Source organism: Brevibacillus sp. FW306-2-1A-C05A (assembly GCF_058781555.1).
On record NZ_JBYSWV010000010.1, the window covers coordinates 1 to 57,671 of the forward strand.

Here is a 57,671-nt window from a genome sequence, read left to right on the forward strand (position 1 = left end):
CTTTTAACCTATAAACTAATTCTCTGATTATTTATTTCTTCCTTTTTTTAAAAATAATTTTAAGATTATTTCTTACGATTTTCCTTTTTAACCTTCGCAATTCGTTGTCCCACAATTTTTGTAATTTCTATTTTTGTACTGCTATTACTAAGAAAACGACATCCCGTTCCTCATCTATCACACCATGGAAATAGCAAAAAACTCGCACGCCAGGAGTGATTCCACCGCCCAGCACAATCTGTTAAAGCCCATGCATCAAGAAAACTTTTGACGGTTACAATTCGCTTTCCCCCGCACACAAAAAAGAGTTCCCCCGCCCCAGGAAAACTCTCTCCCCCCCCTACCGCGGAACCCCGCTCAACAACAACCGATGCAACACGCCGATCAAACACACCCCTGCCGTCACGAAGAACGCAATAAAGTACGAATGATGCCAATTCCCCAACAAGCCCGCGATGACCGGGCTCAGCACCGCCCCGACAGACAGCACCGCCGAGTAGATGCTGAACACGCTGCCGTACAGCTCGCGCGGCGAGTGCACCGTCAGGATCGTGGCAAAAGCCGGGAACAGCATGCCGAAGCAGGCGCCGAACAAAAACATCATCACCTGGATCGGGATCGCCACGCCGAGCGCGAGCATGTACAAAAGCGCGCCGAGCACTCCGAGTCCGGCGAAGCTTCGCGTCTCCACCGGCACTTTGTGCAGCCAAAACTGGCAGAGAATCGCCAGCGCCCCCAAACCTTTCAAACTGAATAAAATGCCGGTCACGGCTGGCGACATCCCTTGCTTTTGCACGAGCAGCGGCACCTCGTAGATGATCGTCCCTTGCGCGTAAATGATCGCAAACCCGCCCAAAAAGGCCGGATACAGCATGCGATTTTCCAGAATCGTCAGCAGGCTTTGGCGACCTGCCGCCTTGGGCAATAGCTTGGCAGGCATGCCGCCGCCATCCACTTTGGCCGGGAGCACGAGCCAGGAAAACACGCCGGCTACGATCATGATGTAGCCGAGAATGACAAACGATTGGCCGTAGCCGAACTGAACGGCAAAAAAGCTGCCGACCGCGGGCGACACAATCCCCGCTGTCGTGAGCACCAGTCCTTTTTTGCCCATGATCTCGCCTTGTTCGAGCGCCGTCTTGCCCGTCTCGCCCAGCATCGCCGAGCAGGCGGGAGAGACGAAGGCCATGACAAAGCCAAGCATGAGCCGAAAAGCAAAAAAACCGCCCGTATGCGTCACGACGCCTTGACCAATCAGCATGAATCCGGCCAGAATCAAGCCTCCGGCGATAAACCACTTTTTCGGAAACCGATCGAGAAAAGGACCCGCGAAGAGATTTCCGGTCAGATTGCTTACTGCATAGCCGCCCAGCACAAAGCCGATCATGGCAGCCGACACACCCAAAATATTCAAGTACGGCGCCAAAAGCGGCGTCTGTGCGTGCATGTCGAAGGCAACGAGAAACAACACGACCAACAGCAGAACCCTCAAAGCATTCCCTTCCTCTCATCCCGCCAGTCTTTGTCCCAGTATATGAGGGGAGTCGTCCAAGTAGGATAGGAAAAGCAAAACAGGACCCCGCCACTGCTCAAGAGGTCCTGTTCTTTTCATCACTTATGACTGCGTCGCTTTCAATCCGAGCGAGCTTTCGTGGAACTTGATCGACGAATACTTTTCCATGGCGACCCGCAGTTGATACTCGCTTTCAAACAGCATCACCGGGCGGCCATAGCGGTCGGTAACCGTTTTGTTTTTCACGGCGTCGAGCGCCGCCTTGTCGCCTTCCAGCCAACGCGCGATCTGGTACGGCATTCTCGTCAGCATGATTTCGACACCGTACTCGGCCTTCAGGCGGTATTCCAGCACCTCGAACTGCAGGACGCCGACTACACCCAAAATCAGCTCTTCCATCGGATAGGTGCGGAACAACTGCACCGTCCCTTCCTCTGTCAGTTGCATGATGCCTTTTTGGAACTGCTTGTGTTTCATCGCGTCTTTCACCATCACCTTGGAGAAAAACTCCGGCGAGAAGTGCGGCATTTCCTCGTACTCGAACGATTGGCCGACACAGAGCGTATCGCCGATCTGGAAAATGCCCGGGTCGAACAAGCCGATGACGTCACCGGCGAACGACTCCTCGACGATTTCGCGATCTTGCGCCATGAACTGCACAGGCTGGGCCAGCTTGATGTCTTTGCCGAGACGCACGTGCTTCACGGACATGCCCCGCTCGAACTTGCCGGAGCAAATGCGCAAAAAGGCGATGCGGTCGCGGTGGGCAGGGTTCATGTTGGCCTGGATTTTGAAAATGAAGCCGGAAAACGGATTCGTGTACGGATCGATCAGGCCGATATTGCTCTTTTTCGCAGAAGGCGCTGGCGCCATTTGCAGGAAGTTGTCCAGGAAGGTCTGCACGCCGAAGTTGTTGATCGCACTGCCGAAAAATACAGGCGTGAGCTGTCCTTGGGCGATCAGCTCGGGATCAAATTCGTCCCCGGCGACATCGAGCAGGGAGATTTCGTCCTGCAACTGCTGCCACAGCTCCTGACCGACGCGCTCGCCGATCATCGGGTCCTCTGCGCCCTCGACCGGGAAAAACGAAATTTCCTCGTGCTGCGAGTTGTTCTGGTACAGCTCGACGCGGGATTTCATCCGGTCGTAGACGCCGCTGAAGTAGCTGCCCATGCCGATCGGCCAGTTCATCGGGTACGAGCGGATGCCCAGCACGCGCTCGATTTCTTCCAGCAGTTCAAACGGGTCCTTCCCGTGGCGGTCGAGCTTGTTGACGAACGTAAAAATCGGGATGCCCCGCATCCGACAGACTTTGAACAGCTTGATCGTCTGCGCCTCCACCCCTTTGGCCACGTCGATAATCATGACAGCGGCATCGGCGGCGGTCAGGGTGCGGTATGTGTCTTCGCTGAAGTCCTGGTGACCAGGAGTGTCCAAAATATTGATATGGTGCCCTTTGTATTCAAAGTCCATCGCACTGGACGTCACGGAGATTCCGCGCTTTTTCTCGATCTCCATCCAGTCGGATGTGGCGTGCTTGGCGTTTTTCCGGCCTTTGACCACCCCTGCCTCACGAATGGCTCCACCGTAGTAGAGCAGCTTTTCCGTCATCGTTGTTTTACCCGCATCCGGGTGGGAGATGATGGCAAAGGTGCGGCGTTTTGCTATCTCATTTTCCCATTGGGGATTGGTTTGACTCATCTTCATTCTCCTGTCGTCGCGAATAAGGTGCCAGATTGTTTTCCTATACGATTATACCGACAAATGCGCCCTGCATCCACCTAGTAATTTTTCTCCAAATCGTTATAATATTTAGTAGTAAAAATTTTTTGACTGCATGATGTACATATTGATAACATGGCTATGCACAATTACACAGGAGGGACTTCATGACGACGAATCTCGAAACACGCGCGGCCGATTTTCGGGCCTATGTGAAAAAAATGACCAGCTACAACCAGGCACTCGCCGTCCTGCATTGGGACAAAGCTACACAAGCTCCGCGCAAAGGGATGGATGCCCGCTCCGAGATCATCGGCGTGCTGGCTGGCGAACAGTTCAAGCTGGCGACGTCCAAGGAAATGGAAGCGTTTCTCGCCGAGCTCGGTGAACCGTCCGCCCTGGAAGCACTCGACGAAATCACCCGCCACAGCGTCCTCGAATGCAAAAAAGAGTTCGACCGCAACAAGCAAATTCCGGCTGCCAAGTATCAGGAGTTTGTCGTGCTGACCTCCCAGGCGGAAACCGTATGGGAAGAAGCCCGGGCGAACAACGACTTTTCCATGTTCCAGCCGTACCTGGAGAAAATCGTCAACTTCCAGCTTGAGTTTATTGAATATTGGGGACACGACGGCAAGAACAAGTACAACACCTTGCTCGACCTGTACGAGCCGGGCATGACAGTGGATCAGCTCGATCCGATCTTCGCCACCTTGCGCGAAAAAACCGTCAAGCTGGTCAAAGCGATCGCCGACTCCCCGAACAAGCCGGACACGTCGTTTTTGCACAAAAACTTCCCCATTGACGAGCAGGAAGCGTTCAGCCGCTATATCCTGGAGAAAATCGGCTACGACTTCAAGGCAGGCCGGATGGACAGAAGCGCGCATCCGTTCTGCACGACCTTCAATCCGGGAGATGTCCGCATCACGACGCGCTACGCCGAAAATGATTTCAACTCCGCCTTGTTCAGTTGCATTCATGAAGCGGGCCACGCGATGTACGAGCAAAACATCAATCCGGAGCTACTGTTTACCCCGCTGTGCGACGGCACCTCGATGGGCATTCACGAGTCGCAGTCCCGCTTCTGGGAAAACATGATCGGGCGCAGCCTGCCGTTCTGGAACCACTTTTTCGCGGATTTGCAAAAAGCGTTCCCGGCGCAGTTCGCAGGCGTGACGGCCGAAGACCTGTACCGCGCTGTCAACTCCGTGACCCCGTCGTTCATCCGCACCGAAGCAGACGAGCTGACGTACAACCTGCACGTCATGATTCGCTACGAGATCGAAAAAGGGCTCATCAACCAGACGATCCAGGTTGCCGATCTGCCGCAAATCTGGAACGAAAAGATGAAGGAATACTTGGGCATCGAACCGCCAACCGACACGCTGGGCGTCCTCCAGGATGTGCACTGGTCCGGCGGCAGCTTTGGCTACTTCCCAACCTACTCGCTCGGAAACGTGTACGCCGCCCAGTTCGCCCATGTGATGAAAAGCGAGCTTAGCGGCTTCGAAGACCTCGTGGCGAACGGCGACTTCGCTCCGATTCGCGCCTGGCTCAAAGAAAACATTCATCAGTACGGCAAAATGAAAAGCCCGCGCGAACTCGTGCAAGCGATTACCGGGGAAGGCACAAACGCCACTTACCTGATGGATTACCTGGAGAAAAAATATACCGACATCTACAAACTGTAACAGGTTGTACCCTCAGCGTTCCCGATCCGGGAGCGCTTTTTTCATCTGTGGCTGTAATCGCTTCCTTTTTGTTCACGTTCTATCCACCATTTCTTCACGCCTTATTCACAGATCCCCAACCACAAACCAACAAAACAGGAGTATGATGAGCATGTAAAACATTACCACCAAGTGAGGAGAATCCTTATGATTCAATCGTTGTCGCGCTGGTTGTGGGGCAAAGAAGAACACGAAGCCGTTCCATTCGAGACAAAAAAATACGTCCGCAATGAAATGGAACAATTCATCATGAACGAGCCGGAGCACATGCTGCCGTACGCTCAACTGTAATTTCACTACCGAACCGATCGACCTTTTACCGATAAGCTGCCAGCCGTCTGGCGGCTTTTTTTGCTTGTTGCTGTAAGCGCTCTCGGATGTGCTACAATGTGAAAAAAACGGAGGGAATCGCATTGGTCGACTTTACGGAAAAATGGCTGCCAACTTACATCCGCCGCGATCTGGCGGTTTTGTTTTGCGGCATCAATCCCGGGCGCGTCTCGGCGTCGGCAGGCTTCCACTACGCGAACCCGGCGAATTTGTTTTGGTGCGGCCTGTTCGAAGGCGGGCTTACCCCCCGGCAACTGCGCCCGGAAGAAACCGCCCTGCTGCTTGAATACGATTACGGCATTACCGATCTCGTCTCGCGCCCTACCCGCTCGTCGCAGGACCTCACCCGCGACGACTTCGCGACAGGGGCCGAGCAGTTCGTCCAGATGATCCAGACCTATCGCCCGCGCGTCATCTGCTTTAACGGGATTACCGCCTTTCGCCATGCCACGGGCCAGAAGAAGGCGGCTGTCGCTCTCGGCTTGCAGCCGGAAAAAGCATTTGCCACAGATGACTGGGCTGGCAGCTATCTGTTTGTGATCCCGTCCACGAGCGGAGCCAACGCTTCCTTCACGCGCGCGGAGAGAATCGCCAAATTCGCCGAGCTCAGCGCCTTTTTGCGGGAAAAGAACTGGCATCCGCTGCCCTTGCCGCCCGGCTGAGCATTTTTGTGTCAACCGCTGTCTCTCTTGGCGTACTATAATCGTACGATCTTATACGCAAGGGAGGCGCAAACCGGATGGACGACCTCATCCGCAAGATCGAGCAAAAATACGCCCTGACTGTCATCCAGCACGAAAAGCTTAGGGAAACGCCCAAGTCGCTCGTCGTTTTTTTCGATACTTCCATCGGCAAGTTCATCGGCAAAGTATCGTATTTGCCCAAAGAGCGCCAGCATTTTATCCTGAACGCCGAAGCGCACCTGCGCAAACAAGGAATCCTCATCCCCGGTATTCAGCGGACGAAAAACAGCAAACGCTATATTATTTGGAAAGACAACCTGTTCGTCCTCCATCAGTGGCTGTCCTGGCCGAAGCTCGCCTACAACTCGCCGGGCAAGCTGGAGCAGGTCGGCGCTTTGCTCGGGCAGTTTCACAAAAGCTCGCTCGGCTTTACCTCCAAGCACGGCGAACTTTACAACGGCCCCAAAAAATGGTCGGAAGAATACAAAACGGACCTGGCCGCGCTGGAAAAATGGGAGCAACGGCACGCAGACAAGCAGAAGCCGCATTTCTCCACCATCGTCGAGTACCTCCCGTATTTTCGCCAGGCTGGACAGACGGCGCGCAAGCAACTGAATACGTCCGCCTATTTTGCCAAGTGGAAAAAAGCGCCGCTCAGCAAGCACTTCCTCTGCCACGGCGACTTCAACAACGGCAATTTGCTTGTGCGCAACAAACGAATCGCGATCATCGACTGGGAAGATGTCCGCTACGACTTTCCTTCCAAAGACATCAGCCGTGTGCTGTCGCTTGCCATGCGCAAGGAAGGGGCATGGAACAAGCAACTGTTTGCCTACCTGTTGCGCGGCTATTTGCGGGAAAACCCGCTGTCGGCCGAACAGCTTCACCTGCTGTTTGTCGACCTCGCCTTTCCGCATATAATGGAACGCTTTTTGCGCATGAAGCAGTACGAGCAAATGGATGCGGCGCACATCCAGCAATTTTGCACACGCGAATCCTTAAAGACTGCGTACATGCTGGACGAACTAAAAGCCCTCGCGTAAACGACAAAGGCTGTAGCCTGTCTTTTACGCGAGGGCCTGTTGGCATGTCGACAGAGAGTGGGCTTGGCGAGCGAAAGCCGTTACGGCTGCGCCGTTTTGACCAGCGCGCTCTGCTGGCGCACGTAGGCGATCAGCTCCGCTGCCATCTCGTAGTAGTTGAAGGGCGTAATCAGGTAAATGCCGTTGAAATAGCGGACAGCCGTATCGAGCAGCTCTTTCGCAATGGCGATCCCTTCCTGTCTGGCGGCCGGACCCTGCACCTTTTTCATTCGCTCCAGCGCTTCCGCCGAAAGCTTGATGCCCGGCACCTCGTTGTGCAAAAACTCGGCGTTGCGCGAGCTGGTCAACGGCATGATTCCGATAAAGACGGGAATCCCGATGTGCTTGGTCGCCTCGTGCACCTGCCGGATCGATTCGACGTCGTACACCGGCTGAGTCATGATGTAATCGGCCCCGGCCTCGACTTTCTTTTCCAGTCGGGCGACGGCTGCCGCCATGTTGCGGACGTTCGGGTTGAAGGCCGCGCCGACGATAAACTGGGCTTTTTGCTTCAGCGGACGTCCCGAGAACGAGACGCCTTCGTTCAGTTGCTTCACCATGCGGATCAGATCGAAGGAAGTAACGTCAAACACCGAGCTTGCCCCCGGCAAATCGCCGAAGCGCGACGGGTCGCCCGTGATGACGAGAATTTGGTCGATGCCGAGCGCGTGCAGCCCCATGAGGTGGGATTGCTGGCCGATCAGATTGCGGTCGCGGCAGGCGATGTGCAGCAGCGGGTCGATCCCGTGCCTGTTTTTCATCAGCGCGCCGAGCGCCATGTTGCTCATCCGCACAGTGGCGAGCGAATTGTCCGCCAGGGTGATCGCATCCGCCCCGGCCTTGTGCAGTTCGCAGCAACCGTCCAAAAACTGCTCGGCGTCGAGATCGCGCGGCGGATCAAATTCGACGATGATCGTCGTGCCTGTTTTGACCCGCTCGACAATGCTCGGCTTTTCCCGCTCGTGGGTGCTTTGCACGGAAATGTGCGGGCGCTCGACCAGGGCAACGGGCGGATTGACGCGGGCTTTCGGCTGTTGCGAAGCGAGCGCGTCTGCCATCGCCTTCACGTGCGCAGGAGTCGTTCCGCAGCAGCCGCCGATCAGGCGAACTCCCTGGTCCCTCAGGCGCAAGGCGCTTTCGGCAAAGTATTCGGGAGACGACTTGAAGGCGTACTCCCCGTCCGTCATGCCCAGCCTTCCTGCGTTTGGAAACGCCGACAGCAGCGAATCGTCCGGGAAGATCGTCCCTTCAAAAGAGCGCAAAATTTCAGCCGGACCCAAACGGCAGTTCAGGCCGATGATGTCAGCTCCTGCCTTTTTCAACTGCGGAAAAGCGTCTGTCAACGAGTAGCCGTCGCGCGTCCGCCCGACTTCGAGCGTCGCAAGCTGGGCGATGACCGGCACATCTGTCAACGGACGGATGACCTCAATCGCCAGCAATAGCTCCTCCAGATCGAGAAACGTCTCCAAAATCAGCGCGTCTGCGCCTGCGTGCAACAGGGCGATTGCCTGTTCCTCGTACTGGTCGCGATATTCATCCAGTACCTTTTTCTTGACCCGTCCGGCCAAAATCGAGCCGATGCTGCCCGCTACATACGCATCATCCTGTGCCGCCTCGCGGGCGATCGCCACAGCGAGACGGTTGATCCGCGCTACCTTGTGCTCCAGGCCGTAGCGGCTGAGCGCGTCGCGGTTCGCCGAAAACGTATTCGTCTCCAAAAGGCGCGCCCCCGCCTGATAGTACGAGGCATGAACCTCATGCACCACGCGCGGATTGGATAAACACAATTCTTCAAAGCTGACGCCAACCGGGGCACCCAGCGCATGTAGCTGGGTCGCCATGGCTCCGTCTCCGACCAGCAGGTGATCTTGCAAATAGTCCCGTAAGTCTTTCTTGCTCGTCGTCAACTCAATCCCTTCTCTCCCATTTCATTAGACGATCTATACTTCAAACACCGACGGACCCGCGTTAAAGTAGCGCGCTTCCGGGTGGGCAAATACCATCGCGGAGACAGATGCTTCCGGCTCCATCATGAAGCCTTCTGTCAACTGAACGCCGATATCCTCTGGCCGCAGCAGACGGAACAACTGCGCCTGGTCCTCCAGATTCGGGCAAGCCGGATAGCCGAACGACACGCGAATGCCTTGGTAACGGGCACCGAAGCGCTCCAGCATGGTCATCTCCGCCGGATCGGGAATCCCCCAGACGTCGCGCATCATGTGGTGAATCCGCTCGGCGAACGCCTCCGCCAACTCCAGAGCGAGCGCCTGCAAGACGTGCGAGCGCAAATAGTCGCCGCGCTCCTTCAGTTCCGTCGAACGCTCGCGGATACCGCCCCCTGCCGTCACAGTCAAAAAGCCGACGTAATCCATTTCCTTGCTCTCGACCGGGCGCAAGAAATCAGACAGACACAGATGCGGTTCCTCCGGCTGGCGCGGGAACGAGAAGCGCTCCAGCACTTTGCTGTGATCGTTTGGATCGTAGACGATAATATCGTTGCCGTCCGCTTGCGCCGGGAAAAACTGGTACACGCCGTGCGCAGTAATCGTTCCGCGCTGCTTCGCTTCCTTTAATAGTTCCTCGACCACGCCGTACAGCTCCAGCACTTTTTCGTCGCCCGCTTCGAGCAGCTTTTCCACATTGCCGCGCACGCCCAGATGCTTGCCGAGCAGCATGCGCAAGTTCAAGTACGGCTGCAAGTGGCTGATCGGGTATTGGCGCAGCACATGGCGGTCGCAATCCGGCGGCAGGTGGATCGGAACGGTTCTGCTGATGGCCGAACGCGCCGGGAGCGGAGCTTTTTTCTCCTGCACGACAGGCTGTGCAGCAGCGGCAGCAGCCGCTTCGGCCAAATCCTGCTGTTCCGCGATCAGCCGCTCGCGCTCCTCCGGGTTTTGCAGACGGTTGACGAGATCGAGGCCGTCCATCGCGTCTTTGGCGTACAGCACAACCCCGCGGTATTCAGGCGCAATCCGGTTGGAGGTGAACTTGCGGGTCAACGCCGCCCCTCCGACCATCATCGGCACGTCGATTCCCGCCGCACGCAAGTCCTGTGCGGTAATGACCATCTGCTGGGCCGACTTCACCAGCAGCCCGGACAGGCCGATCGCATCCGGCTTCTCTTTGCGGCAGGCGGCAATCAGTTGCTCAGGCGGCACTTTGATCCCCAGGTTCACGACGTTGTAGCCGTTGTTGGCCAAAATGATCTCCACCAGATTTTTGCCGATGTCGTGCACGTCGCCTTTGACGGTCGCCAGCAAAATTTTGCCTTTCGACGCGGAATCGCTCTTTTCCATGAACGGCTCCAAAAACGAGACGGACGCTTTCATGACTTCCGCGCTTTGCAGCACTTCCGCAACGATGAGCTGGTTGCCGTTGAACAGACGGCCGACCTCTTCCATCCCGGCCATCAGCGGACCGTTAATGATTTCCAGCGGCGTGTACTTTTCCAGTGCCAGCTTCAAATCGTCGACCAGGCCGTCCTTCGAGCCTTCCACCACATAGCGGGCCAGCCGCTCTTCCAGCGTCAGCGAGGAAGCTTCCACGCGCACTTCTTTTTTCTTCTGGCGGTAAAACTCCGTAAAGGCTGCCAATGTCTCGTCGTTTGTTTCAAACAGCAGCGCTTCCGCCAGCTTGCGCTCGTCCTCCGGAATCGAAGCGTAGCGCTCCAGCTTCTCCGTATTGACGATGGCAAAATCAAGTCCGGCGAGCGTCGTATGGTACAAAAACACCGCGTTGAGCACTTCGCGTCCCGCTGGCGGCAAACCGAAGGAAACGTTGCTGACGCCAAGAATCGTCTTGCACTGTGGCATCGCTTCTTTAATGAGGCGAATCCCCTCCACCGTCTCCCGCGCGGAGCCGATGTACTGTTCATCTCCCGTCCCTACCGGAAAGACGAGCGGGTCAAAAATGATATCCTGCGGCGGGATGCCGTACTGGTTGACCAATATGTCATAGGAGCGCTTCGCGACCTCAAGCTTTTTCTCGCGGGTGATCGCCATTCCGGCTTCCTCGATCGTCCCGACGACGACGGCCGCCCCGAACTTGCGGATTAGCGGAGCCACTTCTTCAAAGCGCTCCAGTCCGTCCTCCAGGTTGATCGAGTTGAGAATCGCTTTTCCCTGGGAATAACGCAAGCCCAGCTCCATCACTTTCGCGTCTGTCGAGTCGATCATGAGCGGAGCCTTGACCTTTTTCACGACGAACTGCAAAAACTTTTCCATGTCCGCATACTCGTCGCGATCCGGGTCAGCCAGGCAAATGTCGATGACGTGCGCCCCGCGCTTCACCTGGGCGCGGGCGATGTCGGACGCTTCCTCGTACTGCCCTGCTGCGATCAGATCGCGGAATTTTTTCGAGCCGATGACGTTCGTGCGCTCCCCGACCAGAAGCGGGCGATTGTCGTCCTCGACGTAGACGACCTCGATGCCGGATACGGCACTGACCGCCTGCTCTGTTGCCTGGCGCGGCTTGCAGTCTTTGAGCGCCTCCGCCATTGCCCGGATGTGGTCAGGCGTCGTTCCGCAGCAGCCGCCTGCCACGTTCAGCCAGCCTTGCTCGGCAAAAGCGCGCATTTTCGCAGCAAGTCCTTGCGGCGTCTCGTGGTAGTGCCCGTTTTCGTCCGGCAGCCCGGCGTTTGGATAGCAGCTTACCCCACATTGGGCCAAGCCGGACAACGTGCGCAGATGGTCGCGCATAAATTCCGGCCCTGTCGCACAGTTCAGGCCGATCGTCACGGGCTTCAGGTGCTCAAGCGAGATGTAGAACGCTTCAATGTTTTGCCCCGCCAAAGTCGTACCCATCGGCTCGATCGTTCCGGACAGCATCACCGGCAGTTCTACGTTCAGTTCTTCAAACGCCTGGCGAATGCCGATCCCGCCTGCCTTGACGTTCAGCGTATCCTGCGACGTCTCCAGCAACAGGACGTCCACCCCGCCGATAATCAACCCTTTTGCCTGGCGGTAGTACGACTCCACCAGTTCCTCGAAAGTGACGCCGCCTGTCAGTGCCAGCGTTTTCGTCGTCGGTCCCATCGCCCCCGCCACGTAGCGCGGCCATTCGGCTGTGGAGTAGGCATCGACTGCTTCCTTCGCCAGACGGGCAGCGGCGATATTGATTTCCAGGTCCTTGTCCGCGACATCGTATTCGGCCAACACGACCGAAGTCGCCCCGAATGTATTGGTCTCCACGATGTCCGCTCCCGCTTCCAAATATTTTTCATGGATGGAGCGAATCACATCGGGCCTGGTCAAATTCAGCAGCTCGTTGCAGCCGTCGTACGCTTCGCCGCCAAAATCATCGGCGGTCAGGTTCGCCTGCTGCAGCATGGTGCCCATCGCACCGTCCAGAATCAGAATTTTCCGGGAAAGCTGTTCGCGAAAAGTGGGTTTCATTGACGTGCTCCTTTTCTCCCTTGCGTCGGTTTATTCTCAGCCGTTTTTTGCATCAAAAAATCCTCTTCTTTGAAAGAAGAGGATTTGTCCGCGGATACACTTTGCGCCTGAACCATCCTCTCATCTTTCAAAGCACGTAGCTTTGCTGGAATTGGCACCGGATTTTAACCGGTTGCCGAGGCTTCATCAGGCCAGTCCCTCTGCCTCTCTTGATAAGAGTTGTTACTATGCTATTCATTTTTTGCTTTCAGGTTTGATGTTTGAAAGTATCTTAACACCGCGAAAAGTCTTCGTCAATTGAGAATTTGTCTATTCTTTACACTCTTCCCGCTCTTCTGCGCCCATTTTTGCGCATACCGGGCATTCGCCCACGCCAATCTGTGCGTTCGTGTATAGACTGTAGCATAACGGAAAGGAGGGGGAACAAACGTGAGTACATCTTACTGCGGACACGGCATCTTTGGAGACAGCTTCGCATTGGTGCTCGTACTGTTTATCCTGCTGGTCATTGTCGGGTGTTCGAACGACGACTGCTAAGTAAATGACAGGAAGAGGCTATCCCCCTTGCCTTGGCTTGAAGGGATAGCCTCTTTTTTCATGTCATGGACAGTGCGATCGCAGCCAGACCGCCTGCCGTAAAAGGCGACGCGCTCACGCTTGTCCACCTGGACGGTCAGGACGTCATACGGGACAGGCTTGCCGTTTTCCATCCGCTGGTCGCTGACGTTCATCCACGTTCTGTTGCGCCAATGCTCATCCGCATAAACCTCTGTCGCCTGGCGCTCGTAAACGTCGGCTTCTTCCCCCACCATCGTTTTCCAAAAGGCTTGCGCGACTTTTTCTGCTGCCGCAGGCGCGACCGTTGCCTTCTCGCCGCCATTGATCCAGCTACGGGCTTTTTGTGAGAAGCATCGTTAGTTAACTTTTTTCAACAGGATGGCACTTGACCGCTCTGTCTTCATTGTCAGAGCGAAACGCTTTTGCTATCATGAGGCTACCCAAACCGATGAAAGGAACGATCGACAATGGACGCTCTGCTCGCGCGTGAAAAGGACGAATTTCTGTCCTGTATAGAAACGATAAAAGAACTGGAAAGCTCCGAATTTGAAAGCTACTCCATCGTAAAGCATACCGAAACAGGAGAACATTATTTGCGCTACTTTTTGTCCCATATCAACCTGTCGGAAGGGGGCCGCAGGGACAACTACGATCACTTCCTGCCGATTGACTCCGATGACGTCCTGGGACTGATGTTCGGCGAGCAGCCGTACCGCTTCCCGGAAAACTGGCGCTCCCCCTACCTGCGCAGCGGCAACGACAATCGGCTCATTCCGTTTGATCCATCCGAGAACTACGATCTGGACGAGGAGGCGGCGGCCGAGCTGGCGATGGTGGAGCAACTGGAGCTTTACAAGCAGCAGTGGATGAACGCGGAAACTATGAGCGCGGAAGAAAAAGAAAAGCTGACGAAGCAATATTTCGCCGAGCTCGACAAGATTTTGAAAAAAGCCGAAGAGTAAGTTGCATCCTGGCACCAAAAACGGCTATAATGCTAGAGAAACAAGCGAATCGTTGATGAGGAAAGTACTCCTGGAATGAGGCTGTAGCGAGTCGGGGATGGTGGAAGCCCGATGCCGAACCACGCGAGGAAGCGCCCCTCGGAGATGCGGCCTGAACATCCGGCGAAGCAAATCGCGCCCGGATCGCGTAGGGTTTTGCCGGGTCTGCCCGTTACAGCAGCACAAAGCGGTTTTTGCCTGATGCACGCATGCAGGCGAAAACAACAAGAGTGGCACCGCGGGAGCACAACCTCTCGTCTCTTTTATCCAGGAGACGCGGAGGTTTTTTTGTTTTCTTTTGCGTCCCATAAGCTTTTTCCCATTTTGAAAGGAGAATCACAATGAGCTACAAGCACCAAGTCGCGGAAAAAATCGCCGCTGCCCTCACCTCTCTCGGTGTGGACACCTTCCCAACAGAAACAGTTTACGGCATGCTGGAAACGCCGCCAAACCCTGCGATGGGAGATATCGCCTTCCCTTGCTTCCAGCTCGCAAAAGCGCTCCGCAAAGCGCCACCGATGATCGCCACAGAGCTTGCCGAAAAAATCGAAGGAGCGCCACTGCGCTCTGCCCAAGCAGTCGGCCCTTACGTCAACCTGTTTCTCGATCAGGAAAATGTGGCGGCGCAAGTGATCGGAACGATCCTTGAGCAAGGCAGCGCCTACGGCAGCAGCCAGGTAGGCCAGGGCCGCAAAGTGCCAATCGACCTGTCCTCGCCGAACATCGCCAAGCCGTTTTCCATGGGCCATCTGCGCTCTACCGTGATCGGAAACGCGATTGCGAACATCATGGAAAAACGCGGTTACCAGCCTGTGCGCATCAACCATTTGGGCGACTGGGGCACGCAGTTCGGCAAACTGATCGTCGCCTACCGTCTGTGGGGAGACGAGGAAAAAGTAAAAGCCGAGCCAATCAAGGAGCTGCTCAGCCTGTACGTGCGCTTCCACGAAGAAGCGGAAAAAGACCCGACTCTGGAAGACCAGGGCCGCGAATGGTTCAAAAAGCTGGAGGACGGCGACGCAGAAGCACAGCATCTGTGGAAATGGTTCCGCGACGAATCGCTCAAGGAGTTCATGAAAATTTACGAGCTGATGAACGTCTCCTTCGACTCCACGCACGGCGAAGCTTTCTACAACGACAAGATGGATCGCGTCGTCACCTTGCTGGAAGAAAAAGGACTGCTGACCGAATCGGACGGCGCCTTGGTCGTCAACCTCGACGAGTACAACATGCCGCCGTGCCTGATTAAAAAATCGGACGGTGCGACGCTGTACGCGACGCGCGATCTGGCTGCCGCCCTGTACCGCCACGAGACGTACGACTTCGCCAAAGCGCTCTACGTCGTCGGAAACGAGCAGCGTCTCCACTTCCAGCAACTGTACAAGGTACTGGAAAAAATGGGCTACGCCTGGTCCGCCGACATGCACCACATCCCGTTCGGCATGATGCTCAAGGACGGCAAGAAAATGTCAACCCGCAAAGGAAAAGTCGTTTTGCTGGAGGAAGTATTGGCACAAGCGATTGCCGACGTGCAAAAAGTGATCGAGGAGAAAAACCCGACGCTCGCGAACAAGGAAGAAGTTGCCCGCCAGGTTGGGGTCGGCGCTGTCATTTTCCACGACCTGAAAAACTACCGCCTGAACGACATCAACTTCTCCTGGGAAGAAATGCTCACCTTCGAGGGCGAAACCGGACCTTACGTGCAATACACGCACGCCCGCGCCTGCTCGCTTCTGCGCAAAGGCAACTACCAGCCGCAAACGACAGCGAGCCTCGTACCAGGCGCTTTGGACAGCAAGGAAGCATGGGCGGTCATCACCTTGCTGAACGGCTTCCCTGAGGTGATCGAACGGGCCAGCGACAACTTCGACCCGTCGCAAATCGGCAAGTACGTCATCGACCTCGCGCAGTCGTTCAACAAATTCTACGCCAACGTCCGCATTCTCGCGGAAGAAGACGTGAAAGCTTCCCGCCTCCAGCTCGTGGCAGCGGTGGTGGCCGTGTTGAAAGAAGGGCTGCGCCTGCTCGGACTGGCAGCGCCAGAGGAAATGTAGGAAGCGCCGTTCTTTGACGCATGATCTGACCCAAAAGCCGGAAGCCTGCCTTGGCAAAAGGTGGCCCCGGCTTTTGCTTTTGGATGAAAAGCGCCTCGCGGGTAGTTGACTCATTTGTTTCGTGCCCTTTTTTCCAGCCTGTGCCATAATAGGAGAGGAAAGCAAGAAGGATGTGGCAAATACGGGCAACGGGCAGATTCCTTCCGTTTGACACCCCGGCTTAAGATAGCGGCTCCCCCGCAGGAACGCCTTGGCTCCACTCGGCAACAAACACATCCCGCTGTTCACACCTGGTCGCAAACAGGCGACCTGCCACAGAAAGCGAGACGGTAAACGATGAAAAAATTTCTTTTGCTCGCCACAAGCTTGCTGCTCGTGCTGAGCGTATTGACAGCCTTCGAGGCGAAGGCGGCAAGCGCACTGCCATCGTCTATGAACAAGCATGTCGTTCCCGTATCGAAAATGGAGCTGCCCCAAAAAACGGTTATCGGCTTTGGCGAAGCGACCCACGGCAACAAACAATTTACGACGCTCAAGCTGGACGTGTTTCGGCAACTGGTAGAAAAGCACGGCTACCGCGCCTTCGCCATCGAAGCCGACTTCGGCGGCGGCCAGAAGGTCGACGCCTACATATCCGGCGGAAGCGGGACAGCGCAAGAGGCGGCAAAAGCGCTCGGCTTTGCGATCTACAACACCGAGGAGATGGCAGCGCTGTTGTCCTGGATGCGCGCGTACAACGAACAGCGCGCTGACCACGACCGCATCCGCTTTTACGGCTTTGACATGCAGCGCTACGACCAGAACAAACAAGCGCTGTTCGCCTATTTGCAAAAAGTCGATCCGCCCCTCGCCGCAACCTATGAAAAAGCTTTGGCAGCTTTGACCGATCAAACGCTGTCCGAACAACAGCCAGCCAAGGAAGGGCTTCCCCACATCCAGAGCTTGCTCGGCCGGATGAAAGCAAACAAAGCCGCCTACACCGCCAAAAGCTCCGAAAAAGACTACGAGCTGGCGTTAGCCTTTGCCGAGTCGATCAGACAAAACGCGATCCTGCACGGAACGAACGTCAACTACGGCAGCGCCCGCGATCGCTACATGGCGGAGCGCGTCATGTGGATTCTCGCGTTTGAAAAGAAACATTACGGCCGCGAGCGCCTGTTCATCACCGGACACAACGGACACATCGAAAAGACGTCCACGACCACGGGTCTTGCAACCTGCATGGGGGCGTATTTGGCGAAAGCGCTCGGCGACCAGTATTACGCAATCGGCAGCGAATTTTATGAAAGCGCCTTTCTGGCCAAGGACGCCACTACCGACGAACGCAAGCTGTTTGCTGTCAAAAACGCCGGGGATCACCGCCTCGCCGTGCTGTTCGCGCGCACCAACCTGCCGGACGGCTTCCTGGACTTCGCCAAAACGCGGCAGGATGCCGATTTTTACGCCTATGTGAATCGTCCGCAGCCGATCAGCGCCATCGGCGACGTGTTTAGCGGCTGGTACGCGAGCATCGAGAACATGTACACGCTGCAAATGGTCCCGGCAAAAGCGTTTGATGCGCTCGTGTTCGTGCGGACGGCGACTCCTTCTGTCATGCTCGCGGACTGACGGCGTGCGAACGAAAACGTGCACCGGAACCATCCGCCTGCTTTCCGGTCGCTTGTGCGCAAAGCGCAAATGGCTCCGCTCCGCCCCAAGACGTCGCCCCGGATCACCAGCAAAAGAAAGCCCCGCCAGACCGCCACGAGCCGAGATCGACGTGGCCCTCTGACGGGGCTTTTCCTGTGCTGTTCTTTGTCCGCCGAAAAGCTTACGAGGACAGCGTCAAGTTTTCATAAATGACAGACAGGCCCATTCCCCCTGCCATGCAAAGCGTCACCATGCCGTACTTGACGCGGCTGCGCACCATTTCGTTCATCAGGCTGACGGTCAGCTTCGCGCCGGTGGCACCGACCGGGTGGCCGAGCGCGATCGCGCCGCCGTTGACATTCACCTTGGCCGGGTCCAGCTCCAGCCCTTTCATCACCGCCAACGCTTGCGCGGCAAACGCCTCGTTCAGCTCGATCAGCCCGATGTCGTCCAGCGTCAGCCCTGCTTTTTGCAGCGCTTTTTGGGTGGCCGGCACAGGCCCGATCCCCATCACGCCCGGCTCGACTCCCGCGCTGGCAAACGCCTTGATTTTGACCAGCGGCATAAGCCCCGCTTCCTCCGCTTTTTCGCGAGACATCATCAACACTGCGGCTGCGCCGTCATTCATCGGACACGCATTGCCTGCCGTGATCGTTCCGTCTTTTTGGAATACGCTTTTCAGCTTCGCCAAGTCTTCGAGGCTAATCTCGTGGCGGACCGACTCGTCCTGATCGAACACCCGCACTCCTTTGCGCTCATGGATGGCAATCGGCACGATCTCGCTGGCAAACTTGCCTGCGGCTATGGCAGTCGCCGCCTTTTTGTGGCTGTCGTAGGCGAAGCGGTCCTGTTCCTCGCGGGAAATACCGTACTGCTGCGCAAGCCGTTCAGCCGTGTTGCCCATGTGCTCGCCTTCCAAGGAACAGATCAAGCCGTCAGACAAAAGCGCATCTTCCATCGTCAAGTTGCCGAACTTGCTGCCCCAGCGGTTTTTCATCAAATACGGCACGTTGCTCATGCTCTCCACGCCACCCGCAACCACCACGTCCTCTTGCCCGGCCATGATCGCAAAAGCGCCGCTGCCAATCGCTTTCAAGCCCGAGCCGCACGCCTTGATGATGATGTGCCCGTACACATGGCGGGGAAATCCGGCCAACTGCGAGCTGATGCGCGCCGCGTTCAGCCCGCCTCCGTGCACGTAGCCGTTGCCGAAAATCACTTCGTTCACTTCCTGCTTGGGAAAAGCCGCCTTTTCCATCAGCCCTTCCAGCACTTGCCGTCCCAACTCCGTTGCCGGGACGTCGCGCAAGCTTTTGCCGAATGCGCCGACCGCGCTGCGCACGCCGGCGACAATGACTACCTCTCTCATCGTTACGCTCCCTTTCGTTTTGCCCTCGTTACAAGACCCGGTTCAAAAATTCGCGCGTCCGCTCTTCCTCCGGATTGTTGAACATGTCTGCCGGGCGGGCCATCTCCACGATCTTGCCCTGGTTCATGAACGCGACCCAGTCCGCCACTTCTTTGGCGAAGCCCATTTCATGCGTCACAATAATCATCGTCATCCCGTCCTGGGCGAGCTGCTTCATCGTCTCCAGCACTTCGCCGACCAGCTCCGGGTCGAGCGCGGAGGTCGGTTCGTCGAACAGCATGATCTCCGGCTTCATCGCCAGCGAACGGGCGATCGCTACCCGCTGTTTTTGTCCGCCTGACAGCGAGGATGGATAGACGTTTGCTTTTTCGGACAAGCCTACCTTCTGCAACAGTTGCAGCGCTTCCTGCCTCGTTTGCTCCTTGTCCGCCCTTTTCGCGATCAGCGGCGCTTCCATGATGTTTTCCAAAACCGTTTTGTGCGGGAACAGATTAAAGTGCTGGAACACCATGCCGACCTTTTGCCGCACCTTCGTCAAATCGTCCTTTTTCGGATCGATGCTCTTGCCTTCGATGAAAATCTCGCCGTCGTCCTTGATCTCCAAAAAATTGATGCAGCGAATCAGCGTGCTTTTTCCCGAGCCGCTCGCCCCGATCAGCACGACGACTTCGCCCTTTTTCACCTGTAGCGTCACGTCTTTCAGCACCTCCACGGCGCCGAAGCTTTTTTTCAAATTTTGCACGCGGATCATGACTTGCTTGTCTTCCATCATTCTCCCTCCCCTCTCCTATACGTCACCTTTGGCCAACCGCTTTTCCATCACATGGACGATATACGTAAAGATCATGACAATCACCAAATAGTACAGGGCCACGATCAAAAAGTACGTCATCTCATCAAAGGTTTCCGCAGACAGGCGGCGCGCCAGGGAGAACAGCTCATCCATCGCGATGAAAGCAGCCAGCGACGACTCCTTCAGCGCCAAAATAAACTGGTTGCCGAGCGGCGGAATGGAGCGCTTCATCGCCTGCGGCAAAATGATCCGGCGCATCGTCTGGCCGGTAGACATCCCGAGCGACAAACCCGCCTCCATCTGTCCCTTGTCGATCGACTGGATGGACCCGCGGAAAATTTCCGCGATGTACGCCCCGCTGTGGATCGCCAAGGCTAAAGCCGCTGACCAAAATTGACCGAGATCAATCACCTTGTAAAAACCGAAATAGAGGACAAAAATTTGCACGATCAAAGGCGTTCCGCGAATGACCATAATATAGACGTTGGCAACAATTTGCCCGAGCTTGAACTTGGAGACTTTCAACAGGGCGACGAACAGCCCGATGATCGACCCTGCGATGACGGAAGCGATCGTCAGCTCAAACGTCAAGAGCAGCGGCTTCCAAAAAAACGGCAATGTGCGGAAAAACTCTTCTGTCAAATGGGCAATACTGGGCACTCGATGCCACCCCTCGCTGATAAAATGTCCCTGTCACCCGCCGCTTTCCTTGCGCGGATGACAGGCGGCCTTACACAAACGTCAACCTTATTCGTTCTTGCTGATGTCGCGATTGAAGTACTTTTCGCTCAGCTTCAGATACGTGCCGTCTTCGTGCATTTGCTTCAGCACCTCGTTGATTTTGTTCAACAGCTCGCTATTGCCTTTGCGCACGGCGATTCCGTGTTGAACCTCGGACAACGGCGCGCCGCTTTTCTTGATTTTCAAGCCTTGGGCAATCGCGATCTCGCCGACCACACTGTCCGTAATGACCACGTCATGCTTGCCTTGCTCCAGCGCGCGCAGGGCCGTGACGTCGCTGTCGTACGTCTTGATGTTGTCGGTGTACTCCCGCGCCATTTTTTCATGCGTAGTGCCCAAGGCGACTGCGACTTCCTTGCCCTTCAGCTCTTCCAGCGTGGAAGTCGTGCCGTCGGGACGAGTGAACAGTTGGCCGCCGGACAAGTAGTACGGATCGGCGAAATCAATTTGCTGCTTGCGCTCTTCCGTAATCGCGTGACTGGCAATCGCCGCATCGTAGCGCCCTTCCTTGACCCCCGCGATAATCCCGGAAAACGGCGAGGTGACGGGCTTTGGCTGCAAATTCAGCCGTTTGGCGATCTCGTTGCCGATTTCGATGTCAAACCCGGTAAGCTGCCCATCCTTGAAATAGCTGAACGGCTGGTACTCGCCGGAAGCGGCAAAGACGAACACGCCTGGCTCCTTCGTCATCGCGGACGCATTTCCGCTGGCTGCGCCTGCCTGTCCCCCGCCATCGTTCGTCGAAGCCCCCTGGCTACATCCTGCTACGAGAAGCGACAGCGAGAACAATACGCCTGCAACGGCTTTGAGTGATTTTTTCATGTTGGTAAGCCCCCTTATCTTTGTGCAGAAAAATTTTTCATTACTCCACCATTTGCAAATGTTCTGAAATCAACAACGGCGCTCCGGTATGGTAAATGACATCCTGCAAGGAGTACGGATACATGACCTCTGTCAGCATCAGCCCCTGCGGCGTGACCTCGATAACCGCCCGCTCTGTGACGATCAGGTCGACACAGCGCTTCGCGGTCAGTGGAAACGTACACTCCCTGCGGATTTTCGGCTCGCCTGTCCGCGTCACATGGCTCATCAGGACGATCACCTTTTTGGCGTAATAGGCCAGCTCGGCTCCACCGCCGATGCCGTGAACGCGCGAGCCAGGGACGATCCAGTTCGCCAAATCTCCCCTGCGATTGACCTGCAAGGCCCCGATAAAAGCGACATCGAGCTTCTTGCGCCGAATCATGCCGTAGGCAATCGTGCTGTCGAAGTAAGAAGCGCCCGGAACTACGGTAACGGGCGCTCCCCCCGCGTTGGAGATATGCTGGTCTTCTTCGCCCTTGATTGGCGTGGGGCCTACCCCGAGAATGCCGTTCACGGAATGAAACATCACGTGCCATTCGTGCGGGATAAAGTCCGCGACCAGCTCCGGTATCCCGATCCCCAGATTGACGGCCATCCCCGGTTCGATTTCCTTGGCGGCGCGCCGCGCGATCATGTTTCGCTGATCCATCGTCAGTCGCATCAGCCGTTCCCCCCGCCGCTGCGATTCACCATGTAATCGACAAAAATGCCGGGTGTCACGATTTTTTCCGGGTCCAGCTCTCCTGCCGGAACGATCTCCTCCACTTCGGCAATGGTGATGTCAGCAGCCATCGCCACCAGCGGATTCAAGTTTCTCGCCGACTTGTCGTAGATGAGATTGCCGTACGTGTCCGCCTGTTTCGCATAGACGATGCCTACATCGGCCGTCAGCGCCGGTTCCATCCAGCACGGCTTTCCCCCAAAAACCACCGCTTCCCCTCCTTCTGTCGCTTCTCCCCACATTTGCGCATCGACAACAATACCGGGAATGCCTACGCCCCCTGCGCGAATTTTTTCCGCAAAAATTCCTTGGGGACAAAACGTGACCTGGAGCCGTCCGTCCATCATCTGTTGACCAGCTTCCGGATTGGAGCCGATATGCGTCGTCATCAGCTTCCTCACCCGCCCGTGGCTAATCAGCTTGCCGATCCCGACCTGCGGATACCCCGCGTCGATTCCGATCAAGGTCAGGTCGCGCACCCCTTTTTCCAAAATCGTGTCGATCAAAAGAGCCGGGGAGCCGATCGTTCCGAAACCGCCGTACATCAGCCGGACACCGTCTCGTACACATTCCGTCGCTTGTTCGCGCGTCACCAGTTTCGCTAGCATCGCATGCCATTCCTTATCTCTCTTGTTTATTGAGCAAAGTCGCTTACGTCCCGCTAACAGTAGCAAGTCCTGTGCCAACACCCAAAAAGCTGGATGGTAGCGAAAATTGCCGAAACTGCGTCTTTTCTGACGAATCGAAGTAGAATCACTTTTGAGTCGAAAGGGAGAGAAACGCACTCTTTTCAGGTGAATCGAAATCGACTCGCGTTTTTTCAAATCCGACTCACTATACAATCGGCAGTCACTTCCTGTACAATCAGGTCAAAAATGGGGGGAGCGTATCAAGCGTGGAAAAAGATGCGGAGATTTTGGCCTTGTCGTCTGTAGATCGGTTCATCGACATATTGAACTCGCTTGCGGACGGCATTTTTATATCGGATGCGCAAGGAACCACACTGTGGCTGAACAAGGCGAGCGAAAACTTGTGCGGCATCCCGAAAGCCGAGCTGATTGGGCAAAACGTGACCGATCTGGAGGAAATGGGCATTTTCAGTCCTTCCGTGACCCGGCTTGTCCTGGAATCGGGCAAGCCGACGACGACCATCCAGCTTGTGAACAGCAAAGGAAAATTTCTCGTGACAGGCCATATTATCCCGGACGAAGACGGAAAGCCGGAGCTGATCGTCGCCCACTCCCGGGACATTACGGAGGCGGCACGGGCCAGCTCGCAGTTGGAGGAAACCGTCGCGCTATTGAAGCGCTACAGCGAGGAACTGCAGCTCATGAAGCGGGAAGCGAACCAAAGCTCGTCGCAGACGCTGATCGGCAACAGCCGCTCGTATTTGGCGCTCATGGAACTGATAAAAAAAGTCGCGCTGGTCGACACGACTGTGCTCATCACGGGCGAAACCGGGGTGGGCAAAAGCCATCTCGCCGAGCAAATCCACCAGCTTAGCGAGCGAAGCGCAGGGCCGTTCGTGCACGTAAACTGTAGCGCCATCCCCGAAACGTTGATCGAATCGGAGCTGTTCGGCTATCACAAAGGGGCGTTTACCGGGGCGAACCACTCGGGGAAAATCGGGCTGGTCAAAATGGCGGACAAAGGGACGCTGTTCCTCGACGAGATCAGCGAGCTGCCCTACCATTTGCAGTCGAAGCTGCTTTTGCTTTTGCAAAACAAGACGTTCATGCCGATCGGCGGCACCAAAACTTACACGGCGGACATCCGCATCATCGCCGCGACCAACACCAACCTGCAGGAGCTGGTGCGCCAAGGGAAGTTCCGGCACGACCTGTACTATCGGCTCAACATTTTGCCGATCAACGTCCCGCCCTTGCGCGAGCGCAAAGACGACATTTTCCCGCTGTTGCACCACAATTTGCAAAAATTCAACGCCAAGCACCACCAAAAACGCCGTTTCACATCTGACGTGCTGGACGTGTTGCACCAGTATGACTGGCCAGGCAATGTGCGGGAGCTGGAAAATTTGGTCGAGCGCATCGTCATCACGTCCAAGTTCGACGAGATTTCCGTCACCGATTTGCCGGAGGAACTGCGCAGCATTCGCGAGCTGGAGGACGGCATCCTCACGCTCGGCTCCCTTTCCTTGACGGAGCGGATGGAAAAAATCGAGGTCGAATTTATCATGCAGGCGCTGCGCATCCACAAAACGACGCGCAAGACCGCGGCGGCGCTCGGCATCACCCAATCGCTTCTGATGCGGCGGATCAAAAAGTACGACATTCAGCTTGAGGACGAGACGGCCGAATGATCTCGGTACTTGCCGCTCCCAGCCTTCGCCTGTTCCTCGTCACGAGCGGCTACATCCTGCGATTTTTTGCGCGAAAAAAAAGGAGCGCTACCACTCGCAGCGCTCCTTTCCCTGTTCTTGTCCGACTATTCCTCGACCTTTTTTGGCGCCTTGCCAAACCAGGTCTTCGCTATCAGCTCGACGACTTGCTTCGGCAGCGATTGCGGCGGCTGCACTTCCTGGCCTGACGCGTCGACGCTGCGATACAGCAGCGCTGTGTCGTCTGCCGGATCTGACTTCGTTTGCAAAGTCCACTCGCCGATTTGCCCGGCGTTGGTCCATTCCTCGATCATGAGCTGGTATTCGCCCGGTGCCAGCTCAATGTAGTCGTCCTCTGTCACATCAATGACAGCGTAGCCGTCGTGCTCGATTTCGGCATCGTATGTATTCCCGTTGGCTGCTTCGTAAAGAGCCAGCTCTTCCGGGTTGTTCAAATTCTCTTTCAGCGTCGCAAAATCGTGAATCGTCACTTTGATCCGTTTTGCCATTGGTACCCCTCCCTCGTTGACAACATCCTCTCACACTGTACCACAATCCGGTCAAGCCTGCCAATTGTTCGCCAGACGCCGGACGTGCCTGATTTCTTCGCGATGCCCCCCGCTTGACCCTCGCGCTGTCTCCAATACAATCGGCAAGCCTTGAAGCTGCGGCGTGCGCAACAGCTCGGCAAAAGCATTGTCCCCGATCATCCCTTGTCCGATGCGCGCATGCCGATCCCGAAACGAGCCGCTCGGGTAAACCGAATCGTTCAAATGCACGGCGGACAAATACGGCAAATAGTCCAGTTCTTCCATACGCTGTATGACCGCGCTCCAATTTTTCCCGTCCCACAGCCCGCTGGCAAACGCGTGACACGTATCGAAGCAAAACCCGACCTTCTGCGGCTCGGCAAGCAGTTGCCGCACCTGTGCCAGCTCATCCAGCGTCGTGCCCATCCGGTTGCCCTGTCCGGCGTTGTTTTCAATCAGCAGCTTGGCCTGTCCGGCCCAGCCGTCCACGATTCGATTCGTCAGCAAAATCATCCGCTTGTAGCCGGCAAGCACGTCCGTCCCTTTGTACTGCCCGAAGTGGACAACTACGCCAAGCGCTCCGCACGCCTCGGCAATCTCAAGATCGTTGCGCACCGATTGCACCGTCACCAGAGCCAGCTCGTCGTCCTCCACGCACAGGTTGACCGGATAAGCCGTATGGGCAATCGACGCCAAGCCGTGTTCCTCGCAAAAAGCGCGGCAAGCTGCCGCATCGGCCGGATCAAACTGCTTGACCCCCAGGCTGCGCGGGTTTTTCGGGAAAAACTGATAAGAGGCGGCTCCTTCCCGCAGAGCGGTTCGCGCCGCCTCTGCATAGCCGTGGCGGATGCTGATGTGACACCCGATTTTCATGCGTTCCTCGCCCCCTCACTCGCTTTCCCCATTTTTCCCCTGGCCGTCCATTCTCAATCGCCTTGCGGGAAAGCACTTGCGCTTCTTTCTCCCATCCGGTAGACCGAAATTAAACCGAACGTTCAGTCTATAAAAAGGAGCCTTGCCTTTCATGTCCAAACGTCGCCTTGATGGGGAGAAAACCAAACAACATATCGTCGAGAAAGCAACCGAGCTGTTTTCCCAAAAGGGCTACTTCGCCACATCGATCGAAGACATCTGCCAAGCGACCGGAGCGAGCAAAGGGAGCCTTTACTACCATTTCAAAAACAAGGAGCAGCTTTTTTTGCACCTGCTGGAAAAGCAGTATAACGAGTGGGCAGAGCTGTGGAAGGAAAAAGAGAAGCAGTACGCCACTTCGGTGGAAAAGCTGTACGCCTTGGCCGCTTTTCTGCTCGAAGACTTTTTGTCCCACCCGTTGAAACGAGCCGGAGAAGAGTTTTCCGGCAGCCAGCTCGCCGATCCGCTCATTATGGACCAGGTGCTTGCGATGCTCAGCTCCTCCTACACGCTGTACACGTCGATTTTTTAGGAAGGAATGGCGCGCGGAGAATTTGCCGAGGCCGATCCGGAAGAGCTGGCGATGATCCTCGAAGGGTTTGTCAACGGACTTATCAATGTCGGCTTCAAAATGGAGGAGGAGCGCCTTCATGCCTTGATGAAGCGGGGGATTGATGTTTTGCTGCATGGTATTGTCGCCAGGTAGCTTTTTTTTCGAAAGTTTCTAGACCGAACGTTCGGTTTAATTAATCGCAGGAGTGTGCAAAATGAAGCCACTAATGGGGAAATCGCGTCTTTCTCACCGTCTTTGTCTCCGATACGCTGGAAAACGTCGGGATTTGGATACGCAACATGGCTTTGCTTTATTACGTGATGGAGACGAGCGGAAACAATCCGGTTGCCGTCTTCGCTCTCTCCATCGTCGTCGAGGCGCTCTCTGTCTGGCTGATCGTCACCGCTGCCATGCGTTTTTTCACCGGAGTGGGGCTTGCTTTTCTGGAAATTGTGATCGGAATGCGGATGATTACGCTTGTCGAAGAAGCGTACGTCGGCCGGGTAAACGGGACGATTGCGCCGCTGCTCGTCGGGCTGATGATGCTCGGTTCGTTTGTGGCCGGGCCACTGATGCAGTTGACCGCGCTGATTTATGTCTTCGTCATCGCAGGCGCGGTCGTGCTCGTTGCCGCCTGGGGAAGCTCCCGCATCAACTGGGCGTCCGGCGCTGAGCGTGCCCTGGAGCATTAGAAAACTTGGCTGCGCCAAGCCATTGGCACAGCCTTCGTTGCACTTTCCGCTGGATAAATTCTTATCCAACCTTATCTGCACAAAAAAGCTGCCCGGAGTCCGGACAGCTTGCCTGTTCACGAATGAGCCTATGATTTGACGATCAACAGCGGCGTTTTGGTGCGATGAATCGTTTTGAAGGTCACGCTGCCGAGCAGAGTGCCCGCGATGCCGCCAAGCCCGTGGTGACCGAGCACGATCAGACCTGCTTGCTCCTCTTCGGCGGTCTGGCGAATCACTGTCGCCGGATCGCCAATCACTACCTTGCTCTCGTAAGGAATTTGCGCCGCTTCCAGCACTTCTTCGCAAGTGCGCACGGTTTCTTTTCCCCAGTTTTCCAGCGTCGCTGTGTCTTCCCAGCCTACGCCGTACACTCCGGCATAAGCGACAGGAGGCGTCACGACACTGAGCAGCAGGTAGGAAACGCCCGGAATGTCCTGACTCAAGGCAATCGCTTTTTGCGCTGCGTTTTTCGCCTGCTCCGAGCCGTCGACGGCGATCAGCACTTTTTGCCAAGGGAAGCGGCTGGCATCGGTCTCCTCGGAAATGAGGAAGACAGGAAGCTGGGCGTCGTGAATCGTCGGGTAGCTGACGCTTTGCAGCAGGAATCCGGTGATCCGGCCGTATCCGTGCGTCCCCATGACGATTGCGGCGTACTCGCCTTTTGTCGCGTGCTTGGCGATCACTTCATGCGGCTCGCCGAACTCGATTTCCAATTCGTAAGTGACTCCTGCCTCTTCGACAATCGTGAGGAACTTTTTCAAGTCTTCTCTCGCTTCATCCAATTGGAAATCTTCCACGCTTTTTTGCCCGAGCTTGCGGACGACGTTGCGCGATGGAAACGGAGGGATGGCATGAAGCAGAGTCAGTTCATGCTTATCTTTGGCGTACGCAAGAGCAAAGCGAACCGCCTGAATAGACTGTGCAGAGAAATCTACTGGTACTAGAATACGGGACATAAGGACACGTCCTTTCCTCTTTCATCGTCGCAAAAAGTCGATTTTTGAGACTTTTTGCCTGTTTTCATTGTAGACTGACACCCTCATTATGTATGTAGGGGAATTCCCTGATCTTGGCATCGAAAAAACCCTTAGGTCTAGTTTCTCTCTCTATTCTAGTACTCCTGTAATAAAAATGGTGGGCTCTGCGCCGAGATCAATATCGCAGATCTCGTGATCTTCTGCCATCCGCCGATTCGCCTGCTGCTCCCGCCTGATGACCCGCACGACCGGACGGGCTGGCAGGCCGCGGTTTTGGTCGATCACGACGCCGACTTCGCCTGTGCTCAGCTTGAGCGACGTGCCGATCGGGTACAGCGCGATCGAGCGCAGGAAGTGGATGACCATTTTGTGGTCGAAGCGCTTTTCCGCAAGGCCCATGATTCGCTCGCACGCCTCGTAGGGAGGCAGCGTCTCCTCTTCCTCGGAAAGCGGCGAGATCAGATTGTCGTAGTAGTTGCAGATCGCGACGATTTTGGCGAACTCGTGAATCTCGTCGCCGCTTAGTCCGCGGGGGACTCCGGTTCCGTCGACCCATTCATGGTGCTGGAGCGGCACGTGCGCAGACACGATGCTCATCTCGTGTTTTTTTCGCAATATTTCAAACCCTATCCAGGTATGATGATTGGTCCTGCTGTTTTTCTTGTAGGCTGGCGCTTCCTTGTCCACCGACAGCTTGCCGATGTCATGCAAAAGCGCGCCGATTGCCAGCTCTTTCAGTTGCGTGGTGTTGTAGCCAAGCCCGACGCCCATCACGGTCGCCATCATGCAGACGTTGAGCGAATGGATGTACAGGGCGTTGTCCTTGGTGCGAATTTCCCCGAGATTTAACAGCACCTTGCGATTGCGCAGCGTCTCTTCGACAATGTTGCCGACAGACTTTTGAATGCCGCGCACGTCGAACTCCTTGCCGGACTGGACACACGAAATCGCGCCTGACAGATTGCGAATGGCATCTTTTCGCGTCGTCTCTGTGACTACCTCCTGTTCCTTCACCTCGTCGAAAAAAGGGTCCTTGATACTGAGCATCGTCACCCCAAAGCGCCGCAGTTTGTTTATCATTCCGACGGTCAGTTGCACACCCGTCTGCAACAGCGTCAAGCCCTCGCTCGTATAAATGCTGCGAGCCAGCACATCCCCAGGCTCAACTTGATCTACGCTCACATATTTCATGGGGTCAATCCTCCTGATTCCTTCTCCCCTGATGCTTTTTCCCTATCTTAGCATTGGAAAAACATGTTTCGCAGATGTTTTTATGAACAATCCGGCAAAAAAGGACCTTTGCAGCAAAAAAGCACCGGATGATCCGGTGCTTTTCGCACAAAAGACGGCGCTGTTTCTTTTGGCCTTACAGTCGCGCTTTTTCTCTGCGGCTGGCCATCGCCTCCAGGAACGCGTCGACGACGGTCGGGTCAAACTGGCTGCCTTTTCCGTCCAGCAACTGGTCGACAGCCTTCCCGTAGTCCAAAACAGGGCGGTAAAGCCGCGCTGATGTCATCGCGTTGAAAGCCTCGGCGACAGAGACAATTTTTGCGCCCAGCGGAATCTCGGCAGCGAAAAGGCCGTGCGGATAGCCTTTGCCATCCAGCCGTTCGTGATGGTACAGCACCGTCTTGGCAATTCCTCGCTGTTGCAAGGGAGCAATCCGTTTTACAATCGCGTAGCCGATCTCTGGATGCTTTTTCATGATAGCCAATTCTTCCGGTGTGAGCGACCCGTTTTTCCTCAGGATCGAATCCGGTGTGCCAATGATCCTGATGTCGTGCAGCAAGGCGCCGATATACACATTGGCACATTCTTCCTCGTCGAGCTGAAGTTGGTTGGCGATTACCCAGACGTAAAAGCCAACGTTGACCGAATGCTGATACGTATAAGGATCACGGGCGTTCACGCATGAAACGAGCGAGTGGATCGTTTCGACCATGTGATTCGTAGCCGCACGGTTACTATGCAGCATCGTCGTTAACAGTTTTTGCAATGGTGCCTCCCCGGCCATGTCATCCCGCTCTTTTCTCTCAAGCGAAATTTACGAAATGTAGCGCCGCAACGTTTTCGTCATTCTCGGAGCAGCAGAGCAAAGACAAGCTCTCCTTGCTGCACACCCTTCCCGCCAGGGGGAATCTTAATCAAGCAGTCGGAATCTTTAATCGACACGGTTACGCTTGACTGGTCCATTCCGACAGGCTTTACGAACAGTTTGCCATCTTGCACATACGATTTTCCGCGGACATAGCGCGGATACGCATTGACCTTGGCAAACGCCTCTCCTAAAAAAGCCGTGCATTCCGGTCTGTATTTGTTTTTGCGCCCTTGCATCCCCAAAATCGCCGGGCGGACGAACAGCTCGAAGCCGACAAAGCACGCCCCCGGATTGCCTGACAGGGCAAATAAAAAGGCGTCTTTCCACACCCCTGCCGTCGTCGGGCTTCCGGGCCGCATCGCTACTTTGTTGAACAGCAGCTCCCCTTCCCAGTTTTGGAAAAGATCGACGAGAATATCGTAGTCGCCTACCGATACGCCGCCTGATGTGATGACAAAATCCGCGGTGGAAAACGCATCGAGAATAACCGCTTGCGCTTTGTCCGCTTCATCCGGGACCGCGTTCATCAACAGCGGAATGCCCCCGCTTCCCGAACGAGCGCTGCCAGCATGTAAGAGTTGCTGTTTCGGATTTTCCCCTGGCACAGTGGCGCGTCCACAGGCAGCAGTTCGGAGCCTGTGGCGAATATCGCGACGGTCGGGCGCTTATATACGTTGACACGAGAAAAGCCGAATGTAGCCAGCAGCGCCGTCTCGCCAGCGCGAATTTCGCTTCCTTTTTGCAGGACGCATTCGCCTTTGGCGAGTTCGTGGCCGATCGGAGTCAGATTTTTGCCGGGCGGCATCTCTTTTTTGATGGACACGAACGTGTTGCCCTGCTTCTCCACGTTGTCGGTCATTTCCAGCATGATGACCGCGTCTGCCTGTTCCGGCACCATCGCTCCGGTCATGATCCGCGTAGCCGTATTAGGCGATACGGCTTTAGTCGGAACAAAGCCGCACGGAACATGCTCGATCACTTCCAGCAGGACGGGCGATTCCGGTGACGCTCCCTTGGTAGCGCTCGCCATGATCGCAAAGCCATCCATCCCGGAACGGCGGAAATGCGGCATCGGCTCGGGCGCCGTCACCTCCTCTGCCAACGTGCGGCCATAGGCAGCTTCCAGCGAAACCTCCTCCACGCCAAGCTGGCGCAGATGCTGTTCGATTCTGCGCTGCGCTTCCTCCACCTGAACAGTCTGTCGGCGAAAACGATTTGCGTTTTCCATCTCGCTTATCCTCCAATTTGCGACATGCGCCTTGCCGTCGGTACATGAGATTGGCTTTCATCTGCCAAAGCCTTGGCCATTTCGTGATTCATCGGCTTGATGCTCAACGCTTTGAAAAAAAGCTGGCGAATCGCTTCATCGTCTCCGATATGCTTGCGAACGTTAAACTCGTCTGCCCAATACAGACACGGCTTGATGTTGCCATCCGCCGTCAAACGCAGCCGGTTGCACGTTTCGCAAAAATGATCGCTCACCGGGTGAATCAACCCAAAGCTGCCTTTGGCCCCGGCAATCCGAAAGGTCTGGGCGGGACCGTTGCCGCGCACGTCATGGCTTTCCTCTGTTTCCCAACCAAGCTGCTTACATCGCTCCAAGACGGTCGACAGCGGCAAATACGACTGTTTCCAGCGCATGTCGTTGTGGCCGATCGGCATGTACTCGATAAAGCGGACTTGCACGGCGCCGTCCAGCGTCAGCCGCAAAAAATCTTCAATCTCGTCGTCGTTGATTCCCTTCATGAGAACGACATTCAGCTTGATCGGCCAAATCCCGGCTTGTTGACAGGCCGCGATACTGTCCAAAACGCGCTGGACATCGCCGCCGCGGGTGATAAGCGAAAAACGGTCGGCCTTCAATGTATCCAGGCTGATGTTGACGCGCTTCAAGCCCGCTGCTTTTAATTTCGCCGCCTTTTTCGCCAAAAAAATGCCGTTGGTCGTCAAGGCAATGTCTTCGATTCCCGGTGTTTCCGCTATCGCTGCGACCAGTTCTTCAATGCCTTTGCGGACGAGCGGCTCCCCGCCCGTCAGCCTTACTTTTTTCACGCCCATTTCGGCCAACACTCTGACAACCTCGGTAATCTCGTAAATAGACAAAATGTTTTCGTCCGGCTCAAATTCCATCCCATCCGCTGGCATACAGTACACACAGCGCAAATTGCACCGATCAGTTACGGAAAGGCGCAAATAGTCGTGAACGCGGCCAAACGAGTCCACTAATTCACTTGGAATCACTGGACGTCCCCCCTTCGGCCTGTTCGATTCGCTCAGGCCAGGTGTACACGTTGAACGACTGGTTGCGAATAAAGCCAACGGTAGTAATGCCAAGCTCCTGCGCCAGCCGCAGGGCCAGCTCGGTCGGCGCCGATTTGGACAACACGATACTGCATCCGATCTTGGCTACTTTCAACAGTACTTCTGACGAAATCCGGCCGCTGAACACCATGATTTTGTCTTCTACCGGCACGGAATGCATCAGGCAATGCCCGTACAGTTTGTCGAGGGCATTGTGCCTGCCGATGTCCATTCGGGAGACGACGATCCCGTTTGCATCGCACAGGGCAGCATTGTGAACGCCGCCCGTGTCCTGAAAAAGCTTCGCTGACTGCTGCATCGCCTGCATGAAGCGAAAGCAATCCGCGCTTGAGATCGTCACGCCTGTCGTTTCCAACTTTTTCACCGTGCGCGCGTCGTTGTAAAAGTAAAAGCTTTGGCGGCTTTTCCCGCAGCACGAAGTGACGTACCGTTTCGAGTGGAACATCTGGTTGTACCTGTTCACTTTTTCGGCGCGGACGTAGGCGTACCCAGTGGTTTCGTCCACAAACAGGTCAGTCACATCCGTGTATGCCTGAATTACCCCTTCAGACGCCAAAAAGCCAATGACAAGCTCTTCGATGTATTCCGGGCTGCACACTAACGTCGCAAACTCTTCCTCGTTCAACATGATCGTAATCGGCGACTCTGTGACGATGGAATCTTCTACTTCCTCCAAAGCGCCATTTTCATAGTGCAGGACAGGAGACAAAATAGACACGGGCTGAATCACGATTGTTTCCCACCTTTCCTTTGCTGCTGCTCGTTATGAAATGGATCGGTCCAGTACATATACGGTCATGGCGATGTCTTCTTCCAGGCTGATATCGGAAAAAATCCGCAAAATTTTGGCGTCGATAATTTCCTCCAGCTTCGCTACTACCGCCGGATCATTGTAAATGTTCTTCACCAGCTTCGTACGCGCATCGTGAACCATTCGTCTGCCGTCTTCGGACATAATCATGAACTTTTCTACGTTGGTCAAATTGCCTTTCATCTCGCAAATGACCCACGGCCCGCAAAACCGAGTGAGGATTTCGCGCGGACCGTTTCCAACGTATTCCTTGCGTATCTCGCGCACAAGCATGCTGAATTGGTGCTCAAGACTTTTTGTCATTCGATATTCTCCTTTAGCTCCAAGACCTTGTTCTGACGGGGAGCCAGCATAATATAGCTGATGACCAGGATAAAAATAACGAGCGATAAAATCAGATTGTTCATCGCATCATCCCGATTGACGATGATAAAACGCACAGTGCCTGTGATCCCGATATAGATCAGATAGCGCAACGGAAAGTGATACGCTTCGTGGAAATACTTGACGATCATCGAAACGAAGACAAAGTAGAGAAAAAAGGCCAAGACTTTTTCCAAAATATCATGGACGTTATTATTTCCTTGAAGGGCATCCAGTACAATGGCATACAGTTCGCGTACAAGGTAAAAGCTCAAGACCAACCCGAGAATGATGAGCGAAGTATTTAGCATGAGTTGATAAAAGCGCACGATTGTCAATTCGTTTTTGCTTTTCGTCATCCAACTAGCTGACCTCCTCTTCAAAAAGCTTGCTGCCTGTTTCATCAGTCTTTCAATCCTTCCCCGACTCCTTTCAGCAGGTTGATGCCAAATCCCATCGCCCGGTTGATGTCCGGATCGCGCAACGCTTTTATCAAATCGAACACGCCGACCTTTGCTCCCGACTGCAAAGCTTCATCCGCTCTTTGCAGCCCTTTGGTAACGCCGGCCATCAGCTTTTTGGTCATTTCCGGATCGAGCTCTGTCAATCCTCCCGCCGCCGCCATCGCATTGTTAATCATGTTCGTGACGGGCGGACGAACCATTTGTCCGACGACGATTTTGGCGATATCTTCTTTCGCTTCGACAGCGGCGTTGAGCGCCCCCAGTATGCCGCTGTCATGCAGCTCCTGCAGCAGCTTGATCGTCGCCTGAATCCCCTCCGGATTTTCGGCCAGGGATTGCAGGACGCGATCGACTGTTTGCGCTTGTTTTTGTTCTTCGCTAACCTCTGGTTTCACTACTTTCGTTATCGGTCTTGCCATTATTTTTCTCCTCCCGCAACGTTAACTTCTGCAATCGGCACGTAATCTTCTCTCGCCCATTTCCGCTCTACCTGGACACCCAGTTGCGGGTTTCGTTTCGCGTAGCGAGGATTGTACATAGGCAGCGGGGTCATGCCTTTTTCTTTGAGCAGCTCCATGCGCACCTTCGTCTGTTTGTACGCAGGGGTTTGCGTGCGAACGTCGCCCACGCTGCCTGTCAGCAGGTTGATCGCATTTTCATGGCTGACGGAGTGCATCGGTACGTACAGTTCGTTGCCGCTGACCCGATCGGTCACGAGCACCCGCAGCTTGATCGCTCCGTACGGCGAGACGAGGCGAACCAGGGAACCGTCTTGCACGCCGCGTTCGCGGGCAAGTTCAGGCGAAACCTCCACAAACACTTCCGGCAGTTTGTACTGGATTCCTTTTGACTTGTTCGTCATGTTTCCTTCGTGGAAATGTTCCAGCAATCGACCATTATTCAAAGTAAGGTCAAATTCCGATGGATATTCCACAGGCGGAATGTATTCCACGAGCGAAAGTCTCGCTTTGCCGTCCGGGAAGTTGAAGCGCTCCTGGTAGAGAAGCGGTTCGTCGGTGCCGTCTTTTTGTACCGGCCAATGCAAGCTGTTCCATCCTTCCAGACGGTCGTAGGACACGCCTCCGTAAAGCGGCGCCAGGCTGGCGATTTCGTCCATGATTTCGCTCGGATGCTGGTAGTTCCAGTTGGCTCCCATGCGTTGCGCGATCATCTGGATGATCGCCCAGTCCGGCTTGGAATCGCCAAGCGGTTCCAAAACTTGATACAAACGCTGGATGCGTCTTTCGGTGTTCGCGAACGTACCGTCTTTTTCCAGCGATGGCGACGCAGGCAAGACGACATCGGCAAATTGCGCCGTTTTGGTCAGGAATACGTCCTGGACGACGAAGAAGTCGAGCTTGCTGAGCGTGTCGTGCACGTGGTTCGCGTTGGAATCTACCCACGCCATGTCTTCGCCCATCAGGTACATCGCTTTCAGTTCGCCTTTTTCGACGGCTTCCAGCATTTCGATATTGGTCAAGCCCGGTTTGTTGGAGATGGTGACGCCGTACGCTTTTTCAAATTTCGCTCTCGCCGCATCATCGGTAATATGCTGGTACCCTGGCAGCCAGGTAGGCAGCGTGCCCATGTCGCAAGCGCCCTGGACGTTGTTGTGTCCGCGCAAAGGATAAGCGCCCGCTCCTGGACGGCCGTAGTTTCCTGTCACCAGCAGCAGGTTGGAGATCGCCGCCGATGTATACGAGCCTGCGACGTTTTGCGTGACGCCCATTCCCCACAAAACGCAAGTGCCGTCCGCTTCATGGATCATTTTGGCGGTCTGGATCAGTTGTTCTTTACCGAGTCCGGTAACTGCTTCGGCGTAGTCCAGCGTGTATTTTTCCAGCATGGCGCGATATTCGTCAAACTGGTTCACCCGCGCCCGGATATACGCCTCGTCATGCCAGCCCTGGTCGATGATGTACTTCGCAACGGCCGTCAGCCAGACAAAATCGGTTCCTTGTTTCGGGTGCAGGAACAGATCGGAGCGCTCTGCCATCTCATGCTTGCGCAGGTCGGAAACAATCAGTTTTTGCCCGTGCAATTTTTTCGCCCGTTTTACGCGGGTTGCCAAAACGGGATGGCCCTCTGTCGGGTTCGCCCCGACGATGATGACCAGTCCGGCGCTGGCGATATCTTTAATCGTGCCTGAGTCTCCGCCGTATCCGACAGTTGCGAGCAGTCCGTCGGTTGCGGGCGATTGGCAATAGCGGGAACAGTTGTCGATGTTGTTCGATTCAAAAACTTGGCGCGCCAGCTTTTGCATCAGGTACGCATCTTCGTTTGTCGTTTTCGACGAGCTGACAAAGCCAAGCGCTTCGCCTCCGTAGGTTTGCTTGATCGCACCCATCCGCTCGGCAATCAGCGTCAGCGCCTCATCCCACGTCGCCGGAACGAAGGCGTCGTCTTTGCGAATCAGGGGCGTAGTCAAGCGCTGGTCGCTGTTGACAAAATCCCAGCCGAACTTCCCTTTCACACATGTGGAGACGCTGTTGACCGGAGAGTCTTCCGTTGGCTCCACTTTCAAAATGTGGCGGCCTTTGGTCCATACTTCAAACGAACAGCCTACGCCGCAGAACGTACAAACCGTTTTCGTTTTTTTGGTTCGCGTCTCCCGCATCGCCGCTTCGACTTCTGAAATCGCAAAAATGCTGCTGTACCCAGGCTCGACTTCTTTAATCAGATCGATCATCGGGTTCAGCAGGTCTTTTTGAATGCCTGACATGAATCCTGCCTCGCCGAGCATCGATTTTTCCATCAGCGCATTGCACGGGCAAACGGTCACGCACTGACCGCAAGATACGCACGAGGAGTCGTTAATCGATTTGTTGTCATCCCAAATGACTCGCGGGATTTCCCGCTCCCAGTCGATGGTCAGCGTTTCGTTTACTTGCAAATCCTGGCATACTTCGGTACAACGTCCGCAGAGGATGCATTGATCGGGATCGTAGCGGTAAAAAGGATGCGACATGTCCACTTCGTAGTTTTTGCCGCGGAACGGACGCGTTTGGTGGTCGATTTCGAGCAACTCTGCCGTGTTGTGCACCCGGCAATTTCCGTTGTTGTTGTCGCAGACGGTGCAATACAGCATGTGGTTTTCCAGGATGCGGTCCATCGCTTCGGTCTGCGCGCCTTTTGCCCGCTCGGAGGAAGTGAGAATCTTCATCCCGTCTGCAATCGGCGTCGAGCACGCCCGCATAATTTTTCCGTCCACTTCGCACATGCACGTATCACAAGTTTGAACTGGGCCTAAAATGGGTGAGTAGCATATATGCGGATGCTCGATGTCGTGTTGCAGCAGGTAGTCCAGGATGCGGGTCCCTTCTTCCGCTTCGTGCTTCACGTTGTTTAGTTCAAACTTTACCTTTTTCATTTCCCAAAAACCTCCAGAATCATAATAAAAGCCCACCATAAAACAATTCGGGCATAACGCATGCACAAATTGTCTTATGGTGGGCTAATGACTAAGCATCAATTGATACCAGTTATCCATCCCATTCGTATGGAGGAGATCAGGATGCGTTGGCTATACGTGATGACCAACCATCAATGATCGACTATAGCTTCATTATAGCACCAAAACCGCCCGAAAATCCAACTCTTTTTGTTGAAGGATTGCTCACACCTTGCCTTTCACATATCTTGCGTTAAAAATGAACAGCCGCATCAGCAAAAACAGCGACGGAATGAGCAACACCATCCCGCCGATGAAAGCCGCGACCAAAAACTTGGCCATCGTCGGATTCGTGACGCTCGTATGAAAGGAGACGTACGGGTAGAGCAAATACGGCAAATGGGACTTTCCGTACCCCCAGAACGCCGTGAAAAATTGCAGCATGACGGAAATGAACATCCAGCCGTATGCCCTTTTGACGATCAATAAGCGCAGCGCATTCAAGAAGAAGCCAAACGACAAAATAAACCAGATGCTATGGTCCATGAGCGAAGAAAAATGCTCAGGATTATGCTTCCACAAGGCCATAAAGACGAGCAAAGACGCAAAAATCGTCGGCAAGCTGTTAAACAGCGCCCATTGCCGCAGCACGCCCTCTGCCTGCGCGTCCTCCGCCCGATTCGCGTAATAGGTCAAAAAGCTTGCGCTGATAAACAGCACACTCACGAGAGCCAAAAACACAACGGCCCAGGAATACGGGCTGTAAAAAAGGTTGCCGGGCAAAAAATGCGGGACGCCGCCGTCCATTTCGATAAATCCCCCTTCCGATATCGTCAGGACGGTGGAAAAGGAAGCCGGGATCAGGACGCCTGTTGCCGCGTACAAAAAATGGTACAGGTGGCTGCTCGGATTGCCGTATTTGCTGAAGGCGTAAAAAGAGCCGCGAATCGCCAGCAAGACCAGGGCGACGCTCGCCGGGACGAGCAGCGCTGTCCCGTAGAAATAGCCTGTCTCCGGAAAAAAGCCGACGATGCCGACGAAAAAGAACACGAGAAAGACGTTGGTCACTTCCCAGACCGGCGACAAATAGCGGGTAATCACTTTGTTGATGATTTCTCCTTTGCCTGTGATCCTTCCGTAGTAGGAGAAAAAGCCCGCCCCGAAGTCAATCGAAGCGACGATGATATAGCCGTACAAAAACAGCCAGAGGATGGAGATTCCAAGCCCTTCCGTCGTCACGTCTGCTCACTCCTCGCATCCAGTAGCGGCTCCACCGGATTTCTGCGCGCCATTCGAACCAGCACATACACGGTCAATATGCCTAAAAGAGCGTAAATCACACTAAACAGGACAAGCATCGACCCGACGTCTGGCGATGTTGTCGCCGCCTCTGATACGGTCATATACCCGCGCAAAATCCATGGCTGCCGCCCTACTTCAGCAAAAATCCAGCCAAATTCGATCGCAAGCATCGACAACGGGCCTCCGAGCACGATCAGGCCGAGCAGCCAGCGGTTCCATTCCAGTTGCGGCTTCCAGATCCGGCAAGCGACAAAGATACAGGAAAGCACAATCATGAAGCTTCCAATCCCTACCATCAGGTCGAACCAGTAATGAATGATTAAGGGAGGCCAGTTTTCTTTCGGAATGTCGTTTAAGCCCGTGACCTCTCCCTGAAAGCTGTCGGTTGCCAAAAAGGAGAGCATGCTTGGCAATCGGAGGGCGTAGTTCACCTCGTTCGTCGTTCTGTCCAAGGTTCCCCCTACCAGAAGGTCAGCGTGCGTTTTCGTCTCGAAATGCCATTCCGCCGCAGCCAGTTTTTCCGGCTGGTAGGCAGCGAGAAACTTGCCCGACAGATCGCCCACCACGGCCGTCGCCACTGCAAAAATCAGTCCTACCATCATGCTCAGTCGCAACGCTTTTTTATAGTACTCGTTGCGGTGGCCCCGCAAAATAAACCAGGCCGCAATGGCGGCGATCACGAAAGCCGTTGTCATGTACGCAGACGTGAGTACGTGCGCTACCTTGGTCGGCGTCGCCGGGTTGAACATCGCTTTTAACGGCTCGATGTTCGCAATCGCTCCGTTTTCGATCGTAAACCCTTGTGGCGTATTCATGAACGCATTTACCGTCGTTATGAAAAAGGCGGACAGGCCAGAGCCAATCGCGACCGGAATCAAGACGAGCAAATGAAAGAGCGGCTTTTTAAACCGGCTCCACGTGTACAGGTAAATCCCTAAAAAAATCGCTTCAAAGAAAAAGGCAAACGTCTCCATAAATAGCGGCAGAGAAATCACTTGCCCCGCGATTTTCATAAACCCCGGAAACAGAAGGGACAATTGCAGGCCGATGATCGTCCCCGTCACGACGCCAACCGCAACCGTGATCGAATACCCTTTGGCCAGCCTGCGCGCCAAAAGCCTGTACTGCTGGTCTTTTTTCACAATCCCCATCGTTTCAGCCAGTAACAGCAACAACGGCATTCCCACTCCGATGGTGGCATAGATGATGTGAAACCCTAACGTAAGTCCGAATAAAATTCTGCTTTGCAACGCCAAATCCATCCGCTTTCCTCCTTGGCAGCATTCGGTCGTCCCTGCTCGTCTCCCGGTGGAACCCGGTAGCAGCGCTCACTTTTTCCGCGTCGTTTTCATCCTTCATTCCCTGCACGGGGATTTTGTCTGTATGCATTCTCGCGCCTCCTTGCTGTCGCGGTCAATGAACGTGCTTCTCGGCTTCCTGCATGCCTTCGCCCATTCCGCGCAAAAAGTTAATCATGGAGCCAAGCGCGAGGGTGACGTTCGGCTCCATCATCGCCCTGCCCATTCCCATCAGGCCCATCGGTTTCTCGCTTTTCGTGTCCGTTAACCGCACGATTCCATGATCGACGGCGTTCAAGATGTTTTGCAGCTTGCCAGGCTCCAGCTTGCCCAAAAACTGCAGCGCGTTCATCCCGTTTTTCATGATCCGGTGCATGCCGGGCTGGTTGAGCTGGGACACAGCGATAACCCCGATGTCATGCCGATTTTTCAGCGCTCCCTGGACGATGTCCAAGACGCCAATCTCCTGCAATTCCTTCACGATATCGAGCAACGTAATCAGCGCCTGGTGGTTTTCGCTCACCGCATCCAGCACCTGCTGGATCGCCTTTTGCTTTTCTTCCTCCGGCGTGGGAATGTACCGTTCAATGTTTGTAATCGCTTTGGCCATCGGCTTGCCCTCCTGTTCCGAGTAAATCGGGGATGGAAATCCAGTCGTCACGCTTCCGTCCTTGATGTCTCGTTCTTCGGCCAGCTCCGGCGAAACCTCCAGCCACGGATTCGGAACCTTGTGGGTAATTCCCGTCGCTTTATACGTCATGTTTCCTTCATGGAAATGCTCCAGCAGGCGGCCGTTGTTCAGATGCAAGTCGAAGTCCTTCGTCAGCTCGAACATCGGCGGCAGCCAGTCAACCTGAATCAGTCGTGCCTTTCCATCCGGGAACGGGAACCGCTCGGTAAAGAGCAACGGCGTATCCTCCCCGTCAGGCTTCACTGGCCATAGCTGGCTGTTCCAGCCTTCCAGCCGCTCGTAGCTGACTCCGGCAAACATCGGAGCGAGGCTGGCTGCTTCCACCATGATTTCACTTGGGTGCGTGTAGTTCCCGTTTGCGCCCATCGTGTTGGCCAGATCGCGAATAATCATCCAGTCCGGCCTGCATTCGCCCAACGGCTCAAACACTTTGTGCAGCCGCTGAATCCGCCGTTCCGTGTTGGCGAACGTCCCGTCTTTTTCCAGACTCGGCGATGCGGGCAGCACCACGTCGGCAAACTCGCCCACAGGATGCACGTGCCGTCGGCTTCGTGAATCATCGTCGCCAGCTTTATCTGCTCTTCTTTTGTCAACCCGGTCACTTCTTCGGCATATTCGAGGGTGAACTTTTGCAGCGATTGGACGAACTCTTCGTAGCCGTTTACCCTTGCTTGAATAAATTCTTTTGCTTCCCAGCTCTGGTCGATGATGTATTTCGTAATCGCGGAAATCCAGACCAGATCGGTTCCCGGCTTCGGATGCAGATGCAAATTCGCTTTTCGCGCCAATTCGTTTTTCCGCAGATCGACAACCGCGAGCTTTTGCCCAAACAGCTTGTGCGCTCGCTTGATCCGGGTCGTCAGCACCGGGTGGGATTCCGCCGGATTGGCCCCGACCACGATGACCAGGCCGGCGCTGGCGATGTCCTGAATCGTTCCCGAGTCGCCGGAGTAGCCAACCGCCCGCATCAACGCCATGGAAGCAGGCGACTGGCAATAGCGGGAGCAGTTGTCGACGTTGTTCGTCTGGATGACAGAGCGGGCGAACTTCTGGAAAATGTAATTTTCTTCATTGGTGCATTTGGAGGAAGCGATGAAGCCGATCGAATCTGGCCCGTACTTTTCTTTCAGTTCGTTCAGTTTCTTGCTGATAAACCCAAGCGCTTCTTCCCAGCTCGCTTCGACGAATTTGTCGCCTTTGCGAATCAACGGCCTGGTCAAGCGTTCTTCGCTGTTGACGAAATCCCAGCCCCATTTCCCTTTGACACAGGTGGAGATGCCGTTTACGGGCGCTTCTGGCTGCGGCTCGATTTTCAAGATTTTGCGGCCTTTCGTCCATACCTCGAAGCTGCAGCCTACCCCGCAATACGTACAGACCGTTTTGGTCCGCTTAATCCGGGTTTTGCGCATGCTGGCCTCGATTTCGGATACGGCAAAAATTTCTTTGTAGCCAGGTTCCACTTCTTTGGTGATGTTAATCATCGGCTCCAGCACATCGGCGGGAATCCCTGTCATATACCCGGCTTCGCCGAGCATGGATTTTTCCATTAACGCGTTGCATGGGCATACGGTGACACAATGCCCACAGGAAACACAGGAAGACTGGTCGATCGGCACATCGTTGTCCCAGATTACGCGCGGATTTTCGCGGTTCCAGTCGATGGAAAGCACTTCACTGACTTGCAGATCCTGGCATGCTTCCACACAGCGGCCGCACAGGATGCATTGATCGGGTTCGTAGCGGTACATCGGATGGGATAGATCGGGGGGATACGGCTTCGGCTTGAACTCGTATTTTTGATGCTCAATTTCCAGGTACTCGGCGGTGTTGTGGACGACGCAGTTTCCGTTGTTGTTGTCACAAACCGTACAGTACAACTGGTGATTGCGCAAAATGCGCGACATCGCCTCCAACTGCGCTTCTTTGGCCAGCTCCGACTTTGTGTTGACGATCATTCCCGGCTCGCTCCCCGTTGCACAGGAGCGAACCAACTGGACGTTCACTTCCACCATACATGTATCGCACGTCTGAATCGGCATCAGATTGGGATGTTTGCAGATATGAGGAATATAACAATCATGGGATTCTGCCACATCCAAAATCGTTTGCCCTTGCACGGCGGGGTACGTTTCGTCGTTGATTTGAATCGTGTACGATCGCTCGTCCATTTTGCCATCCCTCCACAAAATAAAGAACATCCTGGTATGTACGCAAAGCAAACAAAGGTAAATAAAATGCCTGTACCCTTTCTATTCTGAAGTTATTCTGTCGTAACGCTGGGGGATTATACATTTTTACGCAAACGCTGTCCGGGCGCACGAGCTGCAGCTTTACATTCCGCCTGCTCACGTTGGCAACAAAAAACCCAGGGTGTTTGCCCTGGTGTCGTGCCGGAGAATCGCGTATAGAGAGCGGTATGACGGCGCGATTTTATCGTTGGCACTCGGCCCGATCATCGGGGACATCCTCATGTACATCTTTACCAGCTCGATGCTGACGTTTCGCGGCCAAGGGTTGCCGGAAATCTTGCGGCACGCGTTGCCCAGGGCCATTGCGATTCCGGCGCTGCTGCTTCTGGGCAGCGCGTCGTTTATATCGGGAGCGCTCGTATTGATTAACTACGCCTTCATCGTGTCCCGCTATTTAAGCCCGGAGACTCCGGTGTACGTACTGTTGATTCTATTTGTTGCGGTAGCGAGCTTCGGCGCCTTGCAAGCTTCGAAAACGGTGCTGTACAGCACGGAGCTGATTCTGATTTTGAACGTGCCGCTCCTGCTGTTTTCAATTGTCAAGGCGTACACGAACCCAAACATGAACTTCGACGAAGTAAGGGCGATGATTGATTACACGTGGATTTTTCCCAGTTGGAAAAGCCTCGCCGTCTCGACGTATGCGGTGACGGGATACATCAGCCTGTCGATTTTCAACCGCGCGTTTTCCGGTGTCCAAATACTCAAGCACCGCTGGACGATCCCCTGTATCGGGTTCAGTATCCTGTTTACCGCGTTTTTTGCATTTCCTATTTATTCGCCATGATTACATGGCGCCTTGTTCGGGATCGGGACCGTAATCGTCGGAAGCTGGCTCAGCGAAGGGACAAAGCACTATCACCACGTGCTGCGAAAGCTGCAGACGCTTGGCGTCGATCCGATCGGGTTTGGCTTGCGCTATCGGGCTACCCACTACGAGCGGGAAAAAGACTGGGAGAGATGGAAAGCGATCTATCCCCGGCTCGACTGGCAAATCAAGGTGAACATCGACCTCGTCGGATCGGGCGGAATCAAATGACACAGCCGCCCACAAAGACAAAACGACCCTCTGCACGGGGTCGCCAGTTTCTACTCTTCTTTTTTCATGACGCTGTACTCGTCGCGCACCATGGAGACGTCATCGCCTTGCTGGGTCATCTCCAGCTTGTACAAAATGTCGGAAAGCACCGAGGCGACGATCAAGGTCAGATCGCCCGTATTGACGGGTTGGCGAAAATAGTGCCCGATCATCTCGTAGCCTTTTCGCTTGAACGATTCGGTGTCGTCCTCGCCCAAGGCATCACACAATTCTGCGATCAACTCGTTCAACGCGATTCGCGCCCGCTCGTACACGTCGGGCTGATCGGTGGAAACGACATCTGCTTCCTTTTTCTGGCCCAAATTGTCTCTCCTCCTTCCCCCTATAGGGTGGAACAGGAACAAATTTTTATGCAGAATCCGCTTGGCGTGCTGTCCGCGCCTGCGAAGTGCGGATGCCCGTCAATGCCTGGAGCAGCACGCGGTCGTAGTGCGCTTCAGCGTCAGGCTTGCGGGAATCGAGCAGCGTGCCGAGCACAGCGCCCAAAAACCCGAGCGGAATCGAAATCAAGCCGGGGTTGGTCAGCGGAAAAATCGGCTCGGCCAAAATGAAGCCGGTCTGTGGATTCATCACGGTCGGTCCGGCCACGACGAGTACGACGGACGCGATCAGCCCCGTCAACACGCCGCAAATCGCCCCGCGCACGGTAAAGCGGCGCCAGTACAGCGTAAACAACAAGAGCGGCAAATTGGCCGAGGCGGCGACGGCAAAGGTCAGACCGACGAGAATCGCGACGTTCATCTTTTCCGCGCCGATCGCCAGCCAGATGGAAGCGAATCCGACGGCAACCGACGAGCATTTGGCCATCGCGACTTGTTCTTTTTCCGACGCCAGCCCCCGCCGGATCAGATGGCTGTAGACGTCATGGGCAAAAGCGGACGAGGCGGACAGCACCAGCCCGGTCACCACGGCCAAAATCGTGGCAAAGGCGACTGCAGCGATGTAGGCCATCAAAAATTCGCCGCCGAGCGCATCCGCGAGCAGCGTCACGGTCAGATTGCCGCCAAAGCCGACATTTTTCAGCGCCTCATAGCCGACGAAGGCGCTTGCGCCAAAGCCGAGAAAAATCGTCAGCAAATAAAACGCGCCGATCACCCACGTAGCCGTGTAGATCGAGGAACGGGTGGTCACCGCATCCTTGACCGTAAACAGGCGGGAAATGATGTGCGGCAGCCCGGCGGTGCCGAGAATCAGGGCGAGATGCAGCGAGATCGTCTCCAGCGGATCGTTCAACTGGTTGCCCGGATGCAAAAATTGCTCCTGCAACGGCGTGATCGTGCTGACGTGGGAAAACATCTCCGACAGGCTCCAGCCGAATCGCGAAAAGACGATCAGACTGAGGATGAGCGTCCCCGTCAGCAACAAAATCGCCTTCACAATCTGCACCCACGAGGTCGCGACCATCCCGCCGAAGACGACGTAAAACGTCATCAGGCTGCCGACGATCATGACCGCCGTATCGTAGTGGACGCCGAGCAAATAGTGGATGAGCGCCCCTGCCCCGACGAGCTGCGCGATCATGTAAAAAATCGTAATCAACAGCGTCGTACAGGCGACCACCCCGCGCAGCCACAAGCTGTCGAAGCGGACGGCAATCGCGTCGGCGAGCGTATAGCGCCCGAGGTTGTGCAACGGCTCCGCGATCAGAAACAAAATGATGAGATAGGAGACAAAAAAACCGATGGCGTACACGAAGCCGTCAAAGCCGTACATGGCAATCGTCCCGGCGATGCCGAGAAACGAAGCCGCGCTCATGTAGTCGCCCGCAATGGCAATGCCGTTTTGCAGACCCGTCAGGCGGTTGCCGGCGGCGTAAAAATCTCTGGTCGTTCCCGTCTGCTTGGCAGCCGAATATGTAATCGCCATCGTCCCGATTATGACAGCCAAAAAGAAAATGATCGTCGTCACGGACCCGCTCTCCTTTCCCCGCGCCAAACGAAAAAGCCCAGGGATCACCCTGAGCCTTTTTGCCTGGCAGGAGCTTCCTTGCGTTATTTGCTTCTACGCCGAGTCCTTTATTCCTGTGTTCGCCCGCACCAAAATTTCGTCGTACTTCGCGTCGTTGCGCGAGCTGGACAGCAGCGTGCCGATCCAGGCGGCCAAAAACCCGAGCGGGATGGAGACGATTCCCGGATTCGGCAGCGGGAACAACGCTTCTCCGACCAAAATCGCTTTTCCGGCAACCGGATTCCAGACGTTGGGGCTCAAAGCCACGAGAATCAGCGAACTGAACAGCCCGACCAGCATGCCGCTGACCGCCCCTGTTGTGTTAAACCGTTTCCAGAAGATCGTGAACAAAATGACGGGCAGGTTGGCGCTGGCCGCAACGGCGAAGGCAAGCGCGACGAGAAACGCCACGTTCAAATTTTGGGCAAACAGCGCAAGTGCGATGGACACGACCGAAACCCCTACCGAAGCCCATTTCGCCATCTTCATTTGCTCTTTTTCCGTCGCTTTGCCCTGGCGGATGACGTGGCCGTAAAAATCGTGGGCAAACGCCGAGGCTGCGGTCAGCACCAATCCGGCCACGACGGCGAGAATCGTCGCGAAAGCAACGGCGGATACAAAGGCAAAGAGGAAGTTGCCGCCGAGTGCCTGGGCGAGCAGCGGAGCGCCCATGTTCCCGGCCGCATCCATGTTTTCCGCTCCTACAAACGCCGCTGCGCCAAAGCCGAGGAAGATCGTCATGATGTAGAAGAGGCCGATAATCCAGGTGGCGTAGACGACGGACTTGCGGGCAGTCGTCGCGTCTTTTACCGTAAAGAAGCGAATCAGGATGTGCGGCAGCCCGGCCGTTCCGAGCACCAGCGCCAGGTTGAGCGAGATCGTATCCAGCCCGACCTTGAACTTGTTGCCCGGATTGAGGAACTGCTCCCCGAGCGGCGTCGCCGTTTTCATCTGTTCAAACATCGTCATCAGGTTGAAATCAAACTTGGCAAAGACCATCAGCGAGATGATGAACGTGCCGACCATGAGCAGCACGGCTTTGACAATTTGCACCCACGAGGTTGCCGTCATGCCGCCAAACACGACGTAGACCGTCATCAGCGCCCCTACAATCAAAACAGAGGTCGTGTACTCCAGCCCGAGTAATAGCTTAATCAACGCCCCCGCCCCTACGAGTTGGGCGATCATGTAAAAAATCGAAATGGCGATGGAGTTCAGTGCAGCCACACCACGTACCTGCTTATTGTCAAAACGCGCAGCAATCATGTCCGCCATCGTGTATTTGCCGAGGTTGCGCAAAGGCTCCGCTACCAAGTAAAGCACGACGAGGTAGGCGACGAGAAAGCCGATGCTGTAAAAAAAGCCGTCAAACCCGCTTAATGCAATCATTCCGGCAATCCCGAGAAACGAAGCGGCAGACATGTAGTCGCCCGCAATCGCCAGCCCGTTTTGCCACCCTGTCAGCCCACCGCCCGCGGTGTAAAACTCGCTGGTCGTATTCGTCCGCTTGGAAGCGTAATACGTAATCACCAGCGTAAGCACGACAATTCCTAAAAAAAGTAAAAATGCCGTTACATTCATTTGCCCCCGCCCCCTGTCTCCCGCTTGATTTTCTCCACCAGCTCGTCAAAGCGCGCGGCCCGTTTGGTGTACAAAATACAGAGGCCCCAGGTCATGATGAATTGGGCAAAGGCGAACACCCACGCCCACGAAATCGCTCCAATCGCCGGCTGGTTGAGCACGGTGAAATAGGAGGTCAAGATCGGCAAAGTAAAGTAGAAGACAAAGAAGAAAATGGAAGATGGCAGGATGAACGCCCGTTTGCTGCGCAACAGCTCCTTGAAGGTGTCTGATTGGATGATCGCTGTGTAATCACTGCTATCCTGCTTCTGGCCCTGTGTTTTTGGAACCGAAAGCGGCTTGCTCATTGGAACCTCCCCCTCTTCAAACAAAAAATGTAAGCGCTTCCTCTATTGTAGGGAATCCGTTTTTGTTCGTGTGGCTTTTCGCGCAAGATGTCTGGGGGCGTGCGCCAACGGCCGATTTTGCATCGCGATCTGCAAGCGCCTCATTCTTCGAGCCGTCTCAGCAAATCTTTGGCCGAGGTTCGGGACACCGGGATGCGCGTCTTCGCCTCTCCTTTCAATAGCAGGTTGTAGGCGCCGTTGAACCACGGCTCCAGCTCGCTCACATAGTGCAGGTTGACCAGGTAGCTTTTGTGCGTGCGAAAAAAATCGTAGCCGGCAAGCTTTTCCATGAGCTGGGTCAGCGTCATCCGCGTGGAATACGTGTCGGTCTGGGTAATGATGCGCACGAGCCTCTCTTCTCGCACAGCGTAGACGATCGTGGCCGGATCGATCACGACCAGCCTGCTGTTGTCCTCCACGATCAGCTTGGAGCGCTTGGGAGCAGCCGGCTCCTGCCTAGGCTTGACCAGCCGCTCGCGGATGCGCTGCATCGTTTCCACCAGCCGCTTCGGCTCCGTCGGCTTCAGCAAATAATCGACGGCGTTCAGCTTGAAGGCGTCTACGGCAAACGTCTCATACGCCGTACAGAAGACGATGAGCGGCTGCGGCTTGCGGGCGGCCAGCATTCTCGCGGCCTGTGCCCCTTCCAGCTCCGGCATTTTCATATCGAGAAAAACGACGTCCGGCTCGTGCTCGTCGACCATTTCCAGCAACTCCCGGCCGTTGGTCGCGTAGGGAAGCAGCTCGACATCCCCTTCCTGTTGCAACAAATAGCTCAACTCTTCACGTGCAAGTCGTTCGTCTTCTGCAATCATGATGCGAATCGGCATCAGGCACTCACCTCTTTTTTGATTGGAATCGCAAATGTGATCGAACTGCCGCCTTCTGGCCTGTTGGCAAAATGCAGTTGCGCATCCGGGCCTTGCAAACTGATGAGCCGCTGGTTGACGTTGTGGACCCCGATGCCGTTTCCGTCCTTGCGCTCCATCGGAATTTTGCCCAGGAGCGGAAGCAGTTCCTCCGGGAATCCTCGGCCGTTGTCCTCGATCGTAAACACGATGGCATGGCCTTGCCGCTTTACGCGCAGGCTGATTTCCCCGCCTGCCCCCATGTCGCGCAAGCCGTGGTGAATACAGTTTTCAATCAGCGGCTGCAAGGTGCCGGGCGGCATGAGCGCGTCTTCCACGCCGGGATCAACGGACGTATGCACGGCGAACTGCTCGGAAAAGCGGATGCGGATAATCTCCAAATAAGCGTGCAGATGCTCCAACTCCTGGCCGACCGTGACCAGCGTGCTCGACGTGAGCTTCAGATTGAAGCGCATGAACACGCTAAGCTGAATGGTCATATGGCGGGCGAGCTGCGGGTCGATCCGGATCAAGGTCACGATCGAATTGAGCGTGTTGAACAAAAAGTGCGGGTGAATTTGCGCCTGCAGCATTCGCAGCTCCGCGTCCTTCATCAGCCCTTTCATCTGCTCGGCGAGCGACAGCGTCAACTGGTTGGAGATGAGGTTGCCAAGCCCTTTTGCCAGCGCCTCCTGAACTTTGCCGATTTGCTGGGGACGGCGAAAATACAGCTTGATTAAGCCGACGACGCTTCCCCCTTCTTTGATCGGAACGAGTATGGCGGCTTGCAGTTGGCATTGCTTGCGCTTGCAGCCGAGCATCTCCCGGCCCACGCCCTTGTCGATCGAGCCGCTGGCCAGCACGCGCTGCTCCAGATCGCTCTGAACCGTTTCTCCGGGCAAGTGATGGTCGGCCCCGGCGCCGACGTGGGCCAGTACGCGCTCCCGGTCCGTCACGGCTACTGCGATCGCTTTCGCCTCGCGTTGCAGCACGAGCGCCGCTGCTTGCGCTGTCTGCGGCGTCAGCCCCATTTTCAACTGCGGCAAAATACGCTGAGCAATCGTGAACGCACGCTCAGCCTCCAACGCAGCGGAGCGCTCCTCTTCTTGCAAGGCGACGCGAATCATCGTCGTAAAAATGGCAATCGAAATGCTGTTCGTAAGCACCATCGGAATGCCAATGACATTGACCATCGTGCGAACCAGCTCCGGCGGTCCTGACATAATCAATAGCAGCGACATCTGGATCACGGGAGCAAACATGCCGATAAACAGCGCTTTGGAGGGCGAGATCACCCGTTCTTGCGAAAAAAACCGCGCCACATAACCTGCCAACAGCCCTGTGAGCGGAACGGACAAGCCCATGGGAACCGCGGCAAAACCGCCCAACTGATACAAGTGCAGGCCTGCAATAATCCCCGCTCCCAACCCGACCATCGGCCCGCCCAGAAGCCCTCCGATCACGACGCCGACCAGCGTGGAATTGGCAACGATCTCCTCTCCTGCAAGCGAAAAAATCCAAAAGCCCGGGATGTACCCGTCTTTGTGCACCACCACGCCCGCATACGTGCCCGCGATGCCGAACAAGCCGAACATCATCGAAAAAGCGATGGAGGTTCCAAGGTGCAGCTCCCGGTCCAAAAGCTGCCGGAACAGCGGAATCCGCGTCAGGATAAACCCGAGCGTCAAGAGAATGCCCATCCGTTCGATGAGCAGCAGCGTGAGATTGTCCACGGCTTCCTCCTGTTTGTGTTGAAATCTTCTATAAATTCCGCATTTATTTCGAATTCCCTGCTGGACAGACAATCAAGCTGGGCGTTTTGCATACGCTGAGTGTGCAATGCTTCATGGGAAGGGTGATGGAAACATGTGTGGAATCGTAGGTTGGATTGATTGGGAAAAGGACCTTTCCCAGGAGCGTCCGGTACTGCAAAAAATGACCCGGTGCCTCACGGATCGCGGGCCTGACGCCGACGGGTTTTGGCTGACTCCGCGGGCCGCCCTCGGTCATCGTCGCCTCGTCGTGGTAGACCCGGCAGGCGGGCAACAGCCGATGACGGCTCTCAAAAGCGAACATGCCTGCACGATGATTTACAACGGGGAGCTGTACAACACGGAAGACTTGCGGCAGGAGCTGCTCGCCTGCGGCCATACTTTTCAGTCCCATTCGGATACGGAGGTGCTGCTGCACACGTATCTGGAATGGGGCACGGACTGCCTCTCCAAGCTGAACGGTATTTTCGCTTTTGCGATCTGGGACGATCGGGCACAGCAATTGTTTGTCGCACGCGACCGACTGGGTGTCAAGCCGCTGTTTTACGCGCAGAGAGGCAGCTCGTTTTTGCTCGCCTCCGAATTAAAAGCGCTGCTGGCCCACCCCGATGTACGGCCGGAGCTGTCGCGGGAAGGGCTCGCGGAAGTGTTTGGCATCAGCCCCGCGCGCACGCCGGGCCATGGCGTGTTCCATAACGTGCACGAAGTACGTCCGGGCTGCTTCCTCACCGTCACGCGCGACCGGGTCAAACAGGAGCGATACTGGCAGTTGGAAAGCCGTCCGCATACCGACGACCTGGACACGACGACAGCGCGCGTCAGAGAGCTCGTCGTCGATTCCATCCAGCGCCAGTTGGTAGCGGACGTCCCTGTCGCGACCCTCCTGTCCGGCGGGCTTGACTCCAGCGTCATTACGGCTGTGGCCGCCGACTATTTCAAAAAAGAAGGCCGCGGAACGCTCCACAGCTACTCCATCGACTATGTAGACAACGACAAGCATTTCAAAGCGAGCGCTTTTCAGCCGAACGAGGATGCGCCGTATGTGCAGCTCGTTTCCAAATTTTTGGGCACCGCGCACCATACGATCGAATTTGATACGGCTGAGCTGATCGATGCCTTGAAAACAGCGACGCTCGCCCGCGACCTGCCAGGGATGGCGGACGTGGACGCCTCGCTCTACCTGTTTTGCCGCGAGATCAAAAAAGAGACGACGGTTGTCCTCTCCGGCGAATGCGCAGATGAAGTGTTCGGCGGCTACCCGTGGTTTCACCGGGAGGAGCTGCTTACCGCCGGGACCTTCCCTTGGTCGCGGGCGGTGAAGGAACGGGCCTCGTGGCTTGCGCCCGAGCTGCGAGCCTGGGTCAAACCGGAGGAATACGTCGCGATGCGCTATGCGGAATCGCTCGACGAAGTGCCGCACTTGCCGGGTGAGGACCCGCTGGAAGCACGCCGCCGGGAAATGTTTTACCTCAATATTACGTGGTTCATGAATACGCTGCTCGATCGCAAGGACCGGATGAGTATGGCGGCCAGCCTGGAAGCGCGCGTGCCTTTTTGCGACCATCGGATCGTCGAGTACGTCTGGAATATCCCCTGGGAAATGAAAACGTACGGCAATCGCGAAAAAGGGATTTTGCGCAAGGCGATGGAAGGCATTCTCCCCGACGAAGTGCTGTACCGCAAAAAAAGCCCGTATCCGAAAACGCACAACCCGTCCTACACCGAAGCCGTCCGCACCTGGCTGCTTGATACTTTGAACGACCCGAGCTCGCCGCTGCTGCGGTTGGTCGATGTCCCCGTCATTCGCAAAATTGCCGAGTCGGACGCCCAGGCTTCCAGCATACCGTTCTTCGGTCAGCTCATGAGCACGCCGCAGCTTTTCGCCTACCTGGGCCAGCTAGACTACTGGCTGCGCGAATACAAGGTCACGATCAAGGCGTAGCGTAACGATGGCAACCGTGCAAAAGCAAAGCTCCTCGACCCCATGGTTATGGGGTTTTGAGGAGCTTTTTCTTTCCTTTGCTCTTTTTCTTTTTGGCCTGCTTTGCCTCGGGCTTCGCTGCAGGGTGCAAGACCGGCTTCGGCCCTGGCTTCGCGACGGACTTGACGGCGGGCTTCGGTGCGGGCTTCGGCGTCGCCTTCAAAGCGGCGGCAGGCGGACGGTATCGCACGTCACCTTCGCGGCCGGACCGCTTCATGATCGTAAACGCATCGGTTTCTCCCGCGCGGATCAAGCGGTAATCCACTCTCGTCTTCTTTTCTCCCCCGACGAGGATCGCTGCCACCACTCGCTGGTTGGGGCAGTTCGCTTTGACTTGTACAGACTGTACCGTGTTCGGAAACGGCGGGACCGCGCCATACGGGATACACAGCTTTCCTTTTAGCATCCGCAGGCGGAGGTTGCGAATCATCGCCTCTGTCAGTTGCTTGCCCCAATACCTGCGAAAGATGCGGGAGATTTTCCGCTTCGTGTTGTATTTGTCGGGCAAGGGCGTGTAATCGACGCCATTTACGGTGTAGACGACCTTTCCTCGCGGCGACGTGGCGATCTGTGTCCAGACTTGCTCGGCCGAGCTGATAAACTGCTTGAACATGCGCCATTCATCCAACGATTTCACCTCCTCCATAAACCGTATGGAGAAGGGCTTATGCTAGTACGCCCTTTTTATTTGGCGAGCTTCACAACGTCCACACGCCCGGAGAAAAAGGTCGCGCCGCCGCCCATGTCGGCAACCCGATCAGGGGTGAGCGCGTTCACGTAATGCTTGGCCTGCGGGGCATCTGCCCACAAGCCTTGGCTGACGACCACGCCCGGCAAAACATTTTCGCCGACGGATACGACCAGCTCGCATTCTCCCCGCTCATTCCAGACACGCACCGTGTCCCCATCCGCAATCCCGGCGGCGAGCGCATCCGCGCTGTTCATATGCAGGCGAGGAATTTTCTCCATCTTGACGTGCTTGTCATTGTTGGAAAACGTCGAGTTCAAAAAGTTATGGTTCGGGCCGGGAATGAATCGGTACGGATAAGCGTCGTCCGTCAGAAGCGGCGTATATGTCGGCAAGGCCGGATAGCCTCTGTCTGCCATCGCCTGCGAGTACAGCTCGATTTTTCCGCTCGGAGTTGCCAGGCGGCCGGCAAAGTACGAATCGACCTTGGCCTTCATGAAGTTTCGTTCCGCGAGCGTCTCGAAGTCGATTCCTTCCAGATGCGGATTGCCGTGCCCCTGCAGCGCCTGGCGAATCATCTCCTCGTCGGAATCGCGGAAGGCAGGCTCGTCGTAGCCCATGGCAGCAGCGAGCAAGCGGAACAGTTCCGTGTTGGACTTGCTCTCGCCATACGGGGCGAGAACCGGCTTTTGCAACTGAATGTAGTGGTGCCAGTAGCTTGTGTAAAAGTCCATGTTTTCGTACGAGGACGTAGCGGGCAACACGATGTCGGCATAGCGAGCCGTCTCGGTCAAAAACAGATCGTGGACAACGGTGAACAAATCTTCCCGCGCAAGCCCTTGTCTGACCTTGTTGCCATCCGGAGCGACAATCGCCGGGTTGCTCGTGTACACAAACAGCGACTTCACAGGTGGATTCGCTTCCAGGAGCGCTTTGCCCAGCTCGTTCATGTTGATGACGCGGGTGTTTTTGTCGGCGAGCAAATCCGGCCGCTGCAACGCGCTTTTGTTGTGCTCCAAAAATCCTTTGTTGCCCTTGATCGCGCCCCCGCCCCGCACGAGCCACTGTCCGGTGAGCGCGGGCAGACAGGCGATCGTCCGCACGCACATGCCGCCGTTGTCGTGATGCTGAATGCCGTTGCCGATGCGGATAAAGGCTGGCGACGTCTGCCCGTACCAGCGCGCCAGCTTGTAAATATCGTCAACCGGGACGCCCGTAATCGCGGACACGGTAACCGGGTCGTACGCTTTTACGTGCTCCCTCAGCTCTTCGTGGCCGACCGTGTACGTTTGCAAAAAGGCGGAATCGACCAAGTTTTCTGCGAACAGGACGTGCATAAGTCCGAGCGCCAGGGCGGTATCGGTCCCGGGCAAAATCGGGATGAACCAGTCGGCCCAGCGTCCTGTCTGGTTTTTATGGACGTCGATGACGACGATTTTCGCGCCGTTTTTCCGCGCCTGCTCGGCAAGCACGACCTGGTGCATGTTCGTGCTGACCGTGTTGATGCCCCACATGATGAACAGCTTGGCGTGTACCGTGTCCTCAGGGTCGGTCCCGAAAGCGCCGCCCATCGTGAAGTTGTAGCCGACCGCTCCTGCGCTGTTGCAAATCGTGCGGTCGAGAATGCTCGCACCCATGCGGTGGAAAAAGCGCCGATCCATGCCTTCCACATTGATCCGGCCCATATTTCCGTAAAAGCTGTACGGCAAAATGGACTCGGGGCCGTCCGCATCAATCAAGGTACGCCAGCGCGAAGCAATCGTTTCGATCGCTTCCTCCCAGGTGATGCGGACAAATTCGCCGCTGCCTTTTTTCCCGACTCGCTTGAGCGGATAGGCCAGCCGCTTCGGATCGTAGAGGCGCGCCGCCATGTTGCGCACTTTGTTGCAAATGTTTCCTCTCGTCACCGGATGGTTCGGATCGCCCTCGATTTTTACCAACTTGCCATCCTGCTTGTGAAGCAACAGTCCGCACTGATCCGGGCAATCCAGGGAGCAGACGGCAGGAAATACGCCATTTTCCTCTGTCGTAAAAGTCACGGTAGTCCCTCTTTCGTCGTTTGCTTTTTTTGGTTGTTCGCTGCAAGCTGCCACAAGCTCTAAATCCATGTAACCAGATCGCGTAACATTACTTTTCTATGTATTTTAGCATGAGTGGTGAGCATTTTCGCTACCGAAAACGCCGCGGCCTGCACTTGCGAGTCGGTCCATATAAAAAACCGCCTGAAAATCAGGCGGTTTTGTCTTATCCTATCCAGCAGGAAATGCTATAAGCCAGGTTCTGTCTCTCCCGTGCTGCAAGCGGGACGTATCCCTCGCACCAAGAGCGGTAGCCATCTATCTATGGCATCCGAAGATACCATCCGTCCCTTCCGTTTGATTCCTTCAGGACGGTTCCCCTACCAAATTTGGGTTTCTCGCTCGCAGGGTTTACCGCGTTCCATCTTTTCTGTCGCCAGAAAAGCTACGTTTCTGTGGCACTTTCAGCGTACTCGGGCCTCAGAGAGAGCCCTTTCCACGCCGTCAGCGAGGCTTGCGCCTCACTGCCCTGGCTTGCGCCAGGTACGAACACTCCAAGCATCTCAGCTTGGGCGAGCCTGGACTTTCCTCTACCGCCAATCGCCGAGACGATTGCGGCAGCGGCTACCCGCATTTCCTGCATTTCAGAATCAGTACTACATACTCTATCATACAGCTCATGTGCGGTCAACCAGCAGAACCTGGAACGTTCCCATTCGATCCTTTTGCCAACCTGTAGTACAATGAAAGAAGCGACAAGGAGGGTTGACCGTGATAACCATTACCCCACAGGCGGCAGCGCGCCTTGCCCTGATGATCGCGGAAGAGTGTGACGCAGACAAGCTGGGGATCAGGCTCGTTCCTACAACGACAGGCTGCGGCAGCTTTACCTACAGCATTGCCATCACCGAAGCGGAAAAGCACGATCAGGTCCAGGTCATCAACGAAGTCCGCTTTTTTTACCAGCCGCAAGACGTAGACAAGCTCCTTGGGACTGTCATCGATTGCGATCCTGTCACGGGGCGTTTTTCCATTCTCCATCCCCGGCCGCAAGAGGCAAATTGCCCGCATACTCACTGACCAGGAGGTTATTATGCTACTGCTTTCGTTCGAAAACATCAAGCCCAACATTCATCCAACTGTTTTCCTCGCCAAAGGCTCCGTCGTGTCGGGAGACGTGGAAATCGGCGAGGATTCTTCCATTTGGTACAACACCGTCATTCGCGGCGACATCGCGCCGACCATCATCGGCAAACGAGTGAGCGTGCAAGACAACAGCACGCTGCACCAAAGCCCGAACAACCCGTTGATTCTCGAAGACGAGGTAACGGTCGGACACAATGCCGTCCTGCACAGTTGCATCGTCCGCCGCGGCGCCTTGATCGGCATGGGCGCGATTGTGCTGGACCGCGCCGAGATCGGCGAGGAAGCGATGGTCGCGGCTGGCGCACTCGTCCCGCCCGGCATGAAAGTGCCGCCCCGCACGCTCGTAGTAGGCAACCCGGCGAAGGTCAAGCGGGAGCTGACCGAAGCAGACTTCAAAGAGCTGGTGCGCATCCGCCAGTCTTACGTCGACAAAGGAAAAATGTACCGCAAGCTGGAAGAAAGCCCGCTGGAACGGTAGCGCATAGAGACGAAAGGTCGAGGACATCCGTGCCCTCGACCTTTTTTAGTCGCGATATCTGCCCATCACGATCGTATTGTAGTAGTTGCCGTCGGAAAGCAGTTTGTCCTGTTTCAAAACACCTTCCACTTCAAAGCCAAGCCGCTCGTACAGCCGGATCGCTTTCTCATTCGTTTCCAGGACGTGCAGCGTCATTTTTTTCACGCCAGTTCGATCCGCCCACGCGATTGATTCCTGCAACAAATGTTTTCCGATGCCGTATCCCCAAAAAGCTTGCAGGACTCCTACGCCAAACTCCACCTTGTGCGCGAATCTTTTCAGCGGGCTGCCTGCGCAGCGCGAAAACGCGACGATCTGCCCCTCTGCCACCGCCACCAGAAACAGGTTGCGGCTGCTCGCGGCGTCAGCGCGAATCAGCTCGCTGAACCCGGCTTCGTCGATGTAGCCTTCGCCTTTTTCCCGGTCCAGATTTTCCGTCTCGCCGTCGATTTGCAGCCGCAGCGCGGACAGCTCG

Annotated in this window: 51 protein-coding genes, 1 other RNA gene, 2 pseudogenes, 1 riboswitch and 1 other annotated feature (1 of these 56 running past the window's edge); of the genes and pseudogenes, 16 read left to right on the forward strand and 38 right to left on the reverse strand. The window is 55.5% G+C overall.

The annotated features are described in order from the left end of the window. Positions 1–340: 340 nt before the first annotated feature. Positions 341–1,492, reverse strand: a complete 1,152-nt coding sequence (locus tag AC3WJN_RS08960) for an MFS transporter (RefSeq protein WP_035317419.1) — start codon at positions 1,490–1,492, stop codon at positions 341–343. A gap of 123 nt (positions 1,493–1,615) precedes the next feature. Further along, a complete protein-coding gene (locus AC3WJN_RS08965; protein WP_005835087.1) occupies positions 1,616–3,214 on the reverse strand; it encodes a peptide chain release factor 3 in 1,599 nt (532 codons plus the stop codon). A gap of 188 nt (positions 3,215–3,402) precedes the next feature. On the opposite strand from AC3WJN_RS08965, the gene AC3WJN_RS08970 reads away from it, so the two are divergent. From AC3WJN_RS08970 to AC3WJN_RS08985, 4 genes are all read left to right on the forward strand, one after another. Beyond that, positions 3,403–4,923, forward strand: coding sequence for a carboxypeptidase M32 (locus AC3WJN_RS08970; RefSeq protein ID WP_327920187.1), 1,521 nt, complete (start codon positions 3,403–3,405; stop codon positions 4,921–4,923). Between the two features lie 186 nt (positions 4,924–5,109). Beyond that, entirely contained in the window at positions 5,110–5,253 is a 144-nt protein-coding gene (locus AC3WJN_RS08975; RefSeq protein WP_005835081.1) for a hypothetical protein, read from the forward strand. Positions 5,254–5,375: 122 nt separating this feature from the next. Further along, positions 5,376–5,954: a mismatch-specific DNA-glycosylase gene (locus AC3WJN_RS08980; RefSeq protein ID WP_007785160.1), complete on the forward strand. Its 579-nt coding sequence runs from the start codon at positions 5,376–5,378 to the stop codon at positions 5,952–5,954. 77 nt (positions 5,955–6,031) lie between these two features. Continuing rightward, entirely contained in the window at positions 6,032–7,018 is a 987-nt protein-coding gene (locus AC3WJN_RS08985) for a phosphotransferase (RefSeq protein WP_007785159.1), read from the forward strand. An 80-nt stretch (positions 7,019–7,098) separates the two neighbouring features. Here the strand turns inward: AC3WJN_RS08985 and AC3WJN_RS08990 are convergent, their stop codons facing one another. Beyond that, positions 7,099–8,964, reverse strand: a complete 1,866-nt coding sequence (locus AC3WJN_RS08990) for a bifunctional homocysteine S-methyltransferase/methylenetetrahydrofolate reductase (protein ID WP_005835074.1) — start codon at positions 8,962–8,964, stop codon at positions 7,099–7,101. A gap of 33 nt (positions 8,965–8,997) precedes the next feature. Next, positions 8,998–12,450, reverse strand: coding sequence for a methionine synthase (gene metH / locus AC3WJN_RS08995; protein ID WP_005835072.1), 3,453 nt, complete (start codon positions 12,448–12,450; stop codon positions 8,998–9,000). A gap of 117 nt (positions 12,451–12,567) precedes the next feature. Next, a riboswitch (SAM riboswitch) is annotated at positions 12,568–12,669 on the reverse strand. 210 nt (positions 12,670–12,879) lie between these two features. On the opposite strand from metH, the gene AC3WJN_RS09000 reads away from it, so the two are divergent. Next, the gene (locus tag AC3WJN_RS09000; protein WP_005835070.1) at positions 12,880–12,987 is read left to right on the forward strand and encodes a YjcZ family sporulation protein; all 108 of its coding nucleotides are present in this window, start codon (positions 12,880–12,882) and stop codon (positions 12,985–12,987) included. Here the strand turns inward: AC3WJN_RS09000 and AC3WJN_RS09005 are convergent. Next, positions 12,984–13,262, reverse strand: a complete 279-nt coding sequence (locus AC3WJN_RS09005) for a hypothetical protein (protein WP_007785156.1) — start codon at positions 13,260–13,262, stop codon at positions 12,984–12,986. The genes AC3WJN_RS09000 and AC3WJN_RS09005 overlap by 4 nt on opposite strands. Before the next feature lie 213 nt (positions 13,263–13,475). On the opposite strand from AC3WJN_RS09005, the gene AC3WJN_RS09010 reads away from it, so the two are divergent. From AC3WJN_RS09010 to AC3WJN_RS09020, 3 genes are all read left to right on the forward strand, one after another. Continuing rightward, positions 13,476–13,970, forward strand: a complete 495-nt coding sequence (locus tag AC3WJN_RS09010) for a hypothetical protein (RefSeq protein WP_005835067.1) — start codon at positions 13,476–13,478, stop codon at positions 13,968–13,970. 43 nt (positions 13,971–14,013) lie between these two features. After that, positions 14,014–14,274 (forward strand) — a binding site (T-box leader). A gap of 76 nt (positions 14,275–14,350) precedes the next feature. Continuing rightward, positions 14,351–16,063, forward strand: coding sequence for an arginine--tRNA ligase (argS, locus tag AC3WJN_RS09015; protein WP_492329245.1), 1,713 nt, complete (start codon positions 14,351–14,353; stop codon positions 16,061–16,063). Between the two features lie 336 nt (positions 16,064–16,399). Beyond that, a complete protein-coding gene (locus tag AC3WJN_RS09020; protein ID WP_221842748.1) occupies positions 16,400–17,671 on the forward strand; it encodes an erythromycin esterase family protein in 1,272 nt (423 codons plus the stop codon). Between the two features lie 202 nt (positions 17,672–17,873). Here the strand turns inward: AC3WJN_RS09020 and AC3WJN_RS09025 are convergent, their stop codons facing one another. The 6 genes from AC3WJN_RS09025 to AC3WJN_RS09050 form a co-directional block, all read right to left on the reverse strand. Next, the gene (locus tag AC3WJN_RS09025) at positions 17,874–19,061 is read right to left on the reverse strand and encodes a thiolase family protein (protein ID WP_026557031.1); all 1,188 of its coding nucleotides are present in this window, start codon (positions 19,059–19,061) and stop codon (positions 17,874–17,876) included. 28 nt (positions 19,062–19,089) lie between these two features. Further along, positions 19,090–19,830 carry an amino acid ABC transporter ATP-binding protein gene (locus AC3WJN_RS09030; protein WP_492329246.1) on the reverse strand — a complete coding sequence of 247 codons (741 nt, stop codon included), beginning with the start codon at positions 19,828–19,830 and terminating at the stop codon, positions 19,090–19,092. Positions 19,831–19,848: 18 nt separating this feature from the next. Then, a complete protein-coding gene (locus AC3WJN_RS09035) occupies positions 19,849–20,514 on the reverse strand; it encodes an amino acid ABC transporter permease (protein WP_005835058.1) in 666 nt (221 codons plus the stop codon). Between the two features lie 87 nt (positions 20,515–20,601). After that, a complete protein-coding gene (locus tag AC3WJN_RS09040; RefSeq protein WP_007785143.1) occupies positions 20,602–21,417 on the reverse strand; it encodes a transporter substrate-binding domain-containing protein in 816 nt (271 codons plus the stop codon). Positions 21,418–21,457: 40 nt separating this feature from the next. Further along, positions 21,458–22,120: a 3-oxoacid CoA-transferase subunit B gene (locus AC3WJN_RS09045; protein WP_007785141.1), complete on the reverse strand. Its 663-nt coding sequence runs from the start codon at positions 22,118–22,120 to the stop codon at positions 21,458–21,460. Then, on the reverse strand, positions 22,120–22,788 hold the full coding sequence (locus AC3WJN_RS09050) for a CoA transferase subunit A (protein WP_005832850.1): 669 nt from the start codon (positions 22,786–22,788) through the stop codon (positions 22,120–22,122). Before AC3WJN_RS09050 ends, AC3WJN_RS09045 begins: the two co-directional genes overlap by 1 nt. Before the next feature lie 287 nt (positions 22,789–23,075). Here AC3WJN_RS09050 and AC3WJN_RS09055 point away from each other — a divergent pair, with 287 nt between their 5' ends. Then, a complete protein-coding gene (locus AC3WJN_RS09055) occupies positions 23,076–24,500 on the forward strand; it encodes a sigma-54 interaction domain-containing protein (RefSeq protein ID WP_005832852.1) in 1,425 nt (474 codons plus the stop codon). 125 nt (positions 24,501–24,625) lie between these two features. Here the strand turns inward: AC3WJN_RS09055 and AC3WJN_RS09060 are convergent, their stop codons facing one another. Both AC3WJN_RS09060 and AC3WJN_RS09065 read right to left on the reverse strand, forming a co-directional pair. Beyond that, entirely contained in the window at positions 24,626–25,027 is a 402-nt protein-coding gene (locus AC3WJN_RS09060) for a hypothetical protein (protein ID WP_007785135.1), read from the reverse strand. Between the two features lie 51 nt (positions 25,028–25,078). Next, on the reverse strand, positions 25,079–25,921 hold the full coding sequence (locus AC3WJN_RS09065; RefSeq protein ID WP_007785133.1) for a deoxyribonuclease IV: 843 nt from the start codon (positions 25,919–25,921) through the stop codon (positions 25,079–25,081). A gap of 151 nt (positions 25,922–26,072) precedes the next feature. Between AC3WJN_RS09065 and AC3WJN_RS09070 the strand changes: the two are divergent. After that, positions 26,073–26,666 (forward strand): annotated as a pseudogene (locus AC3WJN_RS09070) (TetR/AcrR family transcriptional regulator). Between the two features lie 146 nt (positions 26,667–26,812). Then, on the forward strand, positions 26,813–27,205 hold the full coding sequence (locus AC3WJN_RS09075; RefSeq protein ID WP_007785128.1) for an MFS transporter: 393 nt from the start codon (positions 26,813–26,815) through the stop codon (positions 27,203–27,205). A 128-nt stretch (positions 27,206–27,333) separates the two neighbouring features. Here the strand turns inward: AC3WJN_RS09075 and AC3WJN_RS09080 are convergent, their stop codons facing one another. From AC3WJN_RS09080 to AC3WJN_RS09150, 15 genes and pseudogenes are all read right to left on the reverse strand, one after another. After that, on the reverse strand, positions 27,334–28,203 hold the full coding sequence (locus tag AC3WJN_RS09080; RefSeq protein WP_005832862.1) for a universal stress protein: 870 nt from the start codon (positions 28,201–28,203) through the stop codon (positions 27,334–27,336). A gap of 150 nt (positions 28,204–28,353) precedes the next feature. Next, a complete protein-coding gene (locus AC3WJN_RS09085) occupies positions 28,354–29,415 on the reverse strand; it encodes an HD-GYP domain-containing protein (RefSeq protein ID WP_007785125.1) in 1,062 nt (353 codons plus the stop codon). 175 nt (positions 29,416–29,590) lie between these two features. Beyond that, on the reverse strand, positions 29,591–30,220 hold the full coding sequence (locus tag AC3WJN_RS09090) for an HD-GYP domain-containing protein (protein ID WP_237716666.1): 630 nt from the start codon (positions 30,218–30,220) through the stop codon (positions 29,591–29,593). 77 nt (positions 30,221–30,297) lie between these two features. Next, a complete protein-coding gene (locus tag AC3WJN_RS09095; RefSeq protein WP_007785120.1) occupies positions 30,298–30,849 on the reverse strand; it encodes a molybdopterin-binding protein in 552 nt (183 codons plus the stop codon). Further along, positions 30,849–31,550, reverse strand: coding sequence for a molybdopterin molybdotransferase MoeA (locus AC3WJN_RS09100; protein WP_492329247.1), 702 nt, complete (start codon positions 31,548–31,550; stop codon positions 30,849–30,851). Before AC3WJN_RS09100 ends, AC3WJN_RS09095 begins: the two co-directional genes overlap by 1 nt. 5 nt (positions 31,551–31,555) lie before the next feature. After that, positions 31,556–32,563 carry a GTP 3',8-cyclase MoaA gene (gene moaA / locus AC3WJN_RS09105; RefSeq protein ID WP_007785116.1) on the reverse strand — a complete coding sequence of 336 codons (1,008 nt, stop codon included), beginning with the start codon at positions 32,561–32,563 and terminating at the stop codon, positions 31,556–31,558. Next, entirely contained in the window at positions 32,550–33,371 is an 822-nt protein-coding gene (gene fdhD, locus AC3WJN_RS09110; RefSeq protein ID WP_025848403.1) for a formate dehydrogenase accessory sulfurtransferase FdhD, read from the reverse strand. Before fdhD ends, moaA begins: the two co-directional genes overlap by 14 nt. A gap of 36 nt (positions 33,372–33,407) precedes the next feature. Beyond that, positions 33,408–33,758 carry a Na-translocating system protein MpsC family protein gene (locus tag AC3WJN_RS09115; protein ID WP_005832873.1) on the reverse strand — a complete coding sequence of 117 codons (351 nt, stop codon included), beginning with the start codon at positions 33,756–33,758 and terminating at the stop codon, positions 33,408–33,410. Continuing rightward, a complete protein-coding gene (locus AC3WJN_RS09120) occupies positions 33,755–34,177 on the reverse strand; it encodes a phosphate-starvation-inducible protein PsiE (RefSeq protein WP_492329248.1) in 423 nt (140 codons plus the stop codon). Before AC3WJN_RS09120 ends, AC3WJN_RS09115 begins: the two co-directional genes overlap by 4 nt. 44 nt (positions 34,178–34,221) lie before the next feature. Further along, positions 34,222–34,701, reverse strand: coding sequence for a helical membrane plugin domain-containing protein (locus tag AC3WJN_RS09125; protein WP_005832877.1), 480 nt, complete (start codon positions 34,699–34,701; stop codon positions 34,222–34,224). Continuing rightward, positions 34,701–37,652, reverse strand: coding sequence for a formate dehydrogenase subunit alpha (fdhF, locus tag AC3WJN_RS09130; RefSeq protein WP_026557024.1), 2,952 nt, complete (start codon positions 37,650–37,652; stop codon positions 34,701–34,703). The genes AC3WJN_RS09125 and fdhF overlap by 1 nt, the downstream gene beginning before the upstream one ends. A 246-nt stretch (positions 37,653–37,898) precedes the next feature. After that, positions 37,899–38,912 carry a cytochrome d ubiquinol oxidase subunit II gene (locus tag AC3WJN_RS09135; protein ID WP_007785108.1) on the reverse strand — a complete coding sequence of 338 codons (1,014 nt, stop codon included), beginning with the start codon at positions 38,910–38,912 and terminating at the stop codon, positions 37,899–37,901. After that, positions 38,909–40,237 carry a cytochrome ubiquinol oxidase subunit I gene (locus tag AC3WJN_RS09140; RefSeq protein ID WP_327953523.1) on the reverse strand — a complete coding sequence of 443 codons (1,329 nt, stop codon included), beginning with the start codon at positions 40,235–40,237 and terminating at the stop codon, positions 38,909–38,911. The genes AC3WJN_RS09135 and AC3WJN_RS09140 overlap by 4 nt, the downstream gene beginning before the upstream one ends. 151 nt (positions 40,238–40,388) lie before the next feature. Beyond that, positions 40,389–40,883, reverse strand: coding sequence for a helical membrane plugin domain-containing protein (locus tag AC3WJN_RS09145; RefSeq protein WP_309479501.1), 495 nt, complete (start codon positions 40,881–40,883; stop codon positions 40,389–40,391). Between the two features lie 111 nt (positions 40,884–40,994). Then, a pseudogene (locus AC3WJN_RS09150) lies at positions 40,995–43,132 on the reverse strand (molybdopterin-dependent oxidoreductase); the annotation flags it as partial. A gap of 214 nt (positions 43,133–43,346) precedes the next feature. Here AC3WJN_RS09150 and AC3WJN_RS09155 point away from each other — a divergent pair. Both AC3WJN_RS09155 and AC3WJN_RS09160 read left to right on the forward strand, forming a co-directional pair. Beyond that, positions 43,347–44,000, forward strand: a complete 654-nt coding sequence (locus AC3WJN_RS09155; protein ID WP_238500496.1) for a hypothetical protein — start codon at positions 43,347–43,349, stop codon at positions 43,998–44,000. A gap of 12 nt (positions 44,001–44,012) precedes the next feature. Then, the gene (locus AC3WJN_RS09160; RefSeq protein WP_122952649.1) at positions 44,013–44,252 is read left to right on the forward strand and encodes a Ger(x)C family spore germination C-terminal domain-containing protein; all 240 of its coding nucleotides are present in this window, start codon (positions 44,013–44,015) and stop codon (positions 44,250–44,252) included. A 50-nt stretch (positions 44,253–44,302) separates the two neighbouring features. On the opposite strand, the gene AC3WJN_RS09165 is transcribed toward AC3WJN_RS09160, so the two are convergent. The 6 genes from AC3WJN_RS09165 to AC3WJN_RS09190 form a co-directional block, all read right to left on the reverse strand. Continuing rightward, positions 44,303–44,614 (reverse strand): hypothetical protein, encoded by a 312-nt coding sequence (locus AC3WJN_RS09165; protein ID WP_005832886.1) that lies wholly within the window; start codon positions 44,612–44,614, stop codon positions 44,303–44,305. Between the two features lie 46 nt (positions 44,615–44,660). Next, positions 44,661–46,178, reverse strand: a complete 1,518-nt coding sequence (locus AC3WJN_RS09170) for a solute symporter family protein (RefSeq protein WP_206699488.1) — start codon at positions 46,176–46,178, stop codon at positions 44,661–44,663. 135 nt (positions 46,179–46,313) lie between these two features. Next, positions 46,314–47,840: a solute symporter family protein gene (locus AC3WJN_RS09175; RefSeq protein ID WP_005832888.1), complete on the reverse strand. Its 1,527-nt coding sequence runs from the start codon at positions 47,838–47,840 to the stop codon at positions 46,314–46,316. Next, the gene (locus AC3WJN_RS09180) at positions 47,837–48,187 is read right to left on the reverse strand and encodes a DUF485 domain-containing protein (RefSeq protein WP_005832890.1); all 351 of its coding nucleotides are present in this window, start codon (positions 48,185–48,187) and stop codon (positions 47,837–47,839) included. Before AC3WJN_RS09180 ends, AC3WJN_RS09175 begins: the two co-directional genes overlap by 4 nt. 140 nt (positions 48,188–48,327) lie before the next feature. Then, entirely contained in the window at positions 48,328–49,056 is a 729-nt protein-coding gene (locus tag AC3WJN_RS09185; RefSeq protein WP_005832892.1) for a LytR/AlgR family response regulator transcription factor, read from the reverse strand. Beyond that, entirely contained in the window at positions 49,056–50,807 is a 1,752-nt protein-coding gene (locus tag AC3WJN_RS09190; RefSeq protein ID WP_007785095.1) for a LytS/YhcK type 5TM receptor domain-containing protein, read from the reverse strand. The genes AC3WJN_RS09185 and AC3WJN_RS09190 overlap by 1 nt, the downstream gene beginning before the upstream one ends. 133 nt (positions 50,808–50,940) lie before the next feature. Between AC3WJN_RS09190 and asnB the strand changes: the two genes are divergently transcribed. Then, complete coding sequence (gene asnB / locus AC3WJN_RS09195; RefSeq protein WP_007785093.1) at positions 50,941–52,788, forward strand: asparagine synthase (glutamine-hydrolyzing); 1,848 nt, start codon at positions 50,941–50,943, stop codon at positions 52,786–52,788. A gap of 46 nt (positions 52,789–52,834) precedes the next feature. On the opposite strand, the gene AC3WJN_RS09200 is transcribed toward asnB, so the two are convergent. The 3 genes from AC3WJN_RS09200 to rnpB form a co-directional block, all read right to left on the reverse strand. Continuing rightward, the gene (locus tag AC3WJN_RS09200) at positions 52,835–53,455 is read right to left on the reverse strand and encodes a DL-endopeptidase inhibitor IseA family protein (RefSeq protein ID WP_005832896.1); all 621 of its coding nucleotides are present in this window, start codon (positions 53,453–53,455) and stop codon (positions 52,835–52,837) included. A 56-nt stretch (positions 53,456–53,511) separates the two neighbouring features. Then, positions 53,512–55,554: a molybdopterin-containing oxidoreductase family protein gene (locus AC3WJN_RS09205; protein WP_007785091.1), complete on the reverse strand. Its 2,043-nt coding sequence runs from the start codon at positions 55,552–55,554 to the stop codon at positions 53,512–53,514. Between the two features lie 225 nt (positions 55,555–55,779). Further along, positions 55,780–56,169: RNase P RNA component class B (gene rnpB / locus AC3WJN_RS09210), an RNA gene on the reverse strand. Positions 56,170–56,304: 135 nt separating this feature from the next. Here rnpB and AC3WJN_RS09215 point away from each other — a divergent pair. Next, complete coding sequence (locus AC3WJN_RS09215; protein ID WP_005832900.1) at positions 56,305–56,613, forward strand: HesB/IscA family protein; 309 nt, start codon at positions 56,305–56,307, stop codon at positions 56,611–56,613. A 13-nt stretch (positions 56,614–56,626) separates the two neighbouring features. Further along, complete coding sequence (locus AC3WJN_RS09220; protein WP_005832901.1) at positions 56,627–57,157, forward strand: gamma carbonic anhydrase; 531 nt, start codon at positions 56,627–56,629, stop codon at positions 57,155–57,157. Positions 57,158–57,202: 45 nt separating this feature from the next. Here the strand turns inward: AC3WJN_RS09220 and AC3WJN_RS09225 are convergent, their stop codons facing one another. Beyond that, on the reverse strand, positions 57,203–57,671 hold the 3' portion of the coding sequence (locus AC3WJN_RS09225; RefSeq protein ID WP_310670491.1) for a GNAT family N-acetyltransferase. The gene runs 77 nt beyond the window's last position; the window shows 469 of its 546 coding nt (coding positions 78–546); the start codon falls outside the window, past its right edge; it ends in the stop codon at positions 57,203–57,205.

What these genes read in the sequence shown, in the direction of transcription:
- AC3WJN_RS09045 (WP_007785141.1), bottom strand. Translation starts at nt 22,120, where the DNA reads ATGCGACTGACGATGGATCAGCGAAACATGATCGCGCGGCGCGCCGCC.
- AC3WJN_RS08965 (WP_005835087.1), bottom strand. Translation starts at nt 3,214, where the DNA reads ATGAGTCAAACCAATCCCCAATGGGAAAATGAGATAGCAAAACGCCGC.
- AC3WJN_RS09175 (WP_005832888.1), bottom strand. Translation starts at nt 47,840, where the DNA reads ATGAATGTAACGGCATTTTTACTTTTTTTAGGAATTGTCGTGCTTACG.
- AC3WJN_RS09095 (WP_007785120.1), bottom strand. Translation starts at nt 30,849, where the DNA reads ATGAACGCGGTCCCGGATGAAGCGGACAAAGCGCAAGCGGTTATTCTC.
- AC3WJN_RS09125 (WP_005832877.1), bottom strand. Translation starts at nt 34,701, where the DNA reads ATGGCAAGACCGATAACGAAAGTAGTGAAACCAGAGGTTAGCGAAGAA.
- AC3WJN_RS09060 (WP_007785135.1), bottom strand. Translation starts at nt 25,027, where the DNA reads ATGGCAAAACGGATCAAAGTGACGATTCACGATTTTGCGACGCTGAAA.
- AC3WJN_RS09030 (WP_492329246.1), bottom strand. Translation starts at nt 19,830, where the DNA reads ATGGAAGACAAGCAAGTCATGATCCGCGTGCAAAATTTGAAAAAAAGC.
- AC3WJN_RS09115 (WP_005832873.1), bottom strand. Translation starts at nt 33,758, where the DNA reads ATGACAAAAAGTCTTGAGCACCAATTCAGCATGCTTGTGCGCGAGATA.
- AC3WJN_RS08975 (WP_005835081.1), top strand. Translation starts at nt 5,110, where the DNA reads ATGATTCAATCGTTGTCGCGCTGGTTGTGGGGCAAAGAAGAACACGAA.
- AC3WJN_RS09100 (WP_492329247.1), bottom strand. Translation starts at nt 31,550, where the DNA reads ATGGAAAACGCAAATCGTTTTCGCCGACAGACTGTTCAGGTGGAGGAA.
- asnB (WP_007785093.1), top strand. Translation starts at nt 50,941, where the DNA reads ATGTGTGGAATCGTAGGTTGGATTGATTGGGAAAAGGACCTTTCCCAG.
- AC3WJN_RS09075 (WP_007785128.1), top strand. Translation starts at nt 26,813, where the DNA reads ATGGCTTTGCTTTATTACGTGATGGAGACGAGCGGAAACAATCCGGTT.
- AC3WJN_RS09140 (WP_327953523.1), bottom strand. Translation starts at nt 40,237, where the DNA reads ATGGATTTGGCGTTGCAAAGCAGAATTTTATTCGGACTTACGTTAGGG.
- AC3WJN_RS09185 (WP_005832892.1), bottom strand. Translation starts at nt 49,056, where the DNA reads ATGCCGATTCGCATCATGATTGCAGAAGACGAACGACTTGCACGTGAA.
- AC3WJN_RS09170 (WP_206699488.1), bottom strand. Translation starts at nt 46,178, where the DNA reads ATGGCGATTACATATTCGGCTGCCAAGCAGACGGGAACGACCAGAGAT.
- AC3WJN_RS09145 (WP_309479501.1), bottom strand. Translation starts at nt 40,883, where the DNA reads ATGGCCAAAGCGATTACAAACATTGAACGGTACATTCCCACGCCGGAG.
- AC3WJN_RS09220 (WP_005832901.1), top strand. Translation starts at nt 56,627, where the DNA reads ATGCTACTGCTTTCGTTCGAAAACATCAAGCCCAACATTCATCCAACT.
- metH (WP_005835072.1), bottom strand. Translation starts at nt 12,450, where the DNA reads ATGAAACCCACTTTTCGCGAACAGCTTTCCCGGAAAATTCTGATTCTG.
- AC3WJN_RS09065 (WP_007785133.1), bottom strand. Translation starts at nt 25,921, where the DNA reads ATGAAAATCGGGTGTCACATCAGCATCCGCCACGGCTATGCAGAGGCG.
- AC3WJN_RS09020 (WP_221842748.1), top strand. Translation starts at nt 16,400, where the DNA reads ATGAAAAAATTTCTTTTGCTCGCCACAAGCTTGCTGCTCGTGCTGAGC.
- AC3WJN_RS09050 (WP_005832850.1), bottom strand. Translation starts at nt 22,788, where the DNA reads ATGCTAGCGAAACTGGTGACGCGCGAACAAGCGACGGAATGTGTACGA.
- AC3WJN_RS08985 (WP_007785159.1), top strand. Translation starts at nt 6,032, where the DNA reads ATGGACGACCTCATCCGCAAGATCGAGCAAAAATACGCCCTGACTGTC.
- fdhF (WP_026557024.1), bottom strand. Translation starts at nt 37,652, where the DNA reads ATGAAAAAGGTAAAGTTTGAACTAAACAACGTGAAGCACGAAGCGGAA.
- AC3WJN_RS09005 (WP_007785156.1), bottom strand. Translation starts at nt 13,262, where the DNA reads ATGGTGGGGGAAGAAGCCGACGTTTACGAGCGCCAGGCGACAGAGGTT.
- argS (WP_492329245.1), top strand. Translation starts at nt 14,351, where the DNA reads ATGAGCTACAAGCACCAAGTCGCGGAAAAAATCGCCGCTGCCCTCACC.
- AC3WJN_RS09120 (WP_492329248.1), bottom strand. Translation starts at nt 34,177, where the DNA reads ATGACGAAAAGCAAAAACGAATTGACAATCGTGCGCTTTTATCAACTC.
- AC3WJN_RS09080 (WP_005832862.1), bottom strand. Translation starts at nt 28,203, where the DNA reads ATGTCCCGTATTCTAGTACCAGTAGATTTCTCTGCACAGTCTATTCAG.
- AC3WJN_RS09180 (WP_005832890.1), bottom strand. Translation starts at nt 48,187, where the DNA reads ATGAGCAAGCCGCTTTCGGTTCCAAAAACACAGGGCCAGAAGCAGGAT.
- AC3WJN_RS08970 (WP_327920187.1), top strand. Translation starts at nt 3,403, where the DNA reads ATGACGACGAATCTCGAAACACGCGCGGCCGATTTTCGGGCCTATGTG.
- AC3WJN_RS09085 (WP_007785125.1), bottom strand. Translation starts at nt 29,415, where the DNA reads ATGAAATATGTGAGCGTAGATCAAGTTGAGCCTGGGGATGTGCTGGCT.
- AC3WJN_RS09025 (WP_026557031.1), bottom strand. Translation starts at nt 19,061, where the DNA reads ATGAGAGAGGTAGTCATTGTCGCCGGCGTGCGCAGCGCGGTCGGCGCA.
- AC3WJN_RS09010 (WP_005835067.1), top strand. Translation starts at nt 13,476, where the DNA reads ATGGACGCTCTGCTCGCGCGTGAAAAGGACGAATTTCTGTCCTGTATA.
- AC3WJN_RS09040 (WP_007785143.1), bottom strand. Translation starts at nt 21,417, where the DNA reads ATGAAAAAATCACTCAAAGCCGTTGCAGGCGTATTGTTCTCGCTGTCG.